Source organism: Paenibacillus sp. P32E (assembly GCF_001909085.1).
GTDB classification, from domain to species: domain Bacteria; phylum Bacillota; class Bacilli; order Paenibacillales; family Paenibacillaceae; genus Paenibacillus_AQ; species Paenibacillus_AQ helianthi.
This window is the reverse complement of record NZ_LVYY01000026.1, coordinates 1-47866: the sequence shown is the minus strand read 5'-3', so window position 1 is coordinate 47866 and position 47866 is coordinate 1. Positions and strand designations below refer to the sequence as shown.

General features: G+C 49.3%; 47 protein-coding genes, 1 tRNA gene, 3 rRNA genes, 1 other RNA gene and 2 riboswitches. Of the genes, 14 read left to right on the top strand and 38 right to left on the bottom strand.

Annotated features, from left to right (window positions below; genetic code table 11):
* The 16 genes from A3848_RS21985 to A3848_RS33055 form a co-directional block, all read right to left on the bottom strand.
* Positions 1-180, bottom strand: a 16S ribosomal RNA gene (locus A3848_RS21985); the annotation flags it as partial.
* 303 nt (positions 181-483) lie between these two features.
* Complete coding sequence (locus A3848_RS21980; protein WP_178382054.1) at positions 484-750, bottom strand: pro-sigmaK processing inhibitor BofA family protein; 267 nt, start codon at positions 748-750, stop codon at positions 484-486.
* Between the two features lie 31 nt (positions 751-781).
* Positions 782-1027, bottom strand: a complete 246-nt coding sequence (locus A3848_RS21975; protein WP_074086991.1) for a DUF2508 family protein — start codon at positions 1025-1027, stop codon at positions 782-784.
* A gap of 212 nt (positions 1028-1239) precedes the next feature.
* A complete protein-coding gene (recR, locus tag A3848_RS21970) occupies positions 1240-1839 on the bottom strand; it encodes a recombination mediator RecR (RefSeq protein ID WP_074086990.1) in 600 nt (199 codons plus the stop codon).
* Positions 1840-1874: 35 nt separating this feature from the next.
* Positions 1875-2186 (bottom strand): YbaB/EbfC family nucleoid-associated protein, encoded by a 312-nt coding sequence (locus A3848_RS21965; protein WP_074086989.1) that lies wholly within the window; start codon positions 2184-2186, stop codon positions 1875-1877.
* Positions 2187-2231: 45 nt separating this feature from the next.
* Positions 2232-4016 (bottom strand): DNA polymerase III subunit gamma/tau, encoded by a 1785-nt coding sequence (gene dnaX, locus A3848_RS21960; protein WP_074086988.1) that lies wholly within the window; start codon positions 4014-4016, stop codon positions 2232-2234.
* Between the two features lie 136 nt (positions 4017-4152).
* An RNA gene (gene ffs / locus A3848_RS21955) (signal recognition particle sRNA large type) lies at positions 4153-4421 on the bottom strand.
* A gap of 126 nt (positions 4422-4547) precedes the next feature.
* On the bottom strand, positions 4548-4745 hold the full coding sequence (rpmE, locus tag A3848_RS21950; protein ID WP_074086987.1) for a 50S ribosomal protein L31: 198 nt from the start codon (positions 4743-4745) through the stop codon (positions 4548-4550).
* Positions 4746-4865: 120 nt separating this feature from the next.
* A complete protein-coding gene (locus A3848_RS21945) occupies positions 4866-6143 on the bottom strand; it encodes a radical SAM family protein (RefSeq protein WP_074086986.1) in 1278 nt (425 codons plus the stop codon).
* Positions 6144-6166: 23 nt separating this feature from the next.
* Entirely contained in the window at positions 6167-7525 is a 1359-nt protein-coding gene (gene rho / locus A3848_RS21940; protein ID WP_074086985.1) for a transcription termination factor Rho, read from the bottom strand.
* A 166-nt stretch (positions 7526-7691) separates the two neighbouring features.
* Positions 7692-8945, bottom strand: coding sequence for a UDP-N-acetylglucosamine 1-carboxyvinyltransferase (locus A3848_RS21935; RefSeq protein WP_074086984.1), 1254 nt, complete (start codon positions 8943-8945; stop codon positions 7692-7694).
* Positions 8946-9216: 271 nt separating this feature from the next.
* Entirely contained in the window at positions 9217-10071 is an 855-nt protein-coding gene (fba, locus tag A3848_RS21930; RefSeq protein ID WP_074086983.1) for a class II fructose-1,6-bisphosphate aldolase, read from the bottom strand.
* Positions 10072-10277: 206 nt separating this feature from the next.
* The gene (locus tag A3848_RS21925; protein WP_074086999.1) at positions 10278-10664 is read right to left on the bottom strand and encodes a response regulator; all 387 of its coding nucleotides are present in this window, start codon (positions 10662-10664) and stop codon (positions 10278-10280) included.
* 277 nt (positions 10665-10941) lie between these two features.
* On the bottom strand, positions 10942-12549 hold the full coding sequence (locus tag A3848_RS21920; RefSeq protein WP_074086982.1) for a CTP synthase: 1608 nt from the start codon (positions 12547-12549) through the stop codon (positions 10942-10944).
* Between the two features lie 331 nt (positions 12550-12880).
* Entirely contained in the window at positions 12881-13444 is a 564-nt protein-coding gene (gene rpoE / locus A3848_RS21915; RefSeq protein WP_074086981.1) for a DNA-directed RNA polymerase subunit delta, read from the bottom strand.
* Between the two features lie 82 nt (positions 13445-13526).
* The gene (locus A3848_RS33055; RefSeq protein WP_256701788.1) at positions 13527-13655 is read right to left on the bottom strand and encodes a hypothetical protein; all 129 of its coding nucleotides are present in this window, start codon (positions 13653-13655) and stop codon (positions 13527-13529) included.
* Positions 13656-13845: 190 nt separating this feature from the next.
* Here A3848_RS33055 and A3848_RS21910 point away from each other — a divergent pair, with 190 nt between their 5' ends.
* Positions 13846-15015 (top strand): S8 family peptidase, encoded by a 1170-nt coding sequence (locus A3848_RS21910; RefSeq protein ID WP_074086980.1) that lies wholly within the window; start codon positions 13846-13848, stop codon positions 15013-15015.
* Between the two features lie 220 nt (positions 15016-15235).
* Here A3848_RS21910 and argS read toward each other — a convergent pair whose 3' ends face one another.
* From argS to A3848_RS21880, 6 genes are all read right to left on the bottom strand, one after another.
* Positions 15236-16921: an arginine--tRNA ligase gene (argS, locus tag A3848_RS21905; protein ID WP_074086979.1), complete on the bottom strand. Its 1686-nt coding sequence runs from the start codon at positions 16919-16921 to the stop codon at positions 15236-15238.
* Positions 16918-17361, bottom strand: a complete 444-nt coding sequence (locus A3848_RS21900; RefSeq protein ID WP_074086978.1) for a YwiB family protein — start codon at positions 17359-17361, stop codon at positions 16918-16920. Before A3848_RS21900 ends, argS begins: the two co-directional genes overlap by 4 nt.
* Before the next feature lie 167 nt (positions 17362-17528).
* Positions 17529-18197: a GNAT family acetyltransferase gene (locus A3848_RS21895; protein ID WP_074086977.1), complete on the bottom strand. Its 669-nt coding sequence runs from the start codon at positions 18195-18197 to the stop codon at positions 17529-17531.
* Positions 18198-18242: 45 nt separating this feature from the next.
* A complete protein-coding gene (locus tag A3848_RS21890) occupies positions 18243-18911 on the bottom strand; it encodes a GNAT family N-acetyltransferase (RefSeq protein ID WP_074086976.1) in 669 nt (222 codons plus the stop codon).
* 15 nt (positions 18912-18926) lie between these two features.
* Positions 18927-19784 carry a carbon-nitrogen hydrolase family protein gene (locus A3848_RS21885; protein ID WP_074086975.1) on the bottom strand — a complete coding sequence of 286 codons (858 nt, stop codon included), beginning with the start codon at positions 19782-19784 and terminating at the stop codon, positions 18927-18929.
* A gap of 228 nt (positions 19785-20012) precedes the next feature.
* Complete coding sequence (locus tag A3848_RS21880) at positions 20013-21200, bottom strand: beta propeller repeat protein (protein ID WP_074086974.1); 1188 nt, start codon at positions 21198-21200, stop codon at positions 20013-20015.
* Positions 21201-21454: 254 nt separating this feature from the next.
* Between A3848_RS21880 and A3848_RS21875 the strand changes: the two genes are divergently transcribed.
* From A3848_RS21875 to A3848_RS21865, 3 genes are all read left to right on the top strand, one after another.
* Positions 21455-23527 (top strand): transglycosylase domain-containing protein, encoded by a 2073-nt coding sequence (locus tag A3848_RS21875; protein WP_074086973.1) that lies wholly within the window; start codon positions 21455-21457, stop codon positions 23525-23527.
* Positions 23528-23627: 100 nt separating this feature from the next.
* Positions 23628-24317, top strand: coding sequence for a DNA-3-methyladenine glycosylase (locus tag A3848_RS21870; protein WP_083612289.1), 690 nt, complete (start codon positions 23628-23630; stop codon positions 24315-24317).
* 226 nt (positions 24318-24543) lie between these two features.
* Positions 24544-25017 carry an AbrB/MazE/SpoVT family DNA-binding domain-containing protein gene (locus A3848_RS21865; protein ID WP_074086972.1) on the top strand — a complete coding sequence of 158 codons (474 nt, stop codon included), beginning with the start codon at positions 24544-24546 and terminating at the stop codon, positions 25015-25017.
* A gap of 128 nt (positions 25018-25145) precedes the next feature.
* On the opposite strand, the gene A3848_RS21860 is transcribed toward A3848_RS21865, so the two are convergent.
* Complete coding sequence (locus A3848_RS21860) at positions 25146-25652, bottom strand: YwhD family protein (RefSeq protein WP_074086971.1); 507 nt, start codon at positions 25650-25652, stop codon at positions 25146-25148.
* A gap of 113 nt (positions 25653-25765) precedes the next feature.
* On the opposite strand from A3848_RS21860, the gene A3848_RS21855 reads away from it, so the two are divergent.
* The 6 genes from A3848_RS21855 to A3848_RS21830 all read left to right on the top strand — a co-directional run bounded on the left by A3848_RS21855 (position 25766) and on the right by A3848_RS21830 (position 31657).
* Positions 25766-27772 (top strand): M1 family metallopeptidase, encoded by a 2007-nt coding sequence (locus A3848_RS21855; protein WP_074086970.1) that lies wholly within the window; start codon positions 25766-25768, stop codon positions 27770-27772.
* 44 nt (positions 27773-27816) lie between these two features.
* The gene (locus A3848_RS21850; protein ID WP_074086997.1) at positions 27817-28614 is read left to right on the top strand and encodes a hypothetical protein; all 798 of its coding nucleotides are present in this window, start codon (positions 27817-27819) and stop codon (positions 28612-28614) included.
* A 220-nt stretch (positions 28615-28834) separates the two neighbouring features.
* A riboswitch (cyclic di-AMP (ydaO/yuaA leader) is annotated at positions 28835-28973 on the top strand.
* Between the two features lie 57 nt (positions 28974-29030).
* The gene (locus tag A3848_RS21845; protein WP_074086996.1) at positions 29031-29459 is read left to right on the top strand and encodes a C40 family peptidase; all 429 of its coding nucleotides are present in this window, start codon (positions 29031-29033) and stop codon (positions 29457-29459) included.
* Positions 29460-29845: 386 nt separating this feature from the next.
* Positions 29846-29989, top strand: a riboswitch (cyclic di-AMP (ydaO/yuaA leader).
* A 5-nt stretch (positions 29990-29994) separates the two neighbouring features.
* Complete coding sequence (locus A3848_RS21840) at positions 29995-30486, top strand: C40 family peptidase (RefSeq protein ID WP_074086969.1); 492 nt, start codon at positions 29995-29997, stop codon at positions 30484-30486.
* A gap of 230 nt (positions 30487-30716) precedes the next feature.
* Positions 30717-31202 (top strand): GNAT family N-acetyltransferase, encoded by a 486-nt coding sequence (locus A3848_RS21835; protein ID WP_074086968.1) that lies wholly within the window; start codon positions 30717-30719, stop codon positions 31200-31202.
* A gap of 95 nt (positions 31203-31297) precedes the next feature.
* Positions 31298-31657, top strand: coding sequence for a c-type cytochrome (locus tag A3848_RS21830; protein WP_074086995.1), 360 nt, complete (start codon positions 31298-31300; stop codon positions 31655-31657).
* A gap of 129 nt (positions 31658-31786) precedes the next feature.
* Here A3848_RS21830 and A3848_RS21825 read toward each other — a convergent pair whose 3' ends face one another.
* Together A3848_RS21825 and A3848_RS21820 are read right to left on the bottom strand one after the other, a co-directional pair.
* Positions 31787-32074, bottom strand: coding sequence for a 4a-hydroxytetrahydrobiopterin dehydratase (locus tag A3848_RS21825; protein ID WP_074086967.1), 288 nt, complete (start codon positions 32072-32074; stop codon positions 31787-31789).
* A 232-nt stretch (positions 32075-32306) separates the two neighbouring features.
* Positions 32307-32600, bottom strand: coding sequence for a hypothetical protein (locus A3848_RS21820; RefSeq protein WP_074086994.1), 294 nt, complete (start codon positions 32598-32600; stop codon positions 32307-32309).
* Between the two features lie 204 nt (positions 32601-32804).
* On the opposite strand from A3848_RS21820, the gene motA reads away from it, so the two are divergent.
* Together motA and motB are read left to right on the top strand one after the other, a co-directional pair.
* Positions 32805-33605 carry a flagellar motor stator protein MotA gene (gene motA, locus A3848_RS21815; RefSeq protein ID WP_074086966.1) on the top strand — a complete coding sequence of 267 codons (801 nt, stop codon included), beginning with the start codon at positions 32805-32807 and terminating at the stop codon, positions 33603-33605.
* Positions 33589-34404, top strand: a complete 816-nt coding sequence (gene motB, locus A3848_RS21810) for a flagellar motor protein MotB (RefSeq protein WP_074086965.1) — start codon at positions 33589-33591, stop codon at positions 34402-34404. Before motA ends, motB begins: the two co-directional genes overlap by 17 nt.
* Before the next feature lie 93 nt (positions 34405-34497).
* On the opposite strand, the gene rluF is transcribed toward motB, so the two are convergent.
* Positions 34498-35199, bottom strand: coding sequence for a 23S rRNA pseudouridine(2604) synthase RluF (gene rluF / locus A3848_RS21805; RefSeq protein WP_074086993.1), 702 nt, complete (start codon positions 35197-35199; stop codon positions 34498-34500).
* Between the two features lies 1 nt (position 35200).
* The gene (locus tag A3848_RS21800) at positions 35201-37516 is read right to left on the bottom strand and encodes an ATP-binding protein (RefSeq protein ID WP_074086964.1); all 2316 of its coding nucleotides are present in this window, start codon (positions 37514-37516) and stop codon (positions 35201-35203) included.
* A 347-nt stretch (positions 37517-37863) separates the two neighbouring features.
* Here A3848_RS21800 and tadA point away from each other — a divergent pair, with 347 nt between their 5' ends.
* Entirely contained in the window at positions 37864-38322 is a 459-nt protein-coding gene (gene tadA, locus A3848_RS21795; RefSeq protein WP_371916015.1) for a tRNA adenosine(34) deaminase TadA, read from the top strand.
* A gap of 18 nt (positions 38323-38340) precedes the next feature.
* On the top strand, positions 38341-38907 hold the full coding sequence (locus tag A3848_RS21790) for a GNAT family N-acetyltransferase (RefSeq protein ID WP_074086962.1): 567 nt from the start codon (positions 38341-38343) through the stop codon (positions 38905-38907).
* A gap of 108 nt (positions 38908-39015) precedes the next feature.
* On the opposite strand, the gene A3848_RS21785 is transcribed toward A3848_RS21790, so the two are convergent.
* From A3848_RS21785 to A3848_RS21735, 11 genes are all read right to left on the bottom strand, one after another.
* The gene (locus A3848_RS21785; RefSeq protein WP_074086961.1) at positions 39016-40113 is read right to left on the bottom strand and encodes a hypothetical protein; all 1098 of its coding nucleotides are present in this window, start codon (positions 40111-40113) and stop codon (positions 39016-39018) included.
* Positions 40114-40217: 104 nt separating this feature from the next.
* Positions 40218-40370 carry a small acid-soluble spore protein P gene (locus A3848_RS21780; RefSeq protein WP_074086960.1) on the bottom strand — a complete coding sequence of 51 codons (153 nt, stop codon included), beginning with the start codon at positions 40368-40370 and terminating at the stop codon, positions 40218-40220.
* Positions 40371-40384: 14 nt separating this feature from the next.
* Entirely contained in the window at positions 40385-40726 is a 342-nt protein-coding gene (locus A3848_RS21775) for a hypothetical protein (protein ID WP_074086959.1), read from the bottom strand.
* Positions 40727-40888: 162 nt separating this feature from the next.
* Positions 40889-40977: transfer RNA gene (locus A3848_RS21770), tRNA-Ser, on the bottom strand.
* A gap of 64 nt (positions 40978-41041) precedes the next feature.
* On the bottom strand, positions 41042-42331 hold the full coding sequence (serS, locus tag A3848_RS21765) for a serine--tRNA ligase (protein WP_074086958.1): 1290 nt from the start codon (positions 42329-42331) through the stop codon (positions 41042-41044).
* 85 nt (positions 42332-42416) lie between these two features.
* Positions 42417-43001: a pyridoxal 5'-phosphate synthase glutaminase subunit PdxT gene (gene pdxT / locus A3848_RS21760; RefSeq protein ID WP_074086957.1), complete on the bottom strand. Its 585-nt coding sequence runs from the start codon at positions 42999-43001 to the stop codon at positions 42417-42419.
* 19 nt (positions 43002-43020) lie between these two features.
* Positions 43021-43902 (bottom strand): pyridoxal 5'-phosphate synthase lyase subunit PdxS, encoded by an 882-nt coding sequence (gene pdxS / locus A3848_RS21755; RefSeq protein WP_074086956.1) that lies wholly within the window; start codon positions 43900-43902, stop codon positions 43021-43023.
* Positions 43903-44015: 113 nt separating this feature from the next.
* Positions 44016-45416, bottom strand: coding sequence for a D-alanyl-D-alanine carboxypeptidase family protein (locus A3848_RS21750; protein WP_074086955.1), 1401 nt, complete (start codon positions 45414-45416; stop codon positions 44016-44018).
* Positions 45417-45542: 126 nt separating this feature from the next.
* Positions 45543-47000, bottom strand: a complete 1458-nt coding sequence (gene guaB / locus A3848_RS21745; RefSeq protein WP_074086992.1) for an IMP dehydrogenase — start codon at positions 46998-47000, stop codon at positions 45543-45545.
* A gap of 426 nt (positions 47001-47426) precedes the next feature.
* Positions 47427-47543, bottom strand: a 5S ribosomal RNA gene (gene rrf / locus A3848_RS21740).
* A gap of 77 nt (positions 47544-47620) precedes the next feature.
* Positions 47621-47866, bottom strand: a 23S ribosomal RNA gene (locus tag A3848_RS21735); the annotation flags it as partial.

Below are 47866 nucleotides of genomic sequence, written 5' to 3'. Positions count from 1 at the left end.
AGGAATTATCCGGTATTAGCTACCGTTTCCGGTAGTTATCCCAGTCTAGAGGGTAGGTTGCCTACGTGTTACTCACCCGTCCGCCGCTAAGCTTATCCCGAAGGATAAGCTCCGCTCGACTTGCATGTATTAGGCACGCCGCCAGCGTTCGTCCTGAGCCAGGATCAAACTCTCCAAATTGGTATTTAGAAAGAGCGATTGCTCATTTTGAAACATCTGACGAGAATAAAATATTCTCTATTTTTGGATCTCACTTGCGTGAAATCCCACTCACTCGTTGTTCAGTTTTCAAAGATCAATGTCTCGTTTTTCTTCATCGTTGCTTGTCAGCAGCGACCTTTATAATATATCACAGCACCTTTATTTTAGTCAAGCGTTTTTTAATTTTAATTTTTCGCTTGGCTTCTCAGCAAGTTATCATAGGATACCTTGTCCAAAGGGCCGAGACTTAATGTATCATATATCCACAATCCACGTCAACCTCTAGAACAAAGTTATTTTTAATCCCAGAAGCATCAGCACTCCAGGAAGACCAAGGACCGTTACTGCGCCTATAGTTGTAGGGTTCAGGGGGATGTATATATCTGTCACTAAGCCTGAGAAATTCACCACATAAATACCAAGCGCAGCCAAGAGAAGATGTGTGCCGAACAGGCTGAGCCACGCCCAGCCCAATTTTTTCCGGAAAACAATAAGAAGTAATAAAAGTCCTGATAACACCAGCACAGCTATCGCGGCCATTCTCAGCATGATAATCCTCCTTTAGTGTTCTTTGGTCACCCTAGAGACGGGCTCTGTTAAGACCCAGATTTTTTGCATGCTTCAAATGAATCTGATATTTACGCTCTGCCGCTTCCAAAATATATATGGCGTAATCAATTTGATCCTGACCCCGCGCCTCGTCAAACATCAGATGTGCTCTCTCCCACTCGGATTGCGCCTGCTGAACCTCGAGAAACACGTTCCAGTGGTCGTCCTGCTGTCCTTTCTCTCTACTGCTCTGCCGCCCATTGCCCCACCATCCCATTCCCTATACCTCCTCATAAGAATAAATTTGGGCCCGCTCTAAAATCGCGCCCTCTTTTATTCTCATTCATATCGAAACCGGGACAAACTTAGAACCAGAATGGCAGTAAACGATCCGCGAAATTTCTCTTCAGAAATATTCTTTGCCGTAAAAACAGCAAAAAAAGAAGCCCCATTGGGCTCCTTTATTGAAATAACATGACGCCAGGCTGCTCAGAACAGCTCACGCCGGCCTTCGAGTGCTTTGGACAAGGTTACCTCGTCTGCATACTCCAAGTCGCCGCCTACAGGCAGCCCATGGGCTATTCTGGTGATTTTGATCTCGAACGGACGAACTAAGCGGGAGATATACATTGCTGTAGCTTCACCCTCAATGTTAGGGTTGGTCGCCATGATGAGCTCCTTTACCCTCTCATCGCTTAATCGGGTCAACAGCTCCTTCAGACGTATATCATCCGGACCCAGACCCTCCATAGGAGAGATCGCACCCTGCAGCACGTGGTAATAACCGTCGAATTCCTTGGTTCGTTCAATAGCCACAAGATCCTTGGAATCCTGGACTACACAGATGACCGAGGCATCCCTGGTTTTGTCCTGACAGATCCGGCAAGGGTCGGTATCCGTAATATTGCAGCAGACCGAGCAATAATGAAGATTGCGTTTGACGCTGACCAACGCCTTGGCAAAATCAATAACTTCGTCTTCTTTCATATTGAGCACATGAAAGGCCAGCCGTGCGGCTGACTTCGGGCCAATTCCGGGCAGACGCGTAAAAGCTTCGATCAGCTTGGCTAGCGGTTCTGGATAATACAAAATATCGGTTCTCCTTTGGACAGATGGAGTAAGGTTTAGAACAGGCCAGGAATCTTCATCCCGCCAGTGAATTTACCCATGTCGTTATTAGCCAATTCTTCCACTTGCGTAAGAGCATCATTTACAGCAGTAATTACAAGGTCCTGCAGCATCTCGATATCTTCAGGATCAACAGCTTCTGGTTTGATCTGGATCGACAACAGTTTCTTATGTCCATTCACCTGCACGGTTACTACACCGCCACCGGAAGATCCTTCAATAGTTTTGCTGCCCAGCTCTTCTTGTGCCTTGAGCATTTGCTCCTGCATTTTTTTGACCTGTTTCATCATTTGGTTCATATTATTCATTCATCGTCTCTCCTTTGGAATGCGCATTTAGCGCTAATAGGTTAATTACTCTTTTATGACAACAAGGTCTTCCCCAAAGAGCTGGATCGCCTCGTCAATCCATGGTTCGGTCCGGGTGTCCGGAGTTTCGTGTTCATGCTCCAGCCGGAGTTCCTCTGTACCGGTCTGAGCAGCAGATTTCATCGCAGCTTCATTCCAGTCCCGGAGCAGCATGGTCACGAGGCGGTAAGGTCTGCCCAAACGGGCAGCAAATACGTTCTCAATCACCTGTCTGTTAGCCGGCTTCTCAGTGGTGTCGCGGTGAATTGTATTTTTAAAGGCTACCAGTACTGCATCTTCCATAACAGCCACAGGCTCACCGTCGACAAACCATGCATGAACCGTCACCTTCTCTTCCTTAACCCCTTGCAAGACAGCGCTCCATTTCTTATATACTTCTGCAAAATCGGCACTGTCCTTCCCAGCAATAAACTTATCTAACTGGGGTGGAAGCTTCGAAGGAGAAGATATTCGTGGTGCAGGCGCTTGTGCGGCCGACGGTCTGCCCGTATTCCCCTGTTCACCACGCCCTCCAGCAGAAATGGCACCAGACTGCATAGCCAGCTCCAGCTTTTTCTCCAGGGCAGCAATCTGCCGTTTGAGTAGCTCCAATTCACCAGAGTCCACGGCTGCAGCGTTACCGCCGGCTTGATTGGAAACGGAAGTAAAGGAATGCGGAGAGACCTCTTGCGGATCAGCTTCCTGCTGTTGCAGGCTGCACAGCTTCATCAGCGCTACTTCAAACAAGGTCTGCGGATGGGTCGCATATTTCATTTCACCCAGATAACGGGTTAGTGTCTCTACGATCAGAAAGAGCCGGTCCCTAGAAAATGCTGCCGCCATATCACGGAACTCTGCTGGATTCAGCACCCGGTCCGTTAGTTGATCGGCCCCTGGGACCATCTTGATCATAAGCAAATCACGGAAATAGTACAGCAGGTTCTCCAGACATTTATCAGCACTCTTACCCTCATGCATAAGCTGCTCAACAAGCTCCAAAAGAAGTCCCATATCCCCATCCAGAATGGCCGTTGCCAGGCGAGCGAACTGTTCGGAAGGAATCCCCCCGGTCATGCCTAACACCTGCTGATAGGTAACCTGGCCATCTGTAAAGGATGAAATTTGGTCCAGTATACTAAGCGCATCACGCATTCCACCATCGGAAAGTCGGGCAATATACTGCAGAGCATCTGTGTCTGCGGAAATACCTTCCTTCTGGCAGATCACTGCTAAGTGTGCTGTCTGCTCCTCCAGTGACACCCGGCGAAAATCAAAGCGCTGGCAGCGAGAAATAATCGTTGCCGGTAATTTATGAGGCTCTGTCGTCGCCAGAATAAACATTACATGGGGAGGCGGTTCTTCCAGTGTCTTCAGCAGCGCATTAAAAGCCTCTGTAGTCAGCATATGCACTTCATCAATGATATACACTTTGCGGCGAACTTCGGTAGGTGCATATTTCACCTTATCCCGGAGATCACGTATTTCCTCAACGCCCCGATTTGACGCTGCGTCAATCTCCTGCACATCCATGACGTTACCCGCAGTGATCCGCAGGCATGAGGGACACTCGTTGCAGGGTTCCGGACCCTCGATGCGTTCGCAATTGACCGCTTTGGCGAGAACCTTGGCGGCACTTGTCTTGCCGGTCCCGCGCGGTCCGCTGAACAGGTAGGCATGCGAAACCCGCTGTTCGCGAATTGCATTCTGCAGCGTCTGAATTATGTGCTGTTGCCCTACCATGTCATGAAACGACTGCGGCCGCCAGGCACGATACAGCGCGATATGTTCCACTATGCATTACCCTCTCTTAGGCTGCCGCTTTCGGCATTTGTCGCTAATTTATTATACTATATCCACTAGACTTTGACCAAAAACAAAAAAGCATCTTTGCTTGTGGCAAAGATACTGTAATGGACAATATGTTAAACCGTGCACCTGTTATTGATGGCTGCGATCCAAGCGGCAACCCTACAACACTGCTCGGGCTAGGCCACCCTCCGGCACAAGAGTAAACTTACTTATGGCTGCTTCCTTCCGGACCTGACCAGGTTCATAAGCACTCATTGCGGAGGACCCAACCGTCAACACAGCCCGTAGGAACCAAGGCCTCACATCGACAGCACCTCTAACAGGAATTCAACCTCGCTACAGCGGATTGCGAGTTACAGGGCACCGCTACCTCCCCGTCTAGCACGGCGAAGATAAGTATAGCTTACACCCGGACAAAAATCAACTCCAGATGAAACTCCAAATAAAGGAGAAGCCCCCGGACGCCATGTCCGGGGGCTGGACTAATCCATAACCGCCTATGTGGTTACTCCATTAGATGCCATACTTTTTCTTGAATTTATCAACACGGCCACCGGCATCCATGAACTTCTGCTTACCTGTATAGAACGGGTGGCAGCTGGAGCAAATTTCGACGCGCAGCTCTGATTTCACAGAACCGGCTTCGAATGTATTGCCACATGCACAGGTTACCTTGGTTACATTGTACTTAGGTTGAATAACGGATTGCATATAAACCTCACCTCTCGTGCCCTAGGCCTCATGCGGACCTAGAGTTAATAAAATATCTAAGCGGTATTTTAGCACGAAAGGCCTGGCTCTGCAATATGTCTAGTTCCTGGTTGTTTGCGGTTATATTTGCACACGCCGCTGCTTGGCCCGGGCCAAGTCCGCCGGCGGTACATGTGTATATGAACCTATAACAACACCAGGAAGTTCCTCACGGAAGATCTCCAGCATCGTCTTCATTCCCAGTACCTCACCTTGAGCCGGTGGAATTAATTCCAAATAGCTCTCAGGATCAATATTAAGGTTGCGCATTTGGATCAGCTTCAGATCTGTACGTCTAACGAATTCCACCATCGCTTCAATCTCCTCCTCACGGTCGGTAACCCCCGGGAAGATCAAATAATTGATCGATGTATACACACCTTGTGAAGCTGCGTATTTCAAAGATTTCTCCACATTTGCCAGCGTATAGCCGCGCGGCTTGTAATAGGCATTATAATGGTCATCCAGTGCACTTATTGTGCTGACACGCATTAAATCCAGTCCAGCATCAACTATACCGCGGATATGATCGCTTAAGCCGGCGTTAGTATTGATGTTGATATAACCCATATCTGTAATGGAACGCACCTCACGAATAGACTCAATAATGAGCTTCGCCTGTGTGGATGGTTCCCCTTCACAGCCCTGACCGAAGCTGATAATGGACTGGGGTGTTTTTAGATGCTCCAGCATAACCTCTGAAATCTCATTCACCGTGGGACGGAAATTCATTCGTGTCTGAGGGGATACAAAGCCGCTGTCGTCGGGCTGTTCGGAGATACAACCGAAGCATCCGGCATTGCACGAATAGGAGACAGGAACCGCCCCCTCCCAGCGTCCCAGAAAGGTGTTAGAAGAGGTCAGGCATTCGTAGCCCAGCGCACAATTGGAGAGATGATCGTATAGACGGTTCTCCGGGTACTTGGCGGTTAAACTGCCTACTCCCACCTCTACATCTTCCCGATCACAATTAAGCGGATTCCACTGCTCCGGGTCATCCGTAAGATCGGCGGCCACATAGAAGCTGCCATCTTTCCACACTACTGCTGAATAACCGAAGAGTGGAAGCTTATACGACTTGTCTGTCTTGACATACCCAGGAAGACACAAACGGGTAAAGCCTTGCGGAAGCAAGGCCCCGACAGCTTGTGAGCCTTCCGGAAGCGGCAGCATCTCACCCGTCTCAGGGTTCATACCTACCGCCCGCGTGTTAGGCAGACCTACCAGGGTAGCACCCTCCGGCAGCGGTATTAATTCTTCCTCTAGCATCTCAACAATCATATCCCCGCTGCGGGCCAGCCCATACAGCTCGGGATGATCATATACGTTTCCTTGCCCGTCGGCATATACCAAATACATGTTAGTCTCCTTATTATCGTTTCTTAGGTGGTAGGAACAGACGGTGTCTTCGGCCGGGTGGTACGGCGTGCGGATGAGCCGCTGTTCGAGGTACCTCCATTGCTGGCTGTTCCGCTTGGTGATGAGGACTCTTTGTTTCCGGCAACGTCAAAGGACGCCAGGAATTCAGCATTTGTCTTGCTGTCACGCAGCTTTTTTAGGAAGCCTTCAACAAAGTCATACGATTCGTTCATATTCTTACGAATTGCCCAAATGGTATCCAGCTCTTCCTTGCTCAGCAGCACCTCTTCGCGGCGTGTGCCGGAACGGCGTATATCGATGGCCGGGAAAATACGGCGCTCTGCCAGCTTACGGTCCAAGTGAAGCTCCATGTTCCCTGTACCTTTAAATTCTTCATAAATGATATCATCCATACGCGATCCTGTATCAATAAGCGCTGTGGCAAGTATAGTCAAGCTTCCGCCTTCCTCCACATTCCGCGCTGACCCGAAAAAACGCTTGGGACGATGGAACGCGGCCGGATCAATCCCGCCACTCAGTGTACGTCCGGACGGGGGGACAACCAGATTGTAGGCACGCGCTAGCCGGGTAATACTGTCCAGCAAAATAACAACATCCTTCTTATGCTCTACTAACCGCAAAGCCCGCTGCAATACAAGTTCAGCTACTTTGATATGATTCTCTGGAAGTTCATCAAACGTAGACGCCACAACTTCGCCCTTCACGGAACGCTGCATATCCGTTACTTCCTCGGGACGTTCATCAATGAGCAGTACGAACAGGGCAATTTCAGGATTGTTAGTGGAAATGCTGTTGGCAATTTCTTTTAAGAGGAGCGTTTTCCCTGCTTTGGGAGGTGCTACAATCAAACCGCGCTGCCCCAGGCCAACAGGAGCAAGCAAATCCATTATTCGTGTGGACAAGTGTGTAGGGGATGTTTCAAGTGGCAGCTTATCTTGCGGATAAAGAGGTGTTAGCGCCGGGAAATGCAAACGCTCTGCTGCACTGGCAGGATTCTCGCCGTTGACGGCATTGACTTGAAGCAATCCGAAGTAGCGTTCATTCTCTTTAGGTGTTCGGCATTTGCCCGATACAAGGTCGCCGCTTCTGAGGTCAAACTTGCGGATCTGCGAAGCTGAAATATAAATGTCTTCCGCGCTGGGCAAATAATTGATCGGCCTAAGGAAACCATAGCCTTCCGGTAAAATCTCGAGAACGCCTTCCATAAACATGAGCCCGCTCTGTTCTGCCTGCGCCCGGAGGATGGCAAAAATCAGTTCCCGCTTTTTAAGCGTCCCGTAGTATGGAATCTGGTATTTTTTCGCCAGTTTATACAAATCGGTCAGCTTCATTTCTTCCAAATCGGAAATTTGAAGATCCATGTAATAACCACCTATTCAATTTTTATGATAAGTTCTTCTAGCAGGTTAACCAGCAAAAAATAGGAGTCTATTAAATTGCTTATTAGGATAGCATTACCCATTCTGGAAGAGGATATGCAGTTCGAGAGCAAAAAACACCTCTTCCAGGACATCGGTTAAACCTGATTTATTCGTTTTCACGCCATACTTTGGCTCCCAAATTACGCAAATTGCTAACTAAATTGTCGTAACCACGGTCTATATACTCCACACCCGTGACCTCAGTAATTCCTTCTTCTACCGTCAGGCCGGCAATCACAAGTGCTGCACCTGCACGCAGATCGGCAGCCTTGACCTTCGCAGCATTCAGCTTACTTCCTTCAATGATGGCAGAACGGCCTTCCACACGGATTTTGGCGCCCATTCGCACCAGTTCAGGCACATGCTTAAATCGGTTGCTGTATACAAAATCGCTGAGTACACTAACGCCTTCTGCCTGGGTAAGCATACTCGTCATTGGAGATTGCAAATCGGTGGCAAAACCGGGGTATATCAGTGCTTTGACATCAGCATGCTCGTATTTAGCTTTGCCGATGACGCGGATACTCTCATCCAGTTCTTCGATATCTACGCCCATCTCAAGCAACTTGGCCGTGAGTGCCTCCAAATGCTTGGGAATTACATTATCTATCAATACATTGCCGCGCGTAGCCGCAGCAGCAATCATATATGTTCCAGCTTGAATACGATCGGGTATGATGGAGTGACGGCAACCATGCATTTCCGTAACACCTTCGATCCGGATCGTTTCGGTACCAGCGCCTTTTATAACAGCGCCCATGGAGTTCAGGAGAGTAGCTACATCTATAATCTCAGGCTCTTTAGCCGCATTTTCGATGATTGTTGAGCCCTTGGCACGTGAAGCCGCAAGCATGATGTTAATAGTGGCACCTACGCTAGATACGTCTAAATAAATTTTGGCACCGCGCAGTTCTTTGGCATACAGATGAATAGAGCCATGATCATTGGTCACAGTCGCACCTAGCGCTTCAAAGCCCTTAATGTGCTGGTCAATTGGACGAGGCTCAAAATTGCAGCCGCCAGGAAGACCAATTGTCGCTTCCTTGAACCTTCCAAGGAGCGCTCCCATCATGTAGTATGAAGCCCGGAGTTTCTTAACTGGTCCGTTAGGCATTGGGATGGATACGATACGGGAGGGATTAATTCTCATCTGGCTGCCTGTCCAGGAGACTGTGGCTCCAAGCTCTTCCAGAATTTCGGAATATACAGCTACATCACTAAGGGACGGCAAGTTATCCAGAACAACTTCAGACTCGGCCAAGATCGCCGCAGGGATAAGCGCAATTGCGCTATTCTTCGCTCCACTGATGGTCACGACGCCTTCTAAAGGACGTCCACCGCCAATCATTAATTTTTCCATAAATTTATCCGGTTCCCCCTACGTGTATTGCAGCTTGCCCTGGCAATACCTGCTGTGGCTAAGCTTAATTATAACGATTAGAAACGGATGCGCCGCCCTTACAACAAGGACGGCACCCGTTTCAACAGTAAATACAAGGACTGGTTACCACCATAGGTAAATAACTCCTTATATTAAACGGAAAGACACCGGCTAGGCGGTGCTTTCCATATCACGACTATTCAGCTTAAAGACAGCTCTACAGAGCCTGTCCATTTGCGTCATACATATATTAGGCTTTGTTGCTGGAACCGAACTCACGGATTTTGCCGATAACGGTTTGTTTGATAGCTTCGCGGCCTGGTGCGATGAATACACGAGGATCATAAGCATCCGGTTTAGCAGCCAGTACTTCGCGAACAACCTTAGCAAATGCGATTTGGTTCTCAGTGTTCACGTTGATTTTGGAAGTACCCAGGGAGATGGATTTCTTGATGTCATGCTCAGGAATACCAGTACCGCCGTGAAGAACGAGCGGAAGCTTAACTGCATCGCGGATTTCTTCCATTTCTTTGAATCCGAGGTTAGGCTCACCATGGTAAGGACCGTGTACGGAACCAAGTGCAGGAGCCAAAGTGTCAACGCCAGTTTCTTTAACAAGGCTTACACATTCGTTAAGGTCTGCATATTGAATGCCGCCGATTACGTCGTCTTCCTGTCCGCCTACAGTTCCTACTTCTGCTTCTACAGAAACACCTTTAGCATGAGCATATTCAACGACTTTTTTGGTCATTTCAATGTTCTCGCTGATTGGGTGGTGGGAACCATCGATCATTACGGATGTAAATCCGGCGTCGATTGCGTCTTTACATTTGTCAAAGCTTGAACCGTGATCCAGGTGAATAGCAACAGGAACGGTGATTTTCATGTCATGAACAAGACCTTCAACCATCTTAACTACTGTGTAAAAGCCGCCCATGTGACGAGCTGCGCCTTCAGATACGCCAAGGATTACTGGTGCCTTTTCTTCTTCTGCTGCACCAAGAATCGCTTGTGTCCACTCCAAGTTATTGATGTTGAACTGGCCGACTGCATATTTTCCTTCAAGTGCTTTGGTTAACATGTCTGTCATAGATACTAATGGCATGGTTTCAATCCTCCTAAGAATGTTTGGTTGCTTATATAAGCCGACATCACATACAGGCCTATTATAGCACATCCTGTGTTAAATACTAAATAGGATACACAAAAAAATGTCCCGGTGGGACGATATCAGGCCAACCCAAAGTCCGGGCAGACTGTTCCTTTCTAGCGTATCCATAACCCCACATTCCCAAACTGCAGATTCCCAGGTTAGCTGTACTGGTCTATCGACTTATTGTTAAGATGCATATTTACGGCTACCCGCATCTCATCGATGTCAAACGGCTTCGTAAAATGCATCAGTGCCCCCAGTTTGGTTGCTTCTTTAATCATATCCAGTTCACCGTAGGCTGTCATCATAATAACCTTGATCGCAGGATTGATCTCCTTCAGATGCTTCAGGATCTCAAGTCCGTCCATTCCTGGAATTTTCATATCCAGCAAGACTAAATCGGGGGATTCGCTGCTGACAATGTCCAATGCCAACTTTCCGTTAGCTGCTTGAAATGTGGTATACCCTTCGCTATTAAATACTTCCATGAGGAGAATCCGGATTCCGTTCTGATCATCAACAATTAACACTTTTTTCTTTTCCATACCATACCCTCCCAGAATTTGAAGCAGATTGTCCATACCGCGCACTCATACAGCTAATGGCCCCTTAACCTAAAAAGTCTATACGAAACCTATTATTCGTTCCCAACAGCCAAAATCCTGCTAATTGGTTAAAATGCGTAAATCTATGTCATTTTATGGCCTATAACCAGACTGCGCTGTGTAGACAATTTATGCTTTTCAAATTAGGCGGTGTCAATCAAAGAAAGCCTCCATACGGAGGCTCATCTGGGCCCTATAAAGGCCTTCTTATAAGAAATTAAAGTTGTTCGGAGTGAGTCAGTGATGCTTTGACAAATTCGCGGAAAAGCGGCTGCGGACGGTTCGGACGGGAGGTGAACTCCGGATGGAACTGCACCGACAGGAACCATGGATGGCCCGGGAGCTCGACGATCTCTACCAGACGTCCGTCCGGAGAGGTACCGGAGATCACGAGGCCGGCTTTTTCGATTTCATCACGGTAAGCATTGTTGAATTCATACCGGTGACGGTGACGCTCATATACCAATTCATCATCGTAGCAGGACATTGCCAGTGATTCAGGAAGAAGCTTACATGGGTAAAGGCCAAGACGCATGGTCCCGCCCATATCTTCGATATCCTTCTGCTCCGGCAGCAGGTCAATGAGCGGATGCTGTGTAGACGGATCGATCTCCGAGCTATTCGCGCCAGCCAGTCCCAGAATGGAACGGCCATATTCGATCACGGAAACCTGCATTCCCAGGCAGATGCCGAAGAAAGGAATAGATTGTTCACGGGCATAACGAATGGCGGAAATCTTACCTTCGATTCCCCGGTCGCCAAAACCACCTGGAACGAGTATTCCGCCAATGCCTCCCAGCAGTTCATCTACATTCTCGTCAGTAACCTGTTCAGCATCGACCCAGCGGATCTTCACTTCGGCATTCGCAGCAAAGCCGGCATGGGACAGCGACTCCACTACACTTAAATAAGCATCATGCAGTGCTACATACTTGCCGACAATGGCAATTTCAACCGTGCGCTCAAGCTGCTGAATCCGGCTAAGCATGCTCTCCCACTCACGCATATCCGGCGCAGGAGTGGTCAGCTTCAGGTGATTAACAACAATCTCGTCCAAGCCTTCATCGCGCAGGTTCAGCGGAACCTCATACAGTGTCGAGGCATCGCGGCATTCTACTACGGCATTGGCATCGATATCACAGAACAGGGCGATCTTGGCCTTCATGTCATCGGAAAGCGCATATTCCGTACGGCATACAATGACATTTGGCTGAATTCCGATGCTGCGCAGTTCTTTTACGCTATGCTGGGTCGGTTTCGTTTTCACTTCACCCGCTGCCTTGATATAAGGAATCAGGGTTACGTGGATGTACATCACATTTTCACGGCCGATATCACTTTTGATCTGACGGATTGCTTCCAGAAACGGCAGGCTCTCTATATCGCCGACGGTACCGCCGATTTCAGTAATGACCACATCTGATCCTGTCTCACGGCCTGCGCGGAATACGCGCTCTTTAATTTCGTTCGTGATATGCGGGATGACTTGAACGGTTCCGCCCAAGTATTCCCCGCGCCGCTCTTTGCTGATGACCGAAGAATAAATCTTACCGGTTGTAACATTGCTGTTCTTCGAGAGATTGATGTCAATAAACCGTTCATAGTGTCCAAGGTCCAGGTCCGTTTCCGCTCCATCATCAGTTACAAACACTTCGCCATGCTGATAAGGGCTCATGGTTCCAGGGTCTACGTTAATGTAGGGATCGAACTTCTGAATAGTCACCTTCAATCCTCTGTTCTTGAGCAGCCTGCCCAAAGAAGCGGCGGTAATGCCTTTGCCCAGGGAAGACACAACGCCCCCCGTTACAAAAATATACTTTGTCACTGTATAACCCTCCTAAATAAAGTCCAGGAATTCAGGCACGCTTGGTGTTTATCGTAACCCTTTTTTCCATTATCAAAACGGGGAACCCAAAAAGTTACTTCTCCAATGAATCCCGGAAAAAACCATCCGTTTCTATAGAAAGAATAGGATAATTAATAACGTGAAACATATGAGTTCTATCTTTTAAAAAAACAAAAAAGTGACACCCGTAGACCCGGGGCACTTTTTATTTTAGAAAACATTATTAACTTCCATTATAAGCCCATGCAATAGTTTACTCTGACGGTCCCACCCATGTCAAGGGAGGAATTACGCGCACACGTATACTACTTTAATAATTCTCGTCCTCATCCTCATCATCGGCATCTTCTGCTTCGCCGTCTTCGGAATCTTCATCGTCAACCTCATCTTCGTCAATGTCGTCTTCATCGATAACAACATCTTCGTCGACTTCTTCTTCGCTGTCGTCGTCGGAATAGAGGTCGTCGCGATCTTCGTCGATAGCATCGAAATCCTCTTCCTCCGCAGCGTAGTTCTCTTCTTCTTCGGCGAAATCATCGTCTTCCAAATCGTCATCCTCATCGTTGATGATACGCACGCGTTTGGTATTGCCGACTGGATCGTCAGAGCGTTCCAGAGGGTACCAGCGTTTCAGCCCCCACAGGTTGGTTCCAACACAGGCAAAACGCCCGTCAATATTAATCTCGGTATATAACTGGGCAATAGTATCTTGGCTTTCTTGATCGGTCATACCGCGCAAACTGGCAACCTCAACCATCAGATCACGGTAGTAGTAAGGCGTATTGGCTGCTTTGAGTACCAGGAAAGCCAGGTCTACCATCGGCATTTCTTTTATTTTCTCAGGGTCCAGCTTTAAATTGAGTGGCGTACTCACTAAAGGACACTTCCTCTCACGCATTGTTCACATTACCGTTAATTTCTATTTCATAATATCCATTAACAAAACTAAGTAAAACCTATTTGGCAGCAAATTGCAAGTCAAAACCATCCGGCTGAATGATGTATTCCCGGACCTGCTCTGAAACCTGTTCATCCACTAACGCAAAAAAGGCGGAGGAAGTTCCTCCGCGCATGACTGTATCCACGCCAAGGATCGGCTCCTTACGGGATGTTGCAAAGAGAACTCGCGCTCTCTTCTGTTTATTTTATGTAAAGCTCCGCTTTTTGACACGATGGGCAGCCTATTTCGCTAAAAAAGGGCAAGTTCCCATTCGGACGTCTGCCTCCCCTCATACAATATGGCAGCACGGCACCGAGGAGGGGACGGCGTAACTTATGGATTACTACGGATTTTGGCAGATGCTGCTTGGTGAGATATCGGCTGCCCCCAAAAATGCCGAGCGGCGCATTGTCACCTTCAATGATGCCCGCCAGTATGCCGGAGCGCTGTCAGAGTGGAAAGCACTGAAAGCAAAGAAACCGGAATTGCGGCAAGTACAAATATCCCCATTAATCCGGGCATTTGTTGTGCCCGCCGCAGGAGCGGGGAAGCTGCTCTATAAATATGAAGATTCTCTAAGCATCGAAGAGGATTCCCGGATACAGGTCCACGCGGTGGCCCCTGAAAAATCAGGGACTGCGTTGATGCCATGGGGCGTCAGAGCCATTCATGCTCCGCAGGCGTGGTCCCGTTCGACCGGAGTTCATGTAAAGATCGGAGTGATTGATACAGGTGCCGATTACCGGCACCCGGATCTTAGGCATTCGCTGGCTTCCGGCGTGAATTTGCTGCACCGCGGCATGCTGCCGCTCGACGATAATGGTCATGGCACCCATATCGCCGGTACGCTGGCGGCAGCCGGCGGCACCCGCGGCATGATGGGCGTAGCACCGAGGGCACAGCTGTACCCGGTCAAGGCTTTTGACCACAGCGGCTCGGCCTATGTGTCGGACATTGTACTCGGCATCGACTGGTGCGTGCAGAACAAGATCGATATCATTAATATGAGCTTCGGCATGAAAACGAGAAGTAAAGCCCTTCACGATGTGGTGATCAAGGCCTACCGGGCCGGGATCGCCATCATTGCTTCCTCCGGCAACGACGGCAAACGCGGCGGGGACTATCCCGCCCGCTACCCCGAGACGATCGCCGTCGGCGCCCTTGACCGGAGGCACCGCGTCGCGGCCTTCAGCAACCGGGGTCCGTATATCGATGTATACGGACCCGGCGAGGGCGTGCCCTCCTGCTGGCTGAAGGAGGGCTATAAAGAGATGAGCGGCACCTCCATGGCGACCTCGCATGTCACGGGAGCCGCCGCTTTGCTGCTCGCACTGCGCCCGGGCCTCTCGCCACGGGAGCTGAAGCTGCTCCTGCGCCGCACGGCTTCTCCGGTGCGGCTGCGCAAAGGCCAGCGCCGCGCGGCCTTAGGCGGCGGGGCGGCCGATGCCCTGCGCCTGCTGCGGGCAGGCGCACGGGCGAAGCGGGCTACCGCCGCGAAGGCGTAGGGGCGGCGGCCCCGTGGCCCGCTAGGGCCACGGGTAGGCCTTGGGCGGGCCACGGGCGCACCGCTTGCCGGGAGTTGCCCTGGCACTCCCAGCTGACTTAGGCCCGCTTGAGCAGTAGGAATGAGTTGCGTAGATCAATCACATTCCCTTAGTCAGTAAGCATAGCAAAAGCTCCGCCGCCAAATTGTACGGGGGCGGAGCTTTTGCTTGAGCTGGACCGTTACATCCGGTCCGGTGCGGTTACACCAACGAGACGAAGCACGTTGGCGATTGTGGTCCGTGCCGCGCCCAGCAGAGCAAGGCGGGCTACGGTCTGGGCGGCATCCTCGGTGATGACGCGCTCCGCTTTGTAGTAGCTGTGGAACAGCGAAGCCAGATCGTATACGTAACGGATCAGGCGATGCGGCGCATAGCTGCTGGCAGCTATCTCGATCTCCGCCGGCAATTCGCCGATTTTGCGAAGAAGATCATATTCATGTGCAGCGGTCAGCTTGGCGTAGTCGATTTCGGCAAAATCAGGCAATACAATTCCTTGCTCCTCAGCCTGGCGGAAAATACTGCAGATCCGCGCATGCGCATACTGCACATAGAATACAGGGTTCTCGTTGGAAGTGGAAATCGCCAGATCCATATCGAAGTCCAGATGTGAATCCATGCTGCGCATGGTGAAGAAATAACGGATGGCATCGATTCCGACTTCGTCCATCAGGTCTTCCATCGTCACCGCTTTGCCGGTACGCTTAGACATTTTGACCTTTTCACCGTTCTGGAAGAGGCTGACCATTTGGGCAATCAACACGACCAGCTTCTCCGGATCATTACCAAGCGCAGACATGGCTGCCTTCATCCGGGGAATATAACCGTGGTGATCGGCACCCCAAATGTTGATCATTTTGTCATAGCCCCGGCCATATTTGTCGCTGTGATAAGCGATATCCGGGGTCAGATAGGTATAGGTTCCGTCGTTCTTGATCAATACGCGGTCCTTGTCATCACCATATTTCGTCGTTTGCAGCCAGGTCGCCCCGTCCTGTTCGTAGACTTCACCACGCTCGCGCAGCTCGTCCAGGGAACGTAGCACTTCACCGTTCTCGTACAGAGAGGTCTCACTGAACCAGATATCGAAGCCCACGCGGAACCGGTTAAGGTCGCGTTTGATTTTATCCAGCTCCTTGGTAAGACCATAGGTACGAAAGAAGGCTGCGCGGTCGCCTGGTGTCATGGACAGCAGCTCGTCGCCCTTTTCAGCCACCAGCTCTTTGGCAAAACCCTTGATGTCCTCGCCATGGTAGCCGTCTTCCGGCATTTCCGCCGGCTGGCCCAGCTCCTGAAGATAACGGGTTTCGATGGATTTGCACAGGTTCTGAACCTGGTTCCCGGCATCATTAATGTAATACTCGCGGGTTACCTGGTAGCCGGCAAAATCCAGCACGTTGCACAGCGCATCACCAACAGCAGCCCCGCGGGCATGTCCCAGATGCAGACTGCCGGTAGGATTCGCGCTGACAAATTCCATCTCGACCTTCTGCCCCTGGCCTGCATTAATGCGGCCATAGTCCTCACCCTGTTCAGCCACGAGGGCGATTACCGGGTAGAGGTAGCTTTTTGACAACGTAAAGTTGATGAAGCCCGGTCCAGCGATTTCTGCTTTTTCAATAGAAGCATTGCCCTTATCCAGGTGCTCAATGATCGCTTCAGCAATCTGCCGTGGATTGCGCTTGGCAATCTTGGTTAGCTGCATCGCAGCATTGGTGGCCAGGTCCCCGTGGGCTTTGTCCTTGGGTACTTCCAGTACGACGGCCGGAATTTCCTCTCTGGTGACCAGGCCAGCGGCGACAATGGCGCCAGCGATCGCTTCCTTCACCCGTTCATTGGCTAACTGAAGCGGATTTTGACTATGTGTCATGATTGTAGTTCCTCCTGTATATGCAAACTTATAGCGAACTGTCCCGATAATTCCCCGTATACGTAAAGATCATATTCCCACGAAACCGCAAGCGATCTTCCCTCACGCTTCATATCCAGTTTCCGGGTGGCTGTGGAGAGATTAAACTGTGTATATGGCGAGCGGTAGAATCCTGGCCGGCGTTGTCCCGGAACAAAGGACTGCTCCGACTGGACACCGCCGTGTCGAATCAGCTTCAGTTCACTGTCTGAAATCTTCAAAGTGGTTCGGACAGAAACTGGCTCACCCTTGGGGCCTGTCTGCGTTTCTTCATAACGGATATACAGCTGATTTCCTCTGGCAATAGCTTCACCGGAGGCGTGCACCACATTCCGTTCCCCGCCCTGCGCACTCGTAAGCGTTACGGAAACGCCGTATTTGCCTTGCTGCACTTCAGTCATCACACGTTCCTCGCTTATTCACACTTATATAATCTAAGGCATATTCGCTTTCCCATTGTACACTATATCCAGATCGGGAGGGCAATTCAATCGCTAATTTGGACTTCCGGGAGCTGTTGTCTCCGGATTTCTTGATCCATGCCGCTTTTAGCAGATGAAGTCCAGGGTCACAAAGGCAGCAGCGACACCGTATCCCTGCTCTTCAGCCCCTCTACCATAGACGTCCAGGCTTCCGGCTTATCGGCAAGTACTGCATAATAACGGGTCAGAAAGTCCGCAACCAAAGAAGCCTTGACCTGCCCCAAATCCTCATTCCCGGGTATAAAGCACAGGTCAAGACCCGACACCGCCTCCCCGTCACCCTGCCAGGAGGGATGAACGTACGGGAAATCCATCCGCTTGTACCCCAGATGCGACAGCACCTCCCTGCGGACAAACGGGTCCATAGGCTTGATGCCCCCAAATGCATACTCCACCCGGTAAGGATCGTAAATCTCGGCAAACATGCCAAATAGCTCTTTACCATTGCCTGCTGCCAGCTTCTTCAAGTCTTTCAGGCGGCTCTGAGCCAGAAAGCGCCCTATCCCCAGGCCCTCCCGGCCAATGATAGTGAAATCGGTCATCGCCACATTCCAGTCGGTGTAGTAGCGGTATTCCGTAGTGCCCACAACAGCGCCATCATGCACAGCAGCAAATACACGGATGCCGGGATCTTCCAGAGGTTCCTTCCACAAGCTGAATTCAAGAACTTCCTCAGGGGGAAACACTTCTGACAGCAGATGATGTACTTGTCTGAACAAAGGATCCGCGACACTCGTAATTCTTGTATATTCCATACTCAAGGATTTCCTCCGATTCTGATAAAGATGTTTCCTTACTTATTATAGAAAAGGATTACGCCACTCCATGAGCGCAGCGTAGTTGCCCGACTCTTCATCTTTCAGGTAATCAGCCACCACTCCCACCGGGGACCGCCCGCAGCGCAGCAGAAAGGTGAGCACCGGATCAGACCATTTGCCGGCTGTCACTCCTTCCAAATACTCCTCCGCAGACATCCTGGAGGCTTGAAGATGATAGCCTGGCATACGGCCCGCTCCCAGCAGCCGCTCCAGCCTCTGCTCCACCACAACATGATACAACGACTGTACCAGCTCTTTGCCCAGCCCCAGCTTGCGGTGTTTGGGGCGGACGCACAGATCGGCAATATAGAGCGTGTTCCCGCCCGGCTGGTGGGTAGTAATATATCCATCTGCTGTAACCTCTGACCAGGTATGATGGAGCGCCGGGACCTCAGCGTCAAAATGAATTTTCAGTCCGGTTACCGACCCTGCCAGTTCCCCGTTCACCTCCACACATAGCGCCCCCTCCGGAAAAAGCGTCACATGATTCAACAGCTGCTCCCGGTTCCACCATAGTTCAGCAGGGTAGGGAGGCGGAAAGGCTTCGGACTGAATGGTAATCAGCTCCGCAAAATCGGCTTCCGTGTAGCTGCGGAGCACCGCAGGCACTGGGATTTTACCGTCGAAAGCGTAAAAGCTCTTGTTATACATGCCTCTTCGTCCTCCTTACGTCCAGTCCGTATACAGATCCGTTCGGCGGTCCCGCCAAGTGGTCACCGACCCGCGTTCACGAACCCTGTAGAGCAGCTCTAGATCCAGATCGGCGGTGATAATCATATCATCGTTAATTTCACCCTCGGCCAACAGACCCCTGGGAGGAAACGGAATATCATTGGGCGTTATCACCGCAGCCTGGCCAAAGTTCGCCCGCATCAGGTCTACGGTAGGCAGCGAGCCTACGGTGCCTGTCAGCACGACATAGATTTGATTTTCAATGGCACGGGCATGACTGGTGTATCTTACCCGGTGAAAACCATGGCGGTCATCCGTGCAGGAAGGGCAAAAGATGACATCCGCACCCTTAGCCCGGGCCATGCGCACAATCTCCGGAAATTCGATATCGTAGCAGGTCAGCATGGCGATGGTTCCTTTATCCGTCTGGAACACCTCCAACCCTTCCCCCGCGCCCATATTCCAGCCCTCGACTTCAGCCGGTGTGATATGCAGCTTCGCCTGCTCGGCAATTCTTCCATCCGGATAAAAGAGATGAGCCACATTATAGAGCTTGTCGTTTCTACGTAGCACATGGGTCCCGCCAATGATATGCACAGCATATTTCTGGGCATACCCGCAGAACATCTCCCGGTAACGGTCCGTAAATTGCGGCAGATCTTCTATGCTAAGGGCATTCCCCCGTTCATCGCCAATGGACATCAACTGTGTCGTCAAAAATTCGGGGAACAGGATGAACTCGGTGCCGAACTCCTCAGCCGTTTTTATATAATGCTCGCACTGGGCGGCAAACTCCTCAAAGGAGGAAATGGTATGTAAATGATATTGTATGGCAGATACGCGAATGGACACAGCCGCAGTCCTCCTAAGCATGGAATAGGGTTCATTCGTAAAGTATCTAAAATTTTACCATATTGGTTCGCAAAATCACACCTGAAGCGCATGCTGCGCCTCTATGCCTTGTTGTTTTATCCGGTTGGCTGCACGCAAAAAAGCAGCTCCGATGATGGAGCCGCTCCTGCCTGTTCAGTACGGGCCGATCTCTTACGTCACTTTATTCCAATGGATATGCATCTAAGCTTATTGCTCGGTCCCCTTAAAAACGAATTTCAGCTTCCATGTCGATCCGCCGTCACCGGTGCTGTATAAGGAGGAAGTATTCTGCCCGCGGACAGCCATCCATCCTTCCTTAAGACCTGTGAAGGAGATCATCCCCTCATAGCCAGGAATAGCCGGAAGATTAGTCCACGCCTTGCCGCCTTTATAGGAACGGCCTACGGCTACTTTTTCGCCGGCAGGCGAGAAGCCGACCAGAAAGGCAGCGCTGCTGCCTATAAGCTGCATATTACCCGGCTTGCCGGAGGCAGGTCCGGACCGAAGCTGTGCTGCCCCGCTGCCTGGTGCAGGTCCACCCCCGGCAGAATCCTGGGCAATCACACGTTTCCAGCTTCCGCCCTTATTGCTGCTGGCATAGAGTGAGTATGAGGTCTGCGACATCCCTGTTCCGCCATACAGCAAAGCGTACACCTGATCACCGCTCGCATAGATTCTCCCGGACTCAGGATAAGCAAAAGCCGATTGCAGTGAGAGAGACCAAGTGGAACCGCCATTCGAAGTCTTCATGACACGGTAGCCGGCCCCTGGTGCTATCACAAGTGCATAACCCTTGTCACGGCTGGTAAATTCCGCGCTGCGTGTGTTGGCCGGAGTGCGGATCAGACTCCAGGTACGTCCTCCGTCTGTGGTGTAGGAGGTAGCATTCCGGCTGTAGCCGAAGCCCCGCTTACTATCCTTAAAGTCAATTCTTTCAAAATCCGTTGCCGTATTCCCTATCCGGGTCCAGGTAGAACCGCCATTCGTGGTGGCAATGAGGTAGGTTGCCGCTGTATCCTTCACGGAAGCCAATGCCCAGCCCTGGACATTATTCGGAAAGTCAATCTGCCTGAAGTTCCACTGCCCTTGGTAAATCTCCTGAAAATGACAGCCCCCGTCCGAGGTTCCAATCATAAAGCCGCTACCCGCTGCCCTTCCTGTATCGGCACTCAGAAATTGCAGATCCGAGAAACTCAGCGGGGTTTCTTCTGATGCAGCATGCCGTGCTTGCAGTTCTTTCAGCAATCCATGATCACCGGTGCCACAAGCCGGTACAGCTGTTGCCGCAGAGGCTGCCTGTGATGGAGAAGCGTGCATTCCCCAAGCAGAAACCGCCACCAGAACTGCGGATAGGAGAGTCAGCTTCCCCTGATGCAGCATTTTATTCCAATTCATAATGACACCTCCTGAACGATTTGTCTTCTCTAATAGATACTACTTGACACTACTCTGTTATACTGTCCAATCTCTCTTCTTTCTACCTGGATAAAGTCACAAAATGAAAACAATTTGGTTACCACCTTATTCTGTAGTGCAGAAAACGTTGTTCTTTTCTGAAAAGCCCTTGTAGCCTTATGAATATCCAAGCTCTTCCTTTCCCATAATGAGAATTGACAAGTTGTACGCAAAAAAGGAAGGAGCCCGATGCCATGCCGCGCGAACCTGCAACACCTCCAAAACCTAAACACCGCTTCCGCCGGCTGTTCCGGCTGTTGGCTGTGATGAGCGTGCTATTTGTGCTGGCAGCCTGCGCGCTGCTGGGTTACCTGTATCAAAAGGATCTTCCGCCGATCGCTGACGATATCCGCTCCAAGCTGCTCGACTCCCGGGGGAATGTGCTGACTACCTTTACCACAGACGGCCGAAGCCGGGATCCCGTAAGACTCAGTCAAATTTCGCCGCTCCTTATTCAGGCTACTCTCGCTGTGGAGGACCGTAAATTCTACGATCACTCCGGCTTTGATATAAGAGGCATGGGACGCGCTGTTCTTGCCAACCTGGAGTCCGGGGACCGCACGCAGGGGGCGAGTACCTTAACCCAGCAGCTTGCTCGTAATCTCTACCTGACCCATGAGAAGACCTGGACGCGCAAGGCGAAAGAAGCCCTCTACACGATGCAGCTTGAAATGAAATACAGCAAAAATGAAATTCTGAATATGTATCTGAACCAGATTTATTATGGCCATGGTGCCTATGGGATTGAAGCCGCCTCAAGGATGTATTTCGGTAAAGCAGCCGCAGATCTCGATCTGGCGGAAAGTGCTCTGCTTGCCGGAATTCCAAAAGGCCCGACCTATTATTCTCCCTACACCCATATGGACAATGCCAAGAAACGACAGCGGATTATTCTGGCCGCGATGACGGAAATGGGCGATATTACGGAGGCACAGGCGACGTCCGCCAGACTGGAGACTTTAAGCTTCAAACCACAGGGTGAAAAGGATACCCTCGTCGCTGCACCTTACTTCCGCGATTATGTCCGCAGCCTGGCCATTGACTCCCTGCACATTAGCAGCGAAGAACTGGATCAGGGCGGTCTGAACGTATATACGACCCTCGACCCTGATATGCAGCAGGCGGCTGAGGAGGCTGTGGACAAAGGGATGGATTCCGCCAGTGACCTGGAGACTGCACTTGTGTCCATCGATCCCCGGACGGGTTATATCAAAGCCATGGTCGGGGGCAAAAATTACCACACCAATCAGTTTAACCATGCATTGGCTACTACCCGGCAGCCCGGGTCTTCTTTTAAGCCCATTATGTATTTAACCGCACTGTCTTCCAAAACAATGACGGGACTATCCGTATTTAACAGCCAGCCCACGCTGTTCCATTATGATCATGACCGCAAGACCTATCAGCCCAAAAATTTCGGTGACAAGTACCTGGGAGAAATCAACATGCGCCAAGCCATTGCTGCCTCCGACAATATTTATGCGGTGAACACAATTATGAAAGTAGGCGCGGATAAAGTGGCTGAAATGGCAGCTAAAATGGGGGTCGACAGTCCGCTGCAGCAAGTGCCTTCTCTGGCCCTGGGCACTTCGCCAGTGAGCCCGCTGGAGATGGCGTCAGCCTTTGCTGTGATAGGCGGAGGCGGAGTAAAGCTTCCGGCCACGGCAATTCTGAAGATTACCGATGCCAATGGAAATCTTCTATATGAGGCTCCCCGGAAGCAAGGAGAGAAGGTCGTAGAACCGGCAGCAGCGTATGTGCTGACCCGGCTAATGGAAGGCGTATTTGAGAGCGGAGGAACAGGCAACCGTGTGGCGTCCATTATTAAGCGTCCGGTTGCCGGAAAAACCGGCACTACCGACACCGATGGCTGGATGGTCGGCTTCACGCCAGAGCTGTCAACAGCCGTCTGGGTCGGCTATGACAAAGGGCGTAATATTGCTACATCAGACGGGCGGCGTGCCGCCCCCATTTTCGCCCAGTTTACAGAAAAGGCACTGGCCAACGTACCGCCTAAAATCTTTCCGATTCCTGACGGGGTCGTCAGTGTGTATGTCAATCCTGAATCTGGTAAGCTCGCTACCTCTGAATGTCCCGAAAAGGAATTAGAAACCTTCATCAGCGGCACGGAGCCTAGAGAATACTGTGATCAGCACGGTGCAGGCGGTTCCGCAGATCCTCAGGACGGAAAAGTTGTTCCACCTGCTGCGGACACCAAGGATGATCACTCCCTATGGAACGACATCAAACGCTGGTGGATGAATTGATCCCGGTTGCTCAGCTGCCGTTCCTGCGGTACGATGGGACCAATCATCGAAGAGGGCGCTAATGAATAGCCTGATTCGGCTAGAGAGGTGTCATTGATCTATGGAACGTAAGGATAACGCTGGTGACAGGGAGACACTGTCTTCCAGAAAACTCTTGTCCCCGCATATCTATAAACTTACGGCACTCCAGGCTGCACCGCTTCTTTTGGGACAGCATCTGGTCCGGCGGACGGAGGACGGGGAGATCCGCTGCCGGATCGTCGAGACTGAAAGTTATGGCGGTTCAGAAGATAAGGGAAGCCACGCTTACGGCGGACGCCGCACGGCGCGTACTGAGGTCATGTTCAGAACCGGCGGAGTTGCTTACGTGTATCTCATTTACGGTATGTACAACTGCGTAAATGTAGTAACGGCCGCCAAGGATGATCCGCATGCCGTGCTGATTCGTGCGGTCGAGCCGCTGACTGGCTACGATGAGGGGCAGATGGCGGCCTATCGTGGCATTACGGTCAAAAAGCCATCGGACCTCTCCGGCGGTCCGGGGAAGTTGTGCCGGGCACTTCGTATAGATAAGAGTCTGAACGGATGTCCGTTGAATGATCCTGCGGGGCCACTGTGGCTGGAGCAGGGTGACTTGCCTGATGCCCTGGATATTGTACAAGCACCACGAATCAATATTTCTTATGCAGAAGAATACGCCCAGCTTCCCTGGCGGTTCTACCTCAGAGGCAACCCTTACGTCAGTGTCTTAGATAGACAGGCTCAGCCGTTTCGTCTCCCAAAAGTTTGATAAGGCTGTTTCGGTCACCCGGAATTGGGTAAAAAACAAAAGAACCCTAATTCATCTCTCCTTTCGGACTTCCCGAATGGAGAGATTTTTAAATCCACGGAAAAACTTTCCTGATTTTTACAAAAAAATCTAATATGAATGCGCTTTCCCCGTTCTCATAACTTACAATTACTGCTATAATCGTAGATATCCACAAAAAATTAAAGATGTAAATGAGGGACATGGGATGAAAGATACAGGCATGATCCGGAGTTTAGACAGTCTTGGCAGAATTGTGGTTCCCGTAGAAATCCGCATGACTCGCAATATTGACATTGGGGATCCTATCGAATTTTTTATTTTGGATGATGAAATCATCGTACTCAGAAAGTACACCTCAACGGAATGCACGTTCTGCAGAAGCCTTGACCATGTGACCTACTATAAAGACCAGTTCATTTGCAACAGCTGTCTGAAAGAGCTCGGCAATCCAGAACGGACAGCCGATGACAACCTTCAGCCGCAGAGCGCCGCAGACTTTAATCCTGAACCCATCCGCGGGGGGCGGCGGACTAAGACAGAGGAAATGAGCCAGCGCCTGGAGAAGGCTATACAGGATCATCCCTATGCCAATCAGAAGGAGCTCGCAGAGGTGCTTGGCATCAGCCAAGCCCGCGTTAGCCAGCTCAAGCGCAAGCTCAACCTGCTCAGTAGATCATAGGATCAATGCTATACCCGGCATCCTGCGCTTTCATACACAATACAAACAGCCAGGCTCTCCTGAATTGGAGGGCTTGGCTGTTTTTGGGAAACGCAATTTATTGGTCCTCATAAAGACTGGTGTTCATCTTATTCCGATAATGCTGCCTTTAACTCCTCGGTCGATGCGTCCCACCATTCTGCATTATGGGCAATCAGCAGTGACTTTAGGGCTGCTTTGTCAGCTGCTCCAATCCCCTCCAGAATCACTCTGCGCTTCAACGCGGAATCCAGCTTGTTCACATGATCAGCAAGAATTTTCCACCCCCGGCGGGCTTCAGTATCAATCCACATCTCACAGGCAGTAATCCCCCCGTAAGACTGGCCTTCCGGGGTACGGTCCACAGCTACCCAGACCACCCATACCTGTCTTCCGTCAGGTACATCCTCACGGTTCGGGCTGAATTTAATCCCCTTCTCGACTTTGCTCTTGGCATGCATGGCACCGATATCGATAACGGCCTCACCGCCGTCAATAATAACCGGCGATACATTGTTCAAATCGATGGAACCTGCTCCGAAGCCTTTATGCTTGCTCTTGGCATTTACGATATTCAGAGCCATCGGTTTTTTACCCTCTGGTTGGTTGTTATCCACAAGTGCACATCCTTCCCTCTAATAGAACGTGAATATAATTTAATTTTAGCTAATAATACGCCGAATGCAAACATATACATCCCGTAGATGCTTGTCACGGGAGGAATCACAGTATGAAGCCACGGTCATTAAGGTACAACCTCATCTTTGCGGCCTTTGCCGCCTTCGCCCTAGGAGGTGGAATTTGGGCGTTATCAGGGCACAACCCCGATGTTCTGACAGCTGCCGCACCAAAAGAGGCCAAGTCCCCTGTAGCTGCACAGATCAAAGCTCCGCAACCCGTTCTCCCGGAGAGTAAGCCGCTCCCCGTCTCAGAGGCGCTAAGCGAGCGGGTGGTCGAATATCATATTGACGCGCAGCTAATCCCCTCTACCGGGTCATTAAGGGCTTCCGAAACGGTGACCTGGACCCATCCCGGCCAAAAACCGGTACAAGACCTCTACTTCCATCTTTATCCGAATGCTTTTGCTTCTGAAGATACCACCTTTATGAAAGAATCCGGAGGAACACTACGCGGGGATAGAATGCCAGCGAATGGTTACGGCAGCATGACTCTGACCGATCTACGGACCTCTGACGGTGTCTCACTTATGCAGCGTCTGCAGTATGCCCAGCCTGACGATGGCAATGTGAATGACAGGACCCTGGTGAAGGTTCATCTTCCCCAACCCGTGAACGGAGGGGAAAGTGTTACGCTCAGGCTGAAGTATGAGGTCAAGCTGCCTAAAATATTCGCCCGCATGGGAATTTCAGGTGACTTTGTAATGGCTGGACAATGGTTTCCCAAGCTTAGTGTGTATGAGCCTGCTGGCACCCGGGGGGCAAAACAGGAAGGCTGGAATCTGCATCAGTACCACGGTACCTCCGAGTTCTACAGTGATTTTGGGATCTACAGTGTAACCCTTTCCGTGCCCTCCAATTATACAGTCGCAGCGACCGGCTTCCCGGTGAAGACCGCAAGGCTGAAGCAGGGCCAGAAGATTTACCAGTTCTACGCCGATGATGTTCATGATTTCGCCTGGGCGGCCTCTCCCGACTTTGCAGTTGCCGAGGAAGCCTTCTCTGCACCTGGCGTGCCCGGGGTAAGGATTAAGCTCTATCTAGACCCGTTGCATAAGGGTTTACAGGAGCGTTATTTTCAGGCGGCCAAAGCTGCTCTAAGCGCCTTCAGCAAATGGTACGGTTCTTATCCCTACTCCACACTATCTATCGTCGTTCCGCCAAAGGCGGGGAATGGCGCAGGCGGGATGGAGTACCCTACTCTCATCACTGCCTTCGGCGCAGCCGGAGATGCTCCAGGCACCCAGCTTGAACGTACGGTCATCCATGAAATCGGGCATCAGTTTTTTTATGGCATGATAGCCAGCAATGAATTTGAGGAAGCCTGGCTGGATGAGAGCTTCACCTCTTATGCAGAAGACCGGCTGATGGAACAGGAATATGGTGTAACCTCCAACTCTGCACTTCAGGCCAGTCTGGTAACTTCATCACAGCCGCTCAAACTGGAGACCTGGAAATACACCGGAGATGATGCCTATACTCGTAACGTATACATCCGGGGCAAACTGGTCCTCAAAGACATTGAGCAGCAAGTGGGAACCAAAACGATGGATGCCATCATGGCCGCCTATGCCCGCAAATACCGTTTCCAGCATCCTACCACAGCTGATTTTCAAAAGACCGTAGAAAAAGTAACCAAAAAATCGTGGCAGGCGTATTTCGATCAATATGTTTACAGTGGCGGCGCTCCTGATTTTGCCATAGATAACATTATCAACACCTTTCACAAAGGGAGCGATATAGATAGCCTTCGCTATGATTCATCAGTCGCCGTGAGCAACAAAGGCAGTCAGTATGGGGATGTGCCAGTAAAGTTCACCTTTTCGGATGGATATACCGTTCAACGGTATTGGAATGGAAAAGACAAGCAAACTACCTTTCAGCTGTCCTACAAAGCGCCGCTGATATCGGCAGAGATTGATCCCGAGCACTCCATCCTGCTGGAGAATAAGCATCTGAATAATTTCAGACTCGCGGAACTGGAACCTGACACGCTCTCACGATGGACGCTTAGCATGACCAACCTGATTGAAAATCTGCTCGGAACTCTTGTCTGGTGAGGTGAAGGATTGTGAAAAGATCGATATCCCGCGGCTGGCACAGCATGAAAGAGCAATTTTATATACTGATTCTGTTGTTTATCTACCGGCTGTTCTGGGGCTATTTCATGTACAAGTTCGTTAAAAGCGCCGTAGTCCCGGTACTGCTGCGTTATCCCGATCAGGATGCGGGCGGCAGCGGGATAGGCAGGCTGCTGTATTATGTGGAGGGCCAGCTCGCACTGGGTTCCGATTCCGGTGTTCAGCACTGGCTTTGGATGCTGCTGGCGCTAAGCGCATTCAGACTGCTGCTCTCCCCATTCATCCGCGCAGGACTGCTCCATGAGCTCCATCAGGAGCGTAAGGGGGAGCGCGGGATGTTCTTTTTTCCGGGTATGCGTCTGTATGGGCTTCCGGTGATGCTGTTCAGTCTTGCAGAATGGGTGCTTACAGCCCTGCCGCTGTATTGGCTTCTTCCCAAAATGTACAGACTGCTGTTAAGCGGAATTCTGGATTATAAGCTATTGCTGAAACTGGTGCCTTACATTCTGGCCTGGCTGCTATATCTGTTCTTCATCCGAAAAGTACTGCTGTACATGCAGTTCGGGTATACGGGTGGTACAGGCACTTTCTCTTCTCTCTTGGTGTGTCTGAAGGTGATCCTTCCTTCTGCGGGATTATCTTTTGTGATGGGAGCAGGGAGTTTGATCATGATGCTTGCTTGCGGAGCGGCATCGATCTTTTGTCCGGGGATGCCGGCACTTCTGCTTCGGCAGTTCTCCCCCCTTCCCAATACACTGTTCAAAATGTGGGGAATCGCCGCTCAATACCACCTTTGGTCCAGTAAATCATTTCCACAATAATTAAGCCGCTCAGCCGGCATAATAAAAGAGTCGCTGCTCCTTGAGGGAGCGGGACTCTTTTTTGAATTACAAAGTGAATAAGAGTATTTGCAAAACTGTAAATCCTCTGGTACAATGGTGCCTGTACTACTAGTAACAAATTTGTAATCTCTAAGATGCAACACATTCAATCACATTAACATTCCAAGCGTTTACTAATTGTCGACACGTCGCTCTTCTGGTGCATAAAACGCCAAATTCCCTGCACCGGGAAGCGGGGGAACCATATTTTGGGTGAATTGACCTCGCTTTAGAGGGGTCATAGGGGAACCTTCTACCGAATCCTTAAGCTAACCTCGCAGGCCTTGGAAGGAGTACATCTTTTGAGAAGTCAGAATTTTAAGAAGAAATGTACCGCAGCCGCACTTGCACTAGTGATGGTATTCACAATCGGAGCTGGTAGCGCTTTCGCCGATTCCAAGATGGATACCGTTATCGCAAAAACCATCGGAACCACCTATAAATTCGGAGGCACTAGCACAAGCGGCTTCGATTGCTCCGGCTTTACCTCGTATGTTTTTAAAAATGTCGGGCTTACCCTGCCGCGCACGTCCAAGGCTCAATTCAGCGTTGGAACTTCCGTATCACGGAACAACCTGCGTTCAGGTGACCTGGTATTCTTCAATACCTTTGGGTCGGGAGTTTCCCATGTCGGCATTTATGTCGGTGGAGGCAGATTCGCACAATCTTCCAGCTCACGCGGTGTAACCATAACTTCGCTGAGTCAAGCTTACTGGGCCAACCGCTACGTTGGCGCTAAACGAGTGATGAGCACTACAGCCTACAAAACTGTTGCCTACGATTAATTGAAGCTTGATCCCCTCACATTACACCTTTACAACTAAATGTAATTTATACGAGCCCGGAGCTGATTATTGCCGTAATCATTTTCCGGGTTTTCCCTTTTCCTTATTCTCCCTTTTACACACTTTTTAGAGTTTCGAAACACCTTTTTGATAAAAACCCCATTAAGATCTTCCATGCAGCTGACTTACGGCGTAAAGAACTCGCGTAAATCAAGCCCTTTTCTCTTAAAAGGCTCAAAAAATATGTATTAATATGCTTTAAGTGATTGCCAAGTGCTTCTGTCTTTGTTACAATTATCGCAGTGAGTTGATAGTAACATTTTTGTAATTATTCAAACCTGATTTACAAAGGTTTTGTCATTGTTTTGATCCGTAAGCTAATCTAATCAACAGTGGTGCCGAGTTCCTTATTCAATTAGGGAAACGGGGGAACCGATTTTGGGTGAATTGACCTCCTATTTACAGAGGGGTCATAGGGGACCTTCAACCGAACCCTTAAGCTAACCTCGTAGGCATTTGGAAGGGGTATTTACTTTTGAAGAAGAAGCTAGCAGCAGCACTACTCAGCTTTTCGATCATTCTTACCATCGGAGCAGGAAGCGCTTTCGCAGACTCTAAAATGGATCAGGTTATCGACAAAGCCGTCGGCACTAAATACGTATCGGGCGGAATTTCGACTAACGGGTTTGATTGCTCCGGATTTACCATGTATGTGTTTGATAAGATAGGAATTAACCTTCCTCACCAGTCCGGTTCCCAGTACCAGATGGGCACTGCCGTATCCCGCGATAACATTAGACCGGGAGATCTCGTATTCTTCAATACAACCGGTAAAGGGGTATCTCATGTCGGCATTTATGTCGGTGAAGGCAAGTTCGCACACGCTTCTTCCAAGCGTGGTGTAACCATCAGCTCGCTGGGTGACAGCTACTACGTCAACCGCTACGTTGGCGCCAAACGAATCATGAGCACAGATGCTTTTCAAGCGGTAGCTTCCGATTCCCAAGATAATGACGATGTGCAATAAGCAGTAATTTTTATAACCGAACAGGCTCTTATCCAGGATTTTTGCCGAAATCTTGGAGGGGGCTTGTTTTTTTGTCTTTATAAAAATTATTTACCCTTCTCGTTATTTGCAAAACATAAAAAACCGCGATTTTTGTAATTTTCTAAAATATATTGTTTATGCGTCGAAATGGAACCGTTTTGTATATAATTATGATATAACGTTTTGTTCTGAAGGGAGGCGGATGGCGGATGATTAGTTCTCCGGTAACTTTTTACGTTGTCCCCATGGAAGTTAATCACGCTGCAGAAATTTGTGAATGGGTATACAAACCCCCGTACAACATTTATGGCTGGATGTCCTGGGAGCAAATGCAGGCTCTGGACATTGAGTTCGGCGATCCCCGGCTGCGGGGTGAGCAATACGTCTCGGTGGTAAACAGCCAAGGGTTCCTCTGTGGCTTTGCACAGCTATTCCCGATGGAAGGTGTAGTTCGGCTCGGAATTGGTATGCGGCCTGATCTATGCGGGCAAGGCATGGGCCATCTGTTCATGAGCGCCATCGTCAAGGCAGCCCTGGCACGATATCCGGAGCGCGAGATAGATCTGGAGGTGCTTACCTGGAACCAGAGAGCCATTCGTGCTTATCAAAAAAGTGGTTTTACGATTACGGATACATATGAACGCCGGACTCCAACGGGCGATAAGCTATTTTATTGTATGGTCTATGATAAATAGCACAAATCATTCGTTTTTTTGTCACAAACGCTATGATAACGCTTTACCTTCTTGTATAATGTAGGAAGCAGCTTACATGGAGGGGACGGATGCAGATGCAGAAATGGATCATGAGCGGTTTGTTTTTTGCCGCCTGTGCCTTTGCGGTAATCTTAATGTTCACCTTGCCCGGCAAAGCCGAAGTCGCCGAGGAGAACAAACCAACGATGCCGGAAGTGCAGATGGATGCGGCGAGCGCTGAGGCCACAGTAAAGAAGGCGAATTGCATCACCTGCCATGGTGACCAGCTTCAGGGCGGCGTAGGCCCTAGCCTCCAGCAGGAAGGCGGCAAGCATGACGCCGGAGAGATTTTCACCATTGTCACCAAAGGCCGCGGACAGATGCCTTCTTTCAAGGATAAGCTGGCGCCTGAGGAGATCGCGAATGTAGCGATGTGGCTTGCGGAGAAGAAATAACCTTACTTCTTATCTCATCATATGGAACACAAAATGCCCGTGCACGGATCATATTGATCCTGTACCGGGCATTCTTTTATATAAGGGTTATGAATTTCCAATCTGATCGGCCTCATATGAGATAGATTCTTAACGGTTCTTCTCAAAAGCCTCATTAAATTCATGGGCCTGCCGGATATCGAGTGCTGTAAGGCCATCCTCCCCAAGGGTAGACAGACGCAGGACAACAGTTTTATAATCAACCGTAATATGCGGATGATGCTCGAATGCTTCCGATATGGCTGCAACCTCATCCACAAAGGCAATGCCTTTCATATATTCGTTGAACATGTATTTGCGCACCAGGGTACTCGGTTCCAGCTTCCATCCTTCCAGCTTACTCACCTGCTCCCGCAGCTCTTCCTCCGTAAATTGCAATGTTCTTCCTCCCTTACTAAATTAACAGCTTATTGCTCTTCTCCATTCGATGATACCTGATGCCTTAAACAAAACATCCCTCAGCTTATAAAAGTCCAAGGGATGCGCCAGGATGATGGCTATTTTTCGGTTTATTGTATTCGCAAACCCTGGCAAATAGTACTCTGCTCCATCAATTTTACCACGTGGCACAGGCTGCGGGCAAACCGGCCGCCTTAAGGTTGTCTGTTTTTTAGACCAGGAGGACTGAAGCCAGATCCTCTTCGCCCAGTAAAATATTTATCCGGTGTGTTTCTTTATCGTAGATTACAACGCCGCTGCCAACCTCGATCACCGGTTCATTGCCCAAGGCGTAGAACAAATCCTCAGCGAGTGCTTCCCATACCTCCGTCTTCGATTCCTGCGGGAGCTCCTGCCATTCATCGGGTTCCATCTCAAAAAATACATACCCGTCAGAAATTCTTCCTACCGCTTCTGTCAGTTCACTCAGAATATCACTGTAATCTCTTCCATGCTTCACACCCACGTCAATCACTCCGTTTTCTCCATAGATGAATAATAACCTGCCTTACTCATTATAGCCGAAAAAATGACTTCACAAAAAAGGGAATGCTGTCGATAAATAAGAATATACGTTATTGGTCAGACGCAGAGTGTCACACCGCTGGTCATGGATGATACACGCGGTATAGTCAGATCATATCTTAATTCTCATGGACGAGGTGCATAAATGGAAATTTCAACAATAATCGGTTTGATTTTTGGTCTGGTTACAATAGTATGGGGGATGTTTCTTAAAGGTGCACCGTTAACTGCCTTGGCAGCACCCGCTGCTTACGTAATTATCTTATTAGGTACAGCCGCATCTTTATTTATAGCTTTCCCGCTCTCGGAAATGAAGAAAATCCCGTCATTATTCAAGCTAATATTTGTTAAAAAGAAGATGGTCAGCAAATCGGAATTGATTACCATGTTCATGGAATGGGCCTCCATTACCCGTCGTGAAGGCTTACTCGCCCTGGAATCCAAGGTGGACGAAATTGAAGACAACTTCCTTCGAAACGGCATGCGGATGATTATCGACGGCAATGATCAGGAATTTGTCCGTGATGTATTAATGGAAGATATCCACGCTACAGAGGATCGGCATAAAGCCGGAGCACTGATTTTCTCACAAGCAGGTATGTACGCACCAACGCTGGGCGTGCTCGGGGCCGTTATCGGGCTGATTGCCGCACTTTCGGATATGAGCGCAGTCGAAAAACTGGCTCACGCCATCGGGGGTGCCTTCATTGCCACCATAGTCGGTATCTTTACAGGTTATGTACTATGGCATCCGATTGCGACCAAGCTGAAGCGGCTCTCCAAAGGTGAAATTGAGATCAGGCTAATGATGGTAGAAGGGCTTCTATCTATCCAGTCCGGGGTATCTACCATCGCCATCAATCAGAAGCTTTCCGTCTTCCTTACGCCTTCTGAACGCGAAAAACTAGCTAATAAGGAGGGGGCTTCGAGTGAGCAAAAAGACTAGACATGAGGAGCACGAAGAGCATGCCGATGAATCCTGGCTATTGCCCTATTCCGATCTGATGACCCTCCTGGTTGCCCTTTTCCTCGCTATGTACGCAATGAGTGCTACGGATGCCCAGAAATTTGAACAAATGGCCCAAGCCTTCAAATCCGTATTTAACGGCGGGTCCGGAGTTCTGGAATATAAGTCCGACGCTCCTACAAATACTCAAATGGATCAGGGTAAAGAAGAAAAAATGAACAATGTCATTGCCCCTAATACCGGCAAGGATGAAATTGCCAAATTGAAACAAAAAGAGCAAGAGGAGCTTGAGAAGCTGAAGAAGCAATTCGATCAGTATATCAAGAATAATGGTTTGACTGATTTGCTCAGCACCAAGCTGAATCAATCACAGTTAACCATCACCATTAGCGACAATGCTTTGTTCTCTTCCGGACAAGCCGTGGTAAAGGATGATTCCCGTCAGCTGGCGAAATCCATTTCTACGATGCTACAGCAATTTCCTGATTACGACGTACTGGTAGAGGGCCATACGGATAATATCCCAATCTCCAACAGTGAGTATCCTTCCAACTGGGATCTCAGTGTAGCCCGTGCGCTACAATTCATGAAGATCCTGCTGTTAAATCCCTATCTGGACCCGGTTAAGTTCAGTCCCATCGGATATGGAGAATATCATCCGATCGCTGACAACTCAACGGCTGAAGGCCGGGCAAAGAACCGCCGCGTAGAGGTCTCCATACTCCGGAAGTATCTGGATGGGGCGCAGACTATAGATCCTGCTGCTACCGGAAAATAGAATCTTATATATTCAACAAGAGCTGTTCCGAAAGGTCTGGATAAGACCTTCAGAACAGCTCTTTATTGTTGATTCTATGTCCAATAACCGCCGTTACTGCAGCTTATAGTTCAGCATGGTACCCAGTTCCTGCTTCTCTTGGGCAGAGAGCTCACGCCATTCTCCGGTTTGCAGGGTACCGAGGCGGATATTCATCACACGGATGCGCTGTAGGTGCCGTACCTCGTACCCAAAAGCAGAACACATTCTGCGGATTTGCCGGTTCTTGCCTTCCGTAAGAATAATCCGAAAGACCCGCTCACTGATTCGCGTTACTTCACAGGGAAGCGTCCGGCTGCCCAGTATTTTGACTCCGCTCGACATTCCGGTAATGAAGGATGGGGTAAGGGGCCGATCAACAGTCACGATATATTCCTTCTCATGTTTACCCTCGGCCCGTAATATTTTATTCACGATATCTCCATCATTGGTCAGCAGAATTAATCCTTCAGAATCTTTATCAAGCCGTCCGATGGGGAATATACGCTCATGATGTCCGACAAAGTCGACAATATTCCCTTGAATATGCGCTTCAGTCGTAGAAGTAATGCCCACCGGCTTATTCAGTGCAATGTAGACGACCTTACTGCCCGTTTCAAGCAGTTTACCATCTATCCGCACCTCATCTCCCTGCCCAGCCTGACTGCCAAGCACAGCACGCTCTCCGTTGATGCTAACTCTACCGCCTTCCACCAGCTTGTCTGCTTCACGCCGTGAGCAGAATCCTGTCTCACTGATGAACTTATTAATTCTCACTTCAATCTTCACTCCGTTCTTCATTCATAGACTGTCCGGGAGCCTGCTCTCCTGCTGCAGGCAGCTTGATGGTAACTTCCGCCCCGCACCCGTATTCACTATGTATCTCCATGCTGCCTTTATGGGATTGGATAATTCTCTGGCTGACCATGAGCCCAAGGCCTGTTCCTGTTTCCTTGTTGGTAAAGAAGGGCTCCCCAAGCTTGGGCAGCATATCCTCTGGAACGCCTTCTCCCTCATCAGAGATAACGATCACTACAATATCGTCTGTCATATGTTGCTCCAGTGTAATCGTACCGCCATCAGGCATAGCCTCAATCGCATTTTTGACAATGTTGATAAACACCTGCTTCAGCTGGTTTTCTTCACAATGCACCGTTGCCGGCTGCTCGGAAAACCGGGCTTCGAATTCAATGCCGAACAAGTGCGCCTGGCTGTCCAGCAACGAAATTACATCACCCAGAATAAGCCGGACGTCTCTTAGCTGGAAATGCACGGCCTGCGGTTTGGCCAAAATTAAAAATTCACTTACGATTAGATTAATCCGCTCCAGCTCCGAGAGCATAAGATCAATATGGAGCGGAACCAGAAGCTTCTTCTCTTGCTGCAGCTGCAGAAATCCCCGCAGGGTAGTTAGCGGATTCCTTATTTCATGGGCAACCCCGGCTGCGAGCTGGCCGACGGTCGTCAGCTTCTCAGAGCGTCTCAGCAGTTCTTCGATCCGGTTGCGCTCTGTCATATCACGGGAGACATGGACGAAAGACTGCGGATTGCCCTCCTCGTCACGGATAACCGAGCTGCTGACGCTGACTTCGACAAGCGAGCCGTCACGTTTTAACCTTATAGTCTCCAGCGGAGGCAGAATGGCGCCGTTCTTCAGCTCTCTCAGCCTGGCTTCTTCCTGCTTCTGCGCAGTGGCCGGCACCAGATAAGGCATCTTACGCCATACATCATTCGCACTCCAGCCGTACAACTCCTCAAAGGCCCGGTTCGTGCTGATAATCCGGCCCTCCATATCCATCGTATGAATCGCATCGGAGGTACCGTTAATCACAGACTCCAGACGCTCTTTGACGGCCCGGTTCTCTTCCAGTGTCTGTCCCAGCCGGTTCGTGTGCTGCAGCAGATGTGAGGTCATAGCATTAATACGGTGCGCCAATTGCCCAAGCTCATCACGGCTGGCCACATTCAGCGGAGGCTCGAACTTGCCTCGGGCCACATCGTTGACCTTTGCCAGGATATCTTGGATTGGCCGGGTAACGATACCTGCAAGGATATAGCTTCCCATGAAAAATACAATAAGCAGCACAACCGACGTAGTCACATTATTCAGCAGCTGTTCCCGGATTACCGATGAAATGACTGAATAATCCATAACTACACTGATGACATAATCCTCAGCTCCAGGCTGCTTAATTGGAATGAAGGTTTTCAGCAATCTTTTGCCAAGAGCTTGTGTGTCCAGGGTAATGGGTTCACCGCTGCTGAGCGCTTCCATAATCGCCGACCTGTCTTCTTCAACGTTGCCGTATTTGTAAGTACCATACTTAATAGCCTGGTTCTTCAGCTTAAGGTATACAGAATCACTTCCATCGGACTGCATGGTTGATACGCCAAACGTTTTGGGATTGATCCCTGTGATCTCTAAGATCCCCGGATTGACCCCTTTGGATTGGCGGACAATCTCATCAGGGTTCATAATCTTCACATAATCGCTTACAGCGGTGCTGCGAATGTAAGGATCTATAATGTAGTTTCTCGATGGATCATAATAGTATCCCCACTTCTCAATATATTTGGGATTGGAGGTTGAATATTCAAAAGGCCCCGACCAGAAATGCTCAAAGCTCTGCCCTTGCCCAACTGATACCTCCTGCCCCGCAAACAGCTCGAGAAAAGCCACATACCAATAGCCCATGCCTTTGGTAGACAAATTAAGTTCGTCAGGATCCGAGGATTTGGCAACGACCACATCATCCTCAGTCTTGACCAGAAGTGAAATATTAGACACACCCAGCTTATGGGCTAGAGCAACCAGCTGTGCGTCCTTAACATTTTTAATATCGGGATCTAGCTCCTTGGAAGCCAAAATAGCAGCCAGTCTCAGGTTCTGGGCGATCTGGTGCTGCACGTAATTGGAGCTGTAGCTGCTCTGCTCGACGGAAACGGCAATTTGACTGGCGGTCATCTTCATATTTTGTACGCTCTCATTACGGAGATTGTTACGGGCTGCTTGAAGATTAAGTGTGAGATTTAGCGCCAGAATTAAAAGTACTGAACCAAAAATGATTACCGATAACTTAATTTTTATAGACAAGCTGTCTGTTCACCTCTTATCCGCTGGTAAATCCTAGCGGAGCGTTCAACCATTATCATACCTTTTGCCCCCTCATTTGAAAAGACATTTCACTTCTAAAGCCTTCTTCGGTAAATATTGAATTTTATAGACACTTTCTCTACAATGAATAAGAAACCATCCACAGGTTATGCACATATAAACATTTTATCAAATGGAGATGTGTACAAAATTGTGTATAAGTCGGGCTTTATCCACAGAGTTATGCACAATTTGTTAAGAACGAATATTTGTTCGTTGCACAAAGAGTAGTTTTGGAAGGGAAGATGAGCTTGAATCGTATACATAGTGAACTGTCCTCGGAGGAAATGGCCGTTCATGAATATTGGATGAGGGAAGCGATAGCGGAGGCGCGCAAGGCGGAGGCCCTGGGTGAGGTACCTATCGGAGCCGTAATAGTCAGAAATGGGGGAATTATAGGCCGGGGTTACAATCTGCGTGAAACAACCATGGACTCTACCGCCCATGCAGAGATGGTTGCGATTCGTGAGGCCAGTACTCTGCTCAATTCCTGGCGTCTCCTGGACTGTCAGCTGTACGTGACCCTAGAGCCCTGTCCCATGTGTGCCGGGGCGATGGTCCAGTCCAGAGTACCGCTTACTGTATATGGCACACCCGACCCCAAAGCCGGTTGCGCAGGCACACTAATGAATCTGCTGGAAGAACCCCGTTTTAATCACCGGACCGAGGTCATTCAGGGCATATTGCAGCAGGAATGCGCAGAGCTGCTAACCACCTTTTTTCGCCGGCTTCGGAAGAAATCTTAGGATGAAGGAGGACGTTTCATGTCTCATAAGTTATACGACACACCTCAAGGCATTTATATTGCTCTGCTGGAGGTCAAAGATGCAAGTGAGCTACTTCAACTGCGTCTGCGTAATAAAGAACAACATCAGCCCTTTGAGCCTCTGAGGGAGGAGGATTACTTTACCCTTGAGAGTCAGCTGCAGCTTATCGGTCAACGTTTGGAGGATTCTAGGCAAGACCGGGCATATATGTTCGGTATATTTTTATTGGACGGTCAGCTGATTGGCCAGATCACCATCTCCAATGTAGTGCGCGGTGTTGGCCAGTTTGCGGATATTGGATATTTCATGGATTATGCCTTACAGGGAAAAGGGTACACAAGTGCCGCCGTTCGGCTTGTCCTTAAGTTCGCATTCCGCTCCCTTGACCTGCATAGAGTGCAGGCTGCCATTTTACTTCATAATCACGGGTCCCGCCGGGTTCTGGAGAAGAACGGGTTTCAGGCTGAAGGAATAGCTCGGCGTTTCATCCAAATTAATGGACAGTGGCAAGATCATCGTACGTACGCTATACTTGCTGATGATGTCCAGCCGGATGAGGAGTAACAGCGTTTCCCGGTACAGAGCTTCCCACTTACATACAATACAGCCAAAAATCCCGCATGTGTGCCAAGACGGCGCTCATATGCGGGATTTTCGAATTGCAGAGTCTGTTTAGTAAGTTGTACCCGTAGAACCAAATTCCTTTTCAAGCTGATCCATGGTAATAACGTTTTCTCCCTTCGGAATACCGATGGTGAAGGTCTGCTTTTCATTAATTTTACTATATTGATTGCTGGCATTTAGGGATACGCTGAGATTCTCACCTTTGTCAGGATCATTTACTTTAATATCCATCAGCAGATCCTGATACACCGGAAAATCATCTTTGTTGATAGCCGTGTTCATATGAAATTGATTGATTGTCAGATAAGTTCCCAAATCCGCCAGGTCTTTGTCGAACTCTGCACGGCTTTTACTGGACTGCAGCTCTTCTTTGACCTTAGCCAGGTCTGTATCTTTAATATTCAACATTTCCTTATACTCTGGCTTACCCACGATATCGATGATCTTCGGCAGGGCATTATTCACAAAAATAGTAAGTGCCTCTTTGACGTTATCATTGGTGATTTTGAATTGAACTACCTGTTTTGCTTCAACACCCTCCGGCAAAGCGCCGTCCTTGGGCTTAATGTCACTGAAGTACTTTTGATCATCGTATTCACCAAGCAGTGTGTTTAGTACCTCATTCGAGAGCTTCTGCACCTTCTGTGTATCCATGGAGGCAGGGTTAAATTCGGTTCCTTGCTTCTCCGCCAGTTCTTTCAGATCAAGTTCTACGAACTTGCCAACCACCGTCTTCGGAAGCGGCAGGAACGGAATAGAAGGTACTTTGATATACATCTTCTCCGCGGTCATGACCATTGGAATATTAAAAGACATCGTCATATCGCCCTTCAGATTGAGCACCAGCGTCATTTCAGTTTGCATAGGATCTGCCTGATAGACACCATCAACGGTAACCTCGGCATTCTTCAGCATACTGAGCACCTGCGCCGTGGTGGCATCCGACTCCCCGTTTGCTGGCGCATCAATAGTCAGATTATTAATGACCACTTTGCTCTTCATCTCATACGATTTGAGCGTTGTCGCTTTGACAGCGGCTGACTTCAACGCTTCTTTAGGTGCTTGCTCTTTGTTCGCGCAGCCAGGCAGAATCATTGCAGCACTTAGCAGCAATGCGGCAGCGGACAACCCCCATTTTTTGTTCATTATAAATCTCCTCTCCCATGTAAAAAGTTTCTTCACCCTCCCTAATGATAAACCATTTGGGAAAAATGAGAAACATTTCTCAACATATATTCTCCAGAAGCAAATTAGCCCTGAGGATTATGATGGTCTACATGGTTAGCCTGTTTAACCTTTTTGGAACCGGATAAAGGCTCTGGACCTGAGGGTTTATGATCCTTGCGGCGCTCCTGATTGTTGTTCTCGACGCCCGGTACAGGCATGCTCTTCGGTTTGCTCATATTTAAGTTTCCTCCTATGGATTGGTAAGGTCTTGAAGAGCCTGTGCGCATTCATGAATTTGTCTGGTATACTGCTGCGCCAATGACTGAACGGCATCCGCCCGCTCATCGGTAGGGCGGCCAGCCTCTTCGGCATCAATCAAACTTACGGCTACCTCACGGCTATCGACATAAGTACAACGAAAATCAAGGGAATAGGCCTGCCGTCCGGCAGCATTAAAATGAATGAGCAGACTGTTCGGGTCCGCCGCATCACCCTGTAGGCTAAAGCTGTCTCCCTCCTCCATCAGAGCAGGCAGGCGCTCCTGCCAAGCAGAAACTAGACTTTGCTGATCCAGCTGTAATTGTCGGTTCATTGTTATTATCAGCCTCCTTCCCTATTACATTGCGGAGAAAGGGCGTTTTTTATACTTGTTGCTGTACATAACAAACGAAAGCCAGCCATCCGGCTGGATCAAAAAAAGCCACCTTCCAAAGAAGGCAGCTTCTATCTTCATGTATTCATCTCTTAAAGGAAATGGCGGAGAGGATGGGATTCGAACCCATGTGGGCTTGCACCCTAACGGTTTTCAAGACCGCCCCGTTATGACCGCTTCGGTACCTCTCCAATGCATCTAAATTTCACATGCATTAGGATTATACCACACAATGCAAGCATTATGCAACTATGATTATAGTGCAGCTTTCGGGCTGATCACTTTCACATTACGCATATACGGCTGTAGTACTGTAGGAATTACTACCGAGCCATCTTCCTGCTGATTATTCTCCAGAATGGCGGCTAACGTACGGCCAACAGCAAGAGCAGAACCATTCAGCGTATGAACAAATTCCGGCTTCGCCTTAGGCTCCTTGCGGAAACGAATGTTAGCCCGTCTCGCCTGGAAGTCTTCTGTATTCGAGCAAGAGGAGATTTCACGGTACATGCCGCTCTCAGGCAGCCATACCTCAAGGTCATACGTCTTGGCTGAGGTGAAGCCCATATCACCTGTGCAGAGTCCCAGTACCCGGTATGGCAGTTCCAGAAGCTGTAGCACGCGTTCCGCATCTGCCGTCATCTTCTCCAGTTCCTCATAGGAGGTCTCTGGTGTAGTAAGCTTCACAAGCTCCACCTTGTTGAACTGATGCTGACGAATGAGCCCGCGAGTATCACGGCCAGCCGAGCCAGCCTCAGAACGGAAACAGGAGCTGTAAGCCACATGATATTTCGGCAGATCCGCAGCCGTAAGAATCTCTTCACGATAGTAATTGGTTACCGGAACCTCAGCAGTAGGAATCAGATAATATTCTGTATCCCGGAGCTTGAAAAGATCCTCTTCGAACTTAGGAAGCTGACCGGTGCCGTATAGGCTGTCCTTATTTACGATATACGGGGGCAGCATCTCATCATAATGGTGTTCCCCGCTGTGAAGATCCATCATGAAGTTGATAAGTGCACGTTCAAGACGTGCTCCCAGACCCTTATAAAAGACAAAACGCGAGCCAGTAACCTTGGCAGCGGCTTCAAAGTCAATGATGTCCAGCTGCTGTCCCAGCTCCCAGTGTGACTTCGGTGTAAATTCAAACTCACGCGGCTGTGACCAGCGGCGCACTTCCACATTTTCTTCCTCGGATTTGCCTACCGGCACCGATTCATGCGGAATATTAGGGATGCTCATCGTCAATTCTTCAATACGGGTCTCAAGCACTCTTACTTCATCATCAAGCTCTTTAATCCGGTCGGATACCGTACGCATCTCAACGATTAAATCCTCTGCAGGTTCGCCGTTCTTCTTCTTCTTCGCCACTTCACCTGATACGGTGTTGCGTCGGTTTTTCAATCCTTCGGTCTCTTGCAGCAGCTCACGGCGGCGCAGATCCAGCTGTGGAAATTCGGCAATCAGTTCAAGCGATTTGCCCCGTTTCTTCAGTGCCTCTTCTACTCGAGCATAATCACTTCGCAATATTTTTACATCTAGCACAAAGTTTCCCTCCTGAAAACAGCCCAAACTCTTTCAAAATGCTGTTTGCAGCTTTGAAAGAGTCGGAATGTTCTTATATGCGGTTCTATTGATTGGCCACTACACTACGCTCTACCATATCGGCAAAGTATTGATGCAGCCTATAATCATCTGTCAACTCCGGATGAAAAGAGGATACAAGCAGATTCCCCTGGCGGGCAGTCACAATCTCATCGTTATAGAGTGTGAGCACCTCAACTTCCGGCCCAACCTCGTTAATAAGAGGAGCACGGATGAATACAGCGCGCACCGGTTCAAGGATTCCTTTAACCTGCAGATCACATTCAAAACTCTCCCGCTGGCGGCCAAAGGCATTCCGGGCAACGGTGATGTCCATCAGCTCTAAATGTCCAGGTTCGCCCCCCGCAATATGCTTCGCCAGTACGATCATGCCCGCGCATGTCCCAAAAATAGGCTTCCCCTGACCAGCAAAATCACGGATGGCTTCAATGAAGCCATACTTGCGCATGAGCTTGCCTATCGTAGTGCTTTCGCCGCCGGGTATAATCAATCCTTCGATCTCCTCCAGCTGCTCTACACGTTTGATAGGCAGGCCCTGAGCCCCGGTTTTCTCTATACTGACAATATGCTCTGTTACAGCGCCTTGAAGCGCCAGCACTCCTATTTTCATCGGGACAACCTTCTCTCTGTTAACGGCCGCGTTCCGACATGCGTTCTGCCGGTGACAATGAGGCAATATCGATTCCCTTCATTGGGGTGCCGAGGTTCTTGGATACTTCTGCAATCAGCTTGTAATCGGTGAAGTGAGTAGTTGCTTCAACGATTGCACGGGCAAACTTCTCAGGATTATCCGATTTGAAAATACCAGAACCAACGAACACGCCATCGGCACCCAGATGCATCATCAAAGCGGCGTCCGCCGGTGTTGCTACACCGCCTGCAGCGAAGTTAACAACCGGCAATTTACCTAACTGATGTACTTCAAGCAGCAGTTCGTAAGGAACACCCAGTGTCTTCGCTTCATTATACAACTCATCCAGTGAAAGATTAGTCACCTTTCGGATTTGGCTGTTGATGTACCGCATATGACGTACGGCCTCAACAATGTTACCTGTTCCCGGTTCGCCTTTGGTACGGATCATGGAAGCACCTTCGTTTATACGGCGAAGCGCTTCACCCAGATCTTTGGCGCCACATACAAAAGGAACTGTGAATTCACGTTTGTTAATATGGAACACTTCATCAGCCGGAGTGAGTACTTCACTCTCATCCAAATAGTCCACACCGAGGGATTCCAGAACCTTCGCTTCTACATAATGTCCGATGCGGGCTTTGGCCATAACGGGAATGCTTACTACCTTGATAACCTCTTCCACAATCGTAGGATCGGCCATCCGGGCTACACCGCCCGCTGCACGAATATCAGAAGGGACGCGTTCCAGTGCCATAACGGCTACTGCTCCGGCAGCCTCAGCAATTTTTGCCTGTTCTGCATTCATGACGTCCATAATGACGCCGCCTTTTTGCATTTCTGCCATGCCTCTTTTTACACGCGATGTTCCTGTTTCCATGACCAAGCCTCCCGTATGAACTTACTTAATCTAACATATAATTTTACCGCAAGGCGGCTATATATACAACCTATTTACTCGGATTTTCTCCTGTTTTCGACATTTTTCAGCCGTTAGAACAAGTTCTTAATTCCTTTAAACAGATCGCCAAAAAACTCTCCTATGGCTCTCATCAGCAGTTTGAACCAACCGGCCTTCTCTGCCTCTTCAGCCGTAATCAGGTTAACGGTCTTCTCCTGAACCTGATTGATACCTTCCACCTGGTAGGAATAAGTGACTTTCCCTACTTTGCTGGCTCCGGCTATCGGTGCAACCAAGGTTGATGGATCATTGGTGACAACAGTCGTTTTAATTTGTGGAGATACAGTTCCCTTTGGTACGATAAATGTTACGCCAGCATCCGTTACAACGGAGACGTCTTTGTTCTTCCCTTTTAATACAGGAACGGTTTCATTGCCCGCAATAACTGCCTTAGGAGCAACAACCTGCTTAATCTCAAAATTATTAAAACCAAAATCGAGAACTTTCTTGGTTTCTGTGAAACGGTGAGGCTCCGAATCGGCTCCCATTACCACACTGATCAGCCGCATCCCGCCGCGGACAGCTGTACCTGTAAAACAATTACCCGCATTGGAAGTATGTCCAGTCTTCAGACCATCAAGCCCCGGATAAGCGTAAGCTTTAAAATTCGTGACATCTTTGTTTCCTTCCAGCATCCAGTTATAGTTAACCATTGGCGCTTTATCACGCTCACGGAATTTGTAGGATTGAATGGTAGTGAAATCCGTGAAATCCGGATGATCGGTTACAATGAATTTAGCCAAGAGTGCCGCATCCATAGCAGACATTACGGTTTCACGATCTGTGTCAGGCCGGAATTTCGCAGGCATATCATCCCGGTCGAGCCCGGTCGCATTGATGAAATAGGCGGTCTTCATCCCCATCTTCTGTGCTGTTTCGTTCATTAGAGCAACGAATTGCTGTTCAGATCCAGCAACCTCTTCAGCCAAAGCTACCGTGGCATCATTTGCAGAGCCTACCGCCATGGCTACGTATAGCTCTTTGACTGTATGTTCGTCCCCTTGTGCCAAAAAAATACGTGATCCAATTTGTTTGGAGGCATTCTCCTGCACCACGACTTTTTTATCCCATGATAGCTGGCCTTTGTTAACGGCTTCTGTAACTAGATACTCTGTCATCATCTTGGTCATGCTCGCCGGAGGCAGAGGCACATCCGCATTTAGTGATAACAGCACTTCACCTGTAGTAGGTTCCAGCAGAACGGCTGATTTCAGATTCAAACCCAGCGATTCTACAGAAGGAATCTTGACTGCAGTTGTTGCCTTGGTTCCAGTTTTACTTGTAGCTGCTGTGCCTGACTCTGTAGTAGCGGGGGCCTTTACTGCATCAGCCAGTGCCGAATTCACAGGTGAGGCCAGCATATTTAAAAGCAAACCTACTGTCGCTGTCTTAATCACTAATTGTTTACTGCTGAATTTATGCTTGTACTTCAATGATTACTACTCTCCTTTTGCCCTCATATCCATTGCTTGTTCTATTCTAACACAGGGGTACCTTCAAAAAAAGACAGACAGGACGAATTTCGTCCTATCTGCCCTTAAAATGCCGATTATCCAATCTTACAGGGAATAGTTAGGTGCTTCCTTGGTAATTTGCACATCGTGCGGGTGACTCTCACGCAGACCGGCTCCAGTAATCCGGATAAAAGAGGTATCATTACGAAGCTCCTCCAATGTCTTGGTTCCACAATAGCCCATCCCTGAACGAAGTCCGCCAATCAGCTGATGAACCGTATCTGAGAGACTGCCTTTAAAAGCAACGCGTCCTTCAATACCTTCAGGAACCAGCTTCTTGTCATCATCCTGGAAGTAACGATCTTTACTTCCCTGCTTCATGGCACTCATACTGCCCATGCCCCGATAAACTTTGAATTTACGTCCCTGATAAATTTCCGAATCCCCAGGGCTTTCGTCCGTACCTGCGAACAAGCTACCCATCATAACTGCAGATGCTCCTGCAGCAATGGCTTTGGTGATCTCCCCGGAGTATTTGATTCCGCCGTCCGCAATAATGGGAACACCGTACTCGCGGGCCACTGTTGCACAATCATAGATGGCTGTAATTTGAGGTACACCGATACCGGCGATAACACGTGTGGTACAGATCGATCCAGGTCCAATTCCCACCTTAACCACTGATGCTCCGGCTTCAATCAACTCACGGGTGGCTTCACCGGTGGCAACATTACCAGCCACAATGGTAAGATCCGGATATTGTTCGCGTAGTTTGCGGACAGCATCAATAATATTGATATGGTGCCCATGTGCAGAATCTACAGTGATGAGATCGACACCGGCTTTTACCAATGCTTCTGTCCGTTCAAACGTATCCTTAGAGATGCCGATGGCAGCGCCAACCAGCAGGCGGCCTTGGGCATCCTTGGCACCATTCGGGAATTGAATGGCCTTCTCGATATCTTTTATTGTAATCAGACCCTTAAGAATGTTGTTCTCATCCACCAAAGGCAGCTTCTCAATCTTATGGCGCTGCAGGATAACTTCAGCCTCCTGAAGGGTAGTGCCTACGGCAGCAGTCACCAAGTTCTCATGCGTCATTACTTCTTTGATCTGAATATTGAAATCATGAATAAACCGCAAGTCTCTGTTGGTCAAAATTCCAACCAGCTTGTTGTTGTCATCTACAATAGGCACACCGGAGATACGATATTTACCCATCAGGACTTCGGCGTCAGATACCCAGTGTTCTGGTGTAAGGGAAAAGGGATTGGTAATAACGCCACTCTCGGAACGCTTAACACGGTCCACTTCTTCCGCTTGCTGCTCCACGGACATATTCTTATGAATAATGCCGATGCCGCCCTCACGCGCAATAGCAATCGCCATTGCTGCTTCCGTAACTGTGTCCATACCCGCACTCATCAAAGGGATATTCAGCTTCACATTCTTGCTTAATACCGTAGTTAATTCCACTTCTTTCGGGAGCACCTCGGATTTACGCGGTACCAGCAGCACATCATCAAAAGTTAATCCCTCTTTGCCAAACTTATCTTCCCACACCTGGGTCATTCCTCCTCAAATGTCTTTATTCTAAACGCCTGCAAACTTTATGAATGAAGAAACTAAGGTTCAAGTCCATACCCGATAGACACTGATAAAGACCTAGAAGCTATACGTTTTCGTATCTTCAGTTAAGGTTTGAGATGCTTGTCCAAAAATATATTATTGCCATCTTAGCAAAGGGTTTTTGGCCTGTCAAGAATATTACATCACGGGAGAAGTTATTCAGAAAACTGCCTACGAGTAAGCGAATTCTTGGACGAAAGTCCGTTTGGAGTGGACACTTCATCAATAAATATCTATAGCCATTCGCTGCCAACACGGCAACCCTCATAAGGTAAACAGAACATCTCCTTACTAGTATCCCTCAAATTCCGCCAAAACAACAAAAAAGCCATTGTCGATTGCTCAACAATGGCTTCATGTGCTTGGCGGCGTCCTACTCTCCCAGGACCCTTCGGTCCAAGTACCATCGGCGCTGGAGGGCTTAACGGTCGTGTTCGGGATGGGTACGCGTGGAACCCCTCCGCTATCGCCACCAAACGGGCATTTACAGCGTAAATGCTTCAGGAACCTTCATTCCTGAAAACTGAATCCGAAACGAATCTGCGTTATATGATTTGGATAAGCCCTCGACCGATTAGTATTGGTCAGCTCCATGCATTGCTGCACTTCCACCTCCAACCTATCTACCTCGTCGTCTTCAAGGGGTCTTACATACTGGGAAATCTCATCTTGAGGGGGGCTTCACGCTTAGATGCTTTCAGCGCTTATCCCGTCCGTACGTAGCTACTCAGCCATGCTCCTGGCGGAACAACTGATGCACCAGCGGTACGTCCATCCCGGTCCTCTCGTACTAAGGACAG

Excerpts from the sequence above, each read along its gene's own strand:
- A3848_RS21980 (WP_178382054.1), bottom strand. The coding sequence starts at position 750 with ATGCTGAGAATGGCCGCGATAGCTGTGCTGGTGTTATCAGGACTTTTA.
- A3848_RS21975 (WP_074086991.1), bottom strand. The coding sequence starts at position 1,027 with ATGGGATGGTGGGGCAATGGGCGGCAGAGCAGTAGAGAGAAAGGACAG.
- A3848_RS21965 (WP_074086989.1), bottom strand. The coding sequence starts at position 2,186 with ATGAATAATATGAACCAAATGATGAAACAGGTCAAAAAAATGCAGGAG.
- rpmE (WP_074086987.1), bottom strand. The coding sequence starts at position 4,745 with ATGCAATCCGTTATTCAACCTAAGTACAATGTAACCAAGGTAACCTGT.
- A3848_RS21945 (WP_074086986.1), bottom strand. The coding sequence starts at position 6,143 with ATGTATTTGGTATATGCCGACGGGCAAGGAAACGTATATGATCATCCC.
- rho (WP_074086985.1), bottom strand. The coding sequence starts at position 7,525 with ATGGATCTTCAAATTTCCGATTTGGAAGAAATGAAGCTGACCGATTTG.
- A3848_RS21935 (WP_074086984.1), bottom strand. The coding sequence starts at position 8,945 with ATGGAAAAATTAATGATTGGCGGTGGACGTCCTTTAGAAGGCGTCGTG.
- fba (WP_074086983.1), bottom strand. The coding sequence starts at position 10,071 with ATGCCATTAGTATCTATGACAGACATGTTAACCAAAGCACTTGAAGGA.
- A3848_RS21925 (WP_074086999.1), bottom strand. The coding sequence starts at position 10,664 with ATGGAAAAGAAAAAAGTGTTAATTGTTGATGATCAGAACGGAATCCGG.
- A3848_RS21910 (WP_074086980.1), top strand. The coding sequence starts at position 13,846 with ATGGATTACTACGGATTTTGGCAGATGCTGCTTGGTGAGATATCGGCT.
- argS (WP_074086979.1), bottom strand. The coding sequence starts at position 16,921 with ATGACACATAGTCAAAATCCGCTTCAGTTAGCCAATGAACGGGTGAAG.
- A3848_RS21900 (WP_074086978.1), bottom strand. The coding sequence starts at position 17,361 with ATGACTGAAGTGCAGCAAGGCAAATACGGCGTTTCCGTAACGCTTACG.
- A3848_RS21895 (WP_074086977.1), bottom strand. The coding sequence starts at position 18,197 with ATGGAATATACAAGAATTACGAGTGTCGCGGATCCTTTGTTCAGACAA.
- A3848_RS21890 (WP_074086976.1), bottom strand. The coding sequence starts at position 18,911 with ATGTATAACAAGAGCTTTTACGCTTTCGACGGTAAAATCCCAGTGCCT.
- A3848_RS21880 (WP_074086974.1), bottom strand. The coding sequence starts at position 21,200 with ATGAATTGGAATAAAATGCTGCATCAGGGGAAGCTGACTCTCCTATCC.
- A3848_RS21875 (WP_074086973.1), top strand. The coding sequence starts at position 21,455 with ATGCCGCGCGAACCTGCAACACCTCCAAAACCTAAACACCGCTTCCGC.
- A3848_RS21870 (WP_083612289.1), top strand. The coding sequence starts at position 23,628 with ATGGAACGTAAGGATAACGCTGGTGACAGGGAGACACTGTCTTCCAGA.
- A3848_RS21865 (WP_074086972.1), top strand. The coding sequence starts at position 24,544 with ATGAAAGATACAGGCATGATCCGGAGTTTAGACAGTCTTGGCAGAATT.
- A3848_RS21855 (WP_074086970.1), top strand. The coding sequence starts at position 25,766 with ATGAAGCCACGGTCATTAAGGTACAACCTCATCTTTGCGGCCTTTGCC.
- A3848_RS21850 (WP_074086997.1), top strand. The coding sequence starts at position 27,817 with ATGAAAGAGCAATTTTATATACTGATTCTGTTGTTTATCTACCGGCTG.
- A3848_RS21845 (WP_074086996.1), top strand. The coding sequence starts at position 29,031 with ATGGTATTCACAATCGGAGCTGGTAGCGCTTTCGCCGATTCCAAGATG.
- A3848_RS21835 (WP_074086968.1), top strand. The coding sequence starts at position 30,717 with ATGATTAGTTCTCCGGTAACTTTTTACGTTGTCCCCATGGAAGTTAAT.
- A3848_RS21830 (WP_074086995.1), top strand. The coding sequence starts at position 31,298 with ATGCAGAAATGGATCATGAGCGGTTTGTTTTTTGCCGCCTGTGCCTTT.
- motA (WP_074086966.1), top strand. The coding sequence starts at position 32,805 with ATGGAAATTTCAACAATAATCGGTTTGATTTTTGGTCTGGTTACAATA.
- tadA (WP_371916015.1), top strand. The coding sequence starts at position 37,864 with ATGGCCGTTCATGAATATTGGATGAGGGAAGCGATAGCGGAGGCGCGC.
- A3848_RS21790 (WP_074086962.1), top strand. The coding sequence starts at position 38,341 with ATGTCTCATAAGTTATACGACACACCTCAAGGCATTTATATTGCTCTG.
- A3848_RS21785 (WP_074086961.1), bottom strand. The coding sequence starts at position 40,113 with ATGAACAAAAAATGGGGGTTGTCCGCTGCCGCATTGCTGCTAAGTGCT.
- A3848_RS21780 (WP_074086960.1), bottom strand. The coding sequence starts at position 40,370 with ATGAGCAAACCGAAGAGCATGCCTGTACCGGGCGTCGAGAACAACAAT.
- A3848_RS21775 (WP_074086959.1), bottom strand. The coding sequence starts at position 40,726 with ATGAACCGACAATTACAGCTGGATCAGCAAAGTCTAGTTTCTGCTTGG.
- pdxT (WP_074086957.1), bottom strand. The coding sequence starts at position 43,001 with ATGAAAATAGGAGTGCTGGCGCTTCAAGGCGCTGTAACAGAGCATATT.
- pdxS (WP_074086956.1), bottom strand. The coding sequence starts at position 43,902 with ATGGAAACAGGAACATCGCGTGTAAAAAGAGGCATGGCAGAAATGCAA.